Origin of the sequence: Ectothiorhodospira shaposhnikovii, assembly GCF_047222355.1 — a bacterium.
Lineage (GTDB): Bacteria > Pseudomonadota > Gammaproteobacteria > Ectothiorhodospirales > Ectothiorhodospiraceae > Ectothiorhodospira.
On sequence record NZ_CP178333.1, the window covers coordinates 926,200 to 983,870 of the forward strand.

The window sequence follows — 57,671 nt, forward strand, 5'->3', positions numbered from 1 at the left end:
CGTCCCGCATTGCCCGTCTGCTATCCCTGCTGCGACTGCCGCGCTAGCGGCACACTCTCTCACGCCTGGCGAGGCCAAACGCGTTCGCTGATCCCATGACATCCGCCCCAGGCCGGGTGCGGGTCATGTAGAATTTCCCCCAGAGAGCAAGCGCCCGGACCCCTCCGGCGCGCAGAGGTCACAGAACATGGCAGGCAAAGACAAACTCTTCATCTTCGACACCACCTTGCGCGACGGCGAGCAGAGCCCCGGCGCATCCATGACCCGGGAAGAAAAGGTCCGCATCGCCAAGGCGCTGGAAAAGATGCGCGTGGACATCATCGAGGCCGGCTTCCCCGCCGCCAGCACCGGTGACTTCGAATCCGTGCGGGCGGTGGCCCGCGCGGTGCAGGACAGCACCGTCTGCGGTCTGGCCCGGGCCAAGGACGTGGACATCGATCGCGCCGGCGAGGCCCTCAAGGAGGCCAATTCCGCCCGCATCCACACCTTCCTTGCCACCTCGCCCATCCACATGCAGTACAAGCTGAAGATGTCCCCCGACGAGGTGCTCACCCAGGCGGTGGCCGCCGTCAAGCGGGCCCGGCAGTGGACCGATAACGTGGAATTCTCCCCCGAGGACGCGGGCCGTTCCGAGCTGGACTTTCTCTGTCGGGTGATCGAGGCGGTGATCGACGCTGGTGCCAGGACCATCAACATCCCCGACACCGTGGGTTACAACATCCCCCAGCAGTTCGGCGAGCTGATGAGGAACCTGATCGAACGGGTACCCAACTCGGACAAGGCCGTATTCTCGGTCCATTGCCACAACGACCTGGGCGTGGCCGTGGCCAATTCCCTGGCCGCCGTGCTCAACGGTGCCCGTCAGGTGGAGTGCACCATCAACGGTCTGGGGGAGCGGGCCGGCAACGCGGCTCTGGAAGAGATCGTCATGGCGGTGCGTACCCGTCAGGATGTCTTCCCCTGCGACACCACCCTGGACACCACCCAGATCGTGCCCTGTTCCCGCCTGGTGTCCAGCATCACCGGCTTTCCGGTGCAGCCCAACAAGGCGATCGTGGGTGCCAATGCCTTTGCCCATGAATCCGGCATCCATCAGGACGGGGTGCTCAAGCATCGGGATACCTACGAGATCATGCGGGCCCAGGACGTGGGCTGGTCGGAAAACCGCATCGTGCTGGGCAAGCACTCCGGTCGCAATGCCTTCCGCACCCGCCTCAAGGACCTGGGCATCGAGTTCACCGCCGAGGAGGAACTGAACGAGGCCTTTTCCCGCTTCAAGGAATTGGCGGACAAGAAACACGAGATCTTCGACGAGGACCTTCAGGCCCTGGTGTCGGAGGCGACCATGGCCATGGACAGCGAACAGCTCAAGCTGGTGTCCATGCGGGTCTGTTCCGAGACGGGGGAGACGCCGCTGGCCAATGTCACCCTCAGCGTGGACGGCGCCGAGCGCAGCGGCCAGGCCGAGGGCAGCGGTCCGGTGGATGCGGCCTTCAAGGCCATCGAGACCATCGTGCCCAGCGGCACCCAGTTGCTGCTCTACTCGGTGAACAACATCACCAGCGGTACCGATGCCCAGGGCGAGGTGACGGTCCGGCTGGAAAAGGCGGGGCGCATCGTCAACGGCCAGGGTGCGGACACGGATATCGTGATTGCCTCGGCCAAGGCCTATCTCAATGCCCTGAACCGTCTGGTGATGCCGGATCGTCGTGCTCACCCCCAGCGCGGTGACGTCTGATCCGACATGGAAGAGGGGCTTCGGCGTCGTTATCTTGAGGTCATGGGCATCCAGCAATGGGTGCCCCGTACTCCCTGTGTGGAAGCACCCTTGGCCGCGAAAGCGGTACCCGTTCCCCGGCAGGCCGATGCCCCCGGCGACAGGGTGCCTGACTGGGAAACCCTGTCACGGCAGGTTGAGACCTGCACCCGCTGCGCTGAGCTGGCGTCAAGCCGCACCCGGACCGTGTTCGGGGTTGGTGATCGACAGGCCCCCTGGTTGTTCATCGGCGAGGCCCCGGGGGCGGAGGAAGACCGTCGCGGCGAGCCCTTCGTGGGCCGGGCCGGCAAGTTGCTGGACAGCATGCTGGCCGCCCTGGGTCTGACCCGGGGGGAGGGCGTCTACATTGCCAACATCCTCAAGTGTCGTCCGCCCGGCAACCGTGACCCGAAGCCGGAAGAGGCCGATGCCTGTCGGGCCTTCCTGGATGGTCAGGTTGCCCTGATCCGACCCCGGGTCATCGTTGCCCTGGGGCGGATCGCGGCGCAGAACCTGCTGGCGACGGACGCGGCCCTGGGTGCTCTGCGCGGGCAGCCGCTGAATTACCAGGGCATTCCCGTGGTGGTCACCTACCATCCCGCCTATCTGCTGAGAAAACCCCTGGACAAGCGCAAGGCCTGGGATGATTTGTGCCTGGCGCGGCGCTTGATGACCCGTGCCGCTGACCAGATCGGTACCCCGCACCGATCATCATCTCCGTGAATGCCGTGACCGCGATCCCATTGCAGCTTCGCCCCATGCGTGCCGGTGACCTTCAGGCCATCATGGAGATAGAACCCAGGGCGTACGCCTATTACTGGTCGGAAGGGATCTTTCGGGATTGTCTGCGGGTGGGCTATTCCTGCTGGGTCCTAACCAGTCGTTCCACCGGTGAACTGATCGGTTACGGGGTCATGTCCCTGGCGGTGGGTGAGTGTCATGTGCTCAATCTCACCATTCGTCCGGAATGCCAGGGGCAGGGGTTCGGGCGCTATCTGCTCGGGACGTTGCTGGACATCGCCCGCGATCGCCAGGTGGAAACGGTCTTTCTGGAGGTGCGCCCGTCCAATGCACCGGCAGTCGGTCTGTATCGTTCCCTGGGATTCAATGAAGTGGGCGTTCGCAGGCGGTACTATCCCGCTGACCGGGGACGGGAGGATGCCCTTGTCCTGGCCCTGCAGCTTTGATCCATCCGGTGCCCGTGCAGGCGGCTTGGAAACCCGGGTCCAACCCTATAGCATCAGCGTTCACTGTTGAAAGGGTTTCTCCACTTCCATGGAAAGTGATGATCATCCAGTGATGTCGGCGCTGCCCGAGTCCGCCCCCGCGGATGTGACCGGGCCGGCCGTGGAAACAGCGTCCGATCCCTCCGGAGGGAAGGGCGATGATGCCCCGTCCGTGCTGACCCTGGTGGGAATCGGTGCCTCGGCCGGCGGGATCGAGGCGCTCAGCCGTCTGGTGCGGACCTTGCCCGAGCATTCCGGGCTGTCCTACGTGGTGGCCCAGCATCTGTCGCCGGATTATCAGAGCATGCTGACGGAGATACTGGGCCGGGAGACCCGCCTCACGGTGCTGTCCCTGTCTGATGGCACGGTGCCTCGTCCCGATACTCTGTACATCACCCCGGCGGCTTCCAATGTATTGTTTCAGGATGGTCGATTGCGGTTGCGTGAAACCAGTACCCGCGGCATCCCGAAGCCTTCCGTGGATCTGCTGTTCCGCTCCCTGGCCATCGAACTGGGCGATCATGCCGTGGGGGTCATCCTGTCCGGCACCGGTTCCGATGGGGCCGATGGCGTCACCGCCATCAAGCAGGCCGGCGGCAGGGTGTTCGTGCAGGACGAACAGACCGCCAAATATCCCGGGATGCCCCAGGCGGCGATAGCCACCGGGATGGCGGATGCCGTCCTGACACCGGAAGAGATCGCCGATGCCCTGTCACGGACGGCATACCAGCTTCCCGCGGGACACGCTCCCCGTCCCGAGGATCTGGGGGATCCCGGCGAACTGGAGCGTATCCTGCGACTGGTCAGGAGTCGTACCGGCGTGGATATCGGCCAGTACAAGGAAGCCACCATGCTGCGTCGTCTGCAGCGTCGCCTGGCCGGTACCGGGTCAGACTCTCTGTTCCAGTATCTTGAGTACCTGCATGATCATGCGGATGAGCCCGAGGCTCTGGTGCGGGAGTTGCATATCCTGGTCACCAGCTTTTTCCGGGATGAATCGGCATTCAAGGGCTTGCAGCGGGCCATCGATGCACTGGTGAAGAAGAAAAATGCCGGAGAGGCCCTGCGGGTCTGGATCCCGGGCTGCGCCACCGGCGAGGAGGCCTATTCCATCGGCATCCTGATGCACGAGGCCCTGCGCAACAGCGGCCGTGATCTCAAACTGCAGATCTATGCCACCGACGTGGACCTGGATGCCCTGGCCCAGGCGCGCCGGGGGCTTTACTCCGCCGGTGCCCTGGAGGTGCTGGAGCCGGTCTGGCTGCAGCGCTATTTCACCCGCAGTCGGGAACAGTTTCGCGTCAGTCAGGTGTTGCGGGACTCCATCGTGTTCGCCCGTCACGACTTGATGAAGGATCCGCCCTTTCTGCACCTGGACCTGATCAGTTGCCGTAATCTGCTCATCTATCTCAAGACCCCCATGCAGGATCGGGTCTTCGAAAGTTTTCACTATGCCCTGAAAGTGGGCGGTTTGCTGTTCCTGGGGCGTTCCGAGACCCCTGGCGGTCGTTCACATCTCTTCAGTCCGGTATCCAAGCCGGCGCGTCTGTATCAGCGTGAGCCCGGGACGTCCCGTTATATCGCCACCGGGCGCAGCGGCCTCGGCGATGGCGCCGTCCCGTCGGGCCGTGGCCGCGGAGCCGGCTCCGGCCGCGAGATCCAGCGCATTCTGGACGCACTGCTGGAAGCCTATGTGCCGCCGGGCCTGTTGGTGGATGTGCAACTCGATATCCGGCGGGTCTTCGGCAACGCGGGCGACTTTCTGAGTCATGGCGCCGGCCAGACCAGTCTCAACGCCCAGGAACTGTTGCCCCGGCCCCTGGCGCTGGATCTGCGTGCCCTGGTGTCCCGGGCCAAGCGTACCGGTGTCGTGGCTCCCGGGCATCGGATGCGTTTGCCGGGGGACAACGAGTCCGAGCCCTTGCGGCTGGTGGTGCGCCCCCTGTTGGCCGACGATGATGAAGACCTCTACCTGGTGATGTTCGAGCGCATCGGCAGGGATGGGCAGACAGGATCCGAGGAGATGATGCCGGTCGGCCCACCGGAAGCCGATGCGGTGAATGCCCTGGAACACGAACTCACGGCCACCCGCGAACATCTGCAGACCGTGGTGGAGGAACTGGAAACCACCAACGAGGAGCTGCAGTCGGCCAATGAGGAGCTGCAGTCCACCAACGAGGAATTGCAGTCGGCCAACGAGGAGCTGGAAACCTCCAACGAAGAGTTGCAGGCCACCAATGAGGAGCTGTTCACGGTTAACCAGGAATTGCAGGGTAAGACCGAGGAACTGGCTGCCCTGAACACCACCCTGCGCAACGTCAAGGACAGCCTGCCCTACGCTCTGCTGGTGGTGGATCGCAATCTCTGCCTTGCCCTGGTGAATCCCAGGGCCACGGAACTCTTTGGCGTGACGGAGGCGGATCTGACCCGCCCCTTCACGGCGGTGGAACGCCTTCGGCGCCTGCCGGAACTGGTGACCCTGGTACAGCAGGTTATGGAAACCGGGGCACCGGCACAGGCCCAGATCAGTCTGCCTTCGGAGCATCTGGTACGGGTTCAGCCCTTCACGGACAGGAGCGGCCGGCACAGCGGTGCCGTGGTGACCTTTTGGGATAACGCCGACATGCTCAGCGCCCATCGGGCCCTGCGGGAGAGCGAGTCCCGGTTACGGCAGATCATGGACAAATCCCCCCTGTGGGCCTACGTCAAGGATCGAGCCGGTTCCTATCAGATGGTCAACCATTGCTTTCTGGCCGGTCTGGACGTGGCGCTGGAGCAGGTGGTCGGACACGTGGACGAACAATGCCTGCCCGAGGCGGTGGCCCGATTGTTCCGGCAAGCGGATCATGAGGCCATGTGCCGGGATGATGTGCTGGAACGGGAGCACCATCTGCATCTGGAGACGGGGGAGGTGATCCTGCTGGCGCAGCATTTTGCCCTGCGGGATGAAAAGGGACTGGCCTATGCGGCCTGCATGCAGGCACTGGATATCACCCAGCGCAAGCGGGATGAATACCGTCTTGCCAGGGCGCGGGACGAGGCGGAGCGGGCCAACCGGGCCAAGAATGAATTCTTGTCCCACATGAGTCATGAGTTGCGAACCCCGCTCAATGCCATTCTGGGGTTCAGCCAGATCCTGGAACATGAGTATGCCGAAGAGCCCGCCCTGAGCGAGCCGATCCGCGAGATCCTCCGGGCGGGCTGGCATCTGCTGGCCCTGATCAACGACATTCTTGACCTCTCCATGCTGGAAAGTGGGCGCCTGCATGTGCAGGCGGATTCCTTCAGCGTGGATGCCATCGTTCAGGAGTGCGTGGCAACCCTGCGGCAGGCCGCGCAGGCCAAGGAAATCACGGTGACGGTCGTTCCGGGTGAGGCGTTGCTGGTGCGCGCCGACCCGACCCGGTTGCGTCAGGTACTGATCAATCTGCTGTCCAATGCCATCAAGTACAACCACCCGAACGGCACGGTGAAGGTGTCCGCCACCCGGCACGGGGATCGTGTATGGATCAGGGTCGAGGACGATGGCCTCGGCATGACCCCGGAACAGATCGCCAACCTGTTCCGGCCGTTCGTGCGCATGAGCCGTGAGATCTGCTCCGAGGACGGTATCGGTATCGGGCTGTCCCTGTCCCAGCGGCTGATGCAGATGATGGGGGGGGACATCCGTGTGGAGAGCGTGCCGGACCAAGGCAGCGTCTTCACCCTGGATCTGCAGTGGGTGACCACCGGTTCCGAGTCGGAGGAAGCCGCTTCCGAAGCCGCGACGGATGAGAGGCAGACAGGTCTGCGGGAAAAACCGGTTGCCGCCGGCTGTATGCGGGCACTCAAAGTACTCTACGTGGAGGACAATCGGGCCAATATGCGCCTGGTTCGGCGCATGTTGGCCCACCGCCCCGGGGTGCGGCTGCTGGAGGCCGGGGATGGGCAGTCCGGTCTGGCGCTGGCGCGCGCCGAACTGCCGGGCTTGATCCTGCTGGATCTGGGGCTACCCGACATCCATGGCTTTGAGGTATTGCGACAATTGCGGGCGGACAGGGCCACGGCGGGCATTCCCGTGGTGGCCGTCAGTGCCGATGCCGGGGAACTGCGGGTCACCGAGGCCCTGGAGCGGGGGTTTTGCACCTACATCGAAAAGCCTTTTCGGTTGGAGGACCTGGATGAGGTGCTGTCGGCCTTCGGTCAGTGTCGGGGCGCCGCGGGTCCGGAGGCCTCGTCCGGTGACTGAGCCAGCAGCTTTTCCAGGATTTGCAGGAATCGGGGTACGTCCAGCGGTTTGGTGAGATAGGCATCGAAGCCTTCCGAATGCCCCCGTTCCATGTCCCTGCGGGTGGCGAAGGCGGTCAGTGCGATGACCGGGATGTCGGCCGTGGCCGGGGCGGCCCGCAGTCTTTTGAGGACTTGATAGCCGTCCAGGTCAGGCATGTTGATGTCCAGCAGGATCAGGTCCGGCTGGTGAGCACCGGCCAGTTCCAGGCCGAATCTGGGGTTGGGCGAGTTGAGCAGCCGCAGATGGCCATGACGACGCAGGATCTGTGCGACCAGCCTGATATTGGCCGGATTGTCGTCGATATGCAGAATGGTGCGCGGTGCATGCTCTCGATCCGGGACCGGGTGCGGCCGGGTGTCCGGTGATGATCCATCGCTGTCATCGTTCCATTCTCCCCGTGGCAGGCGCACCCGAAAAGTACTGCCCTTGTCCGGCAGGCTGTCCACCTCGATATCGCCCCCCATCACTTCGGCCAGGCGTCGGGAAATGGCCAGTCCGATGCCCGTCCCTTCGGTTTCCAGCACATCCGCGTCCAGCCGGTTGAAGGGTTCGAACAATTCCGCCAGGCGATCCGGCGGGATGCCGCGACCGGTATCCGTGACACTGACGGTGATGGTGCCGTCCCGTGGGTGCTCCTCGCCGCAAATTTCCAGTAGTCCGGCATGACGGTTGTACTTGATGCCGTTGGAGAGCAGGTTGATCAGGATCTGCTTGAAACGCATCCGGTCGGCGAAGGCAACGCAACGGGATGGGCAGCGACTCTGGATGCGGATCTGGTGTTCCTGGGCCAGGGGACGTACCAGCATGATGCATTCGTCCACCAGTTCCCGCAGGGGGACATTTTCCAGTGACAGTTCGACCCGGCCGGCCTCCACGGTGGCCAGATCCAGTACCTGGTTGATCAGTTGCAGTAGGTGCCGTCCGCCCCGAAGTATTTCCTGCACGTGTTCCTGCTGCTCGGGATTGAGTCCGGGATCGATTTCCAGGAGTTGGGCAAATCCCAGCACCGCATTCATGGGCGTGCGCAGCTCGTGACTCATGCTGGACAGGAATTCGGACTTGGCCCGACTGGCCCGTTCGGCTTCCTCCTTGGCTTCCACCAGGGCGGTCTCGTTGCGCTTGATGTCGGTGATGTCCAAATGGCTGATCACCAGGTGATGTCGTTGTTGCTCCGCGACGGCTTTCAGGGGCGTCACCCGAATCCTGTGAGTCTGCGGATCAATGCGATACTCATCTTCGTAGACCTCAAGATCCCCGGCGATGACGCCGCGGATGCCCGCCGCGATACGGGCCGCATCCGCAATGCCCCGGGCGGCGGCCCGGTCACACACGTCAAGATAGTTGATGCCCTGGGAGATCCGGTCTTCCGGTGCCTGCCCCTTGCGCCCGTATTCACGCCAGGAACGATTGACCGCGACGATGGTTCCCGACATGTCCAGTACGCAGATATTGGCGCTGAGTGAGTCGATGATACCCTGGGCAAAGGCCCGGGCCTCGCTCTCCTGCTTCTGGAATTCCGCCTCCTTGGCCTTGCGTTGCCGCTCCCGGGCCATTTGCCGCAGGGCATGGGACAGATCTTCCACCACGCCCTTGAGCAGGTCGGTGATCTGGGGGGTGAAATGTTCGGGTTCACCGGCGAGGAAACTGGCCACGGCGAGCAACTCGTCACCGACAAAGACGGGAAAGTGCCCGCAGCTGTGAATCCGCCGCTCAATCGCCCACGACCGCCAGCGGTCGGGAACATGGGGAGCATGTTCCTTACAATCGCTGCAGATCAGGGGCTGTTCGTTGATGAAATGCCAGGGTTGCTTTCGGATCGACTCCCATAGGGTTTCCAGGGGAATGTCCGCCAGCTGCGTCGCCGTCAGGCCGTGGGAGGCCCAGATCCTGGGTGTTTGCCCCGGTCGTGCGCGAGCGGTGAAGACGCAGGCACTGAAGCCGCCCTGTTCCACGGCGATGCGGGCGGTGGTCTTGAGCAGACGGATTTCGTCTTCCAGTCGGGTGATGGCTTGATTGACGGCTGCGCGGGTGCTGTAGAGCCGAGTCAGCTGGGTGACCTGGGCCTCGGCCTTCTTGCGGGCGGTGATGTCGCGGTTGACCCCGCGCCGGCCCAGATAGGTGCCGTCCTTGTCCACGATGCCCTGACACTGATGCTCGATATGTCGCAGTTCTCCATCGGCACGGCGGATGCTGAACTCCATGGATACATGGGAGCTTTCGCAGCCTTCATGGACTTCCTGCAGGTGCCGTTGCCAGCGTTCGACATGCTCGGGGATGAGCAGGCGTTCCATCAGCTGCGGGTCATCCTTGAAGGCCTGGGGTGGAAATCCGCTGATATCCTGACATCCAGGGGAGACATAGACATACCGGCCTTCCGGGTGGTACCAGTAATCCCAGTCCGGGGAATGGTCGGCGGCAATGCGGTAGCAGGTTTCCTGTTCACGCAGTTGGACATGGGCGATGCGTAGCGCCTCCTCATGGCGCATCTGCTCGGTGAGGTCCACCACGGCACAGGAAAATTCGCAAGGACGTTCCTCCCGTCCCGGCAGGCGGGCGATGTGCAGTTCCGCGGGGAAAGATTCGGTTCGCTCGCCTCCCGACAGTAGCGTGATCTGATACAGGCTGGCCTGCCCCTTGGCCTCCGCCTGCAGCAGGGCGAGGTTGAGTTTTGGCTCATCCTGGGGGTGGACCAGGCGTCGCAGCAGCATGTGTCGGCTTGACTGTAGCCTGAAACCGAACCGTGCTTCGGCTTCACGGTTCGCCTGGAGGATGAGGCCATACCGATCCACCACCAGGGCGGCGATGGGCAGTCCGCCCAGGAACGCGGCGTAATTGTCCAGCAGACGCTGGTTCAGGGCCTGGTAATCCCTGAGTTCCCGGTTCTGCAGTTCCAGCTCGCTCTGATAGATCCGCAGGGTTTCCAGCAGTTCGGTCAGATCAAGATGGCCTGCCTCCATGAGCCTGCGTAACTGATCGACGTCTCCTTCCCTGATGGCCCTGGTCGCGTGCGTGCGTGCATCTGCATCTGATTGAGGGGAGTTGTCTTCAGGCATGGCGCCTTCTTCAGGGGTGAAACCAGCGGGAAACGAGATTGGATTCTATCAACACAGGCCGTGCCGTGACGATGGAATTGTCCCGGCATGCGCATCGGTCCAGTCAACCGATGTCATGCTCATGCGTATTGCGGGTTGAAGGCCGGATGATGAGGCCGGCTCAACCAGGAGATCCATCATGAAATCATTCCAACTGCCTTTTTCCCGCCGTGTCACGGGCGCTGCCATACTGGTGGGCGCGGTTGCACTTTCCCTGTCCATGGGCGCCATGGCCGCTCCCGGTGGTCTTGGTGCGATGGATCGTGATACACCCCGGCAGGTGTGCCGGGATCTGACCGATGACGCCTGGGCGGCCTGCCGCGAGGCCATGCGGACCACCCGTGGCGAGCGTCGTGCACAGTGTCCGTTGGCGGAAGACAGGCCCATGGAGCGTTCCTGGAGACAGGATCGCCGGGGTGATCCGATGTGGGGCGAGGCAAAGCATCCCCGCATGTCACCGGAAGATCGCCAGGCATTCCTTGCATGGCGCGAAGAACAGCGCGCGGCATGGGAGGCCATGTCGGCTGAAGAACGGGAGGCCTTCAGGGCAGAGCGTGCCGAGCGATTCGGTCCAAGGGGCATGGATGAGGAAAAACGGGCCGCGATGCAGGAACAGATTCAGGAACGGCGTCAGGCATGGGAGGCCATGAGTCCTGAAGAACGTCAGTCCATGCGGGAGAATATGCGAAGCATGCGTGAACAGATGCGCAGCCTGGACCCGCAGGAACGCCTCGAACTTCGGGAAAGACTGCGGGACATGACACCCGATGAGCGTCGCGCCTGGTTTGAACAGCAGCGAGGCTGAAAACGATGACAAGGATCCATGATGCCGAGCCGGAGTCACAGTGATGCAAGGTCTTGCCCTGCGAACGGAGGTGTATGTGGATGATGCCGACGTGCATGGCGACACGCCCGCCGAGGCGGCATCACCCGCGACCCTGGAACGGTTCCTGGAACAGGTTCAGGGTCGCGGGGTACGGATGGCAGCCCTGGCCCTGGGGGATCGGGAGGCGGCGCTGGATGTGGTTCAGGATGCCATGACCGCGCTGATTTCCCGTTACGGCGACCGGTCGGCGGAGGCATGGGAACCCCTTTTCTGGCGCATCCTGCAGACCCGCATCCGGGATGTTTACCGGCGTCGCCGGGTGCGGCAGCGGGTGATGGCTGTGCTGGGGCTGGGGGATGACGCCCAGGAAGATCCCATGCTGACGCTGCCGGACACCTTCACCCCCGGCCCGGACCAGTCCCTGGAGGATGGCCGTTTTTCCGTGGATCTGGAGTCGGCTCTGAGACAACTGCCCCTTCGACAGCAGCAGGCCTTTTTGTTGCGTCACTGGGAGGGGCTGGATACCGCCGCCACGGCGGCGGCACTGGGCGTCAGCGAGGGCAGTGTGAAGACCCATCTGCACCGCGCCCTGCAAACCCTTCGACAGCACCTGGAGGCCTACCGATGAGTCCCGAAGATCGCGAGATGGAGCCCTGGCTCTGCCGGGTCCGGCAGACCCTTGATCGGCAGGCTGGCCTGTCCTTGCAGGAGGAAATGCGTCTGCAGCGGGCCCGCCGTGAAGCCTTTGCAAGGGCGGATGCCGGGGCCGGGCCCAGGTCGGTGGCGGATGCCAGTAAAAGGCACGGATGGATGCCTCTGGGCGGCCTTGCCGCTGCGGCCTCGGTGATGCTGGCGGTGGTGCTTGTGCTCAATCTGGACACCATGGGGCATCCACCCTTGCCGGTGGTCCTGGCTGAAATGGATGACATCGAGTGGGTGCTGGACATGGATGACTCCTTCCTGATGAATGATCCGGCATTTCTGCAATGGGTGATGGAGGAATCGGGATGAGTCGGTATCTGCCTGGATTGCTGGTTATGTTTTTGTTATGTCTGCCGGGAGTGGCCTTCGGTGTGCCGCCCGAACCTGGCCAGGGTCCTTTCCCTGATCGGGGCCCCGGTGACCGTGGGCGAGGCGAACGGATGATGATGCCGATGGACAAACCCGCTCCGGACTGGGCGGAACTGACCCGTGCCGAACGCGCCATACTGGCGCCGTTGGCGGAGCGCTGGGATGATCTGCCCCCGCACCGGCGCCTGCATTTGCTGCGCGTGGCCGATCGCTGGCAGGATATGACGCCCGAGCAGCGGGCCCGTTTCAGTGGCGATCTGCGGCGCCTTGAGTCGCTTTCGCCCGAGGAGCGTCGGCAGTTGCATGATCAACGTCGTCGGATGGAGGCCATGCCCGAGCATGAACGTCGATTGCACCGGGAGCGTCTGGAGCACTTCCAGCGCCTGCCGCCGGATGAGCGGGAGCGTTTGCGGGAGCGCTGGTTGCAGATGAGTCCGGAGGAGCGTCAGGCCATCCGGGAGCGAAGCGGGTCTCCCGGGCGGTGATGCCGGGGCCCGCAATCCTTGGGCCATCCTCCCATCTGTCGTAAAATGCACGGTTTTACCCACAGGCCGTGCCGCCCATGCCCTCCAGATACGCGACTGAAACCGCCCGCCGCCGTACCTTTGCCATCATTTCGCACCCGGATGCCGGCAAGACCACGGTGACCGAAAAGCTGCTGCTGTTTGGGGGTGCCATCCAGTTGGCGGGGACCGTCAAGGGCCGCAAGGCGGCCCGGCACGCCACCTCGGACTGGATGGAGCTGGAAAAGCAGCGCGGCATTTCCGTGACGTCCTCGGTGATGCAGTTCCCCTACAAGGACCGCATCGTCAACCTGCTGGATACCCCCGGTCACCAGGACTTCTCCGAGGACACCTATCGCACCCTCACCGCGGTGGACTCGGCCCTGATGGTCATCGACGTGGCCAAGGGGGTGGAGGAACGCACCATCAAGCTGATGGAGGTGTGTCGCCTGCGTGATACCCCCATCATGACCTTCATCAACAAGCTGGACCGGGAAGGCCGCGAGCCCATCGAACTGCTGGATGAAGTGGAGGATGTGCTCAAGATCCAGTGTGCCCCGGTGACCTGGCCCATCGGCATGGGCAAGCGCTTCAAGGGTGTCTACCATCTCAAGCGGGATGCGGTGCACCTGTTCTCGCCCACCCACGGCGGCAAGATCCAGCAGGGCGAGATCATCCAGGGTCTGGACAATCCCCGTCTGGACGAGGTGCTGGGCAGCCAGGCGGCGGAACTGCGCGAGGAACTGGAACTGGTCATGGGGGCGTCCCACGAGTTCGACAAGGACGAGTACCTGGCCGGACGGCAGACGCCGGTATTCTTCGGTTCGGCCATCAACAACTTCGGCATCCAGGAGTTGCTGGATGACTTTGTCGAGCACGCCCCCGCGCCCCAGCCTCGCCCCACCGAGACCCGTAAGGTGTCCCCGGACGAGGAAACCTTTTCCGGTTTCGTGTTCAAGATCCAGGCGAACATGGACCCCCAGCACCGGGACCGGATTGCCTTTTTGCGCATCTGCTCGGGCACCTTCACCAAGGGCATGAAGCTCAACCATGTGCGCATCAAGCGGGATGTACGCATCTCCGATGCCCTGACCTTCCTGGCCTCGGACCGGGAACACCTGGAAGAAGCCTATCCCGGGGACATCATCGGCCTGCACAACCACGGCACCATCCGTATCGGTGATACCTTCACCCAGGGCGAGGCCCTGGCCTTCACCGGGATTCCCAACTTCGCCCCGGAATTGTTCCGGCGCGCCCAGTTGCGCGACCCCCTGAAGATGAAGCAGCTGCAGAAAGGGCTGCAGCAGCTCTGCGAGGAGGGGGCAACCCAGTTGTTCCGGCCGCTGACCAACAATGACCTGATCCTCGGCGCGGTGGGTGTGCTGCAGTTCGACGTGGTGGCCCATCGCCTGAAATCCGAATACAACGTGGACGCCGCCTTCGAGACGGTTTCGGTGCAGACCGCCCGCTGGGTCACCTGCGAGGATGAGCGCAAGCTGGAGCAGTTCAAGGACAAGGCCGCCGCCAACCTGGCCATCGACCATGGCGGTGATCTGGTGTACATCGCGCCCACCCGGGTGAATCTGCAGATGGCCATGGAGAAGTGGCCGGAGATCACCTTCAGCGCCACCCGGGAGCATGGGATCAGTCAGTAGGCGAGGGATCATCCTCGGGCCGTCACGGGGGCATGGACCCGCGGGGCGGTTCGGGTTAGCCTGCCCTGGATCACCAAACAACCCAGCAGGAGCCAGTCAGCATGGTCACAGCCATCATCCTCATGAATGTGGAACGCAGCCGGATCAACGCGATCGCGGATCGTCTGGCGGACATGAAGGAGATATCCGAGGTGTTCTCGGTGAGCGGCAATTACGACCTCATCGCCATCGTCCGCGTCCCGCGCAACGATGATCTGGCCGAGCTGGTGACCCACCATCTGCTGACCATCGAGGGACTGGAGAAGACCAATACCCTGCTGGCCTTCAAGGCCTACTCCAGGCATGACCTGGAGGCGATGTTCTCGGTATAGGGGGAAAGCGTGTGTGGCTAACCCCGCGGGGACCCATGACGGATCTCCGCGGGGCCTGACATGCGGCTTAGGCCGTGGTATTGATGATGGTGCCCACGTTGGGGGGGAGTGCGGCACTGCTCACATCCGGCAGGGCCTCCACCAGGGCCAGGGCACCCTGGGCCTGGGTGTCGATGGCCTTCTTGAGTACCGCCGTACCGACATCCTGCGCGAGTTGTTGCTGGGACATCTGGGTAGCCAGGGCGGCGATTGCGTTGACGTCCATAATGAAAACCTTTGGGTTTTGCGTGAGTGTCCGAGGCGCCTGCAAGGCCCCTCAATCAGTCTATCGGCGGATTTGCCGCAGACTTGAGGGCTCGATCGGAAAAGACCCGGGAAGGCATCGTGCTGATCATTTCCAATAGCGTGACACTGGCTGACTGGGAAATCGAACTGACCCAGATCCGGGCCCAGGGGGCGGGTGGGCAGAACGTGAACAAGGTGTCTTCCGCGGTACACCTTCGCTTTGACATTCCCAGGTCCAGCCTGCCGAGGGTGTACAAGGAACGACTGCTGCAACGGGCCGATCAGCGGATCAGCAAGGAGGGCGTGGTGATCATCAAGGCGCAACGCTTTCGCACCCTGGAACAGAACCGGGAGGACGCGCTCGCCCGCCTGAAGGATCTGATCCTGGAGGCCATGAAGCCGGTCAAGGTGCGCAAGGCCACCCGTCCCACCCTGGCTTCCCGAAAACGGCGTCTGGAGAGCAAGATTCAGCGGGGCAGGGTCAAGGCCCTGCGGGGCAGGGTGGAGCCGTAGCGGTTGATGGATCAGGGTAGCCGATGCTGTTCCAGCAGGGCCTCGCGGATCCGGCTCGACAGGGGTTCGCCCGCCATGGTCATGATCACGGGGTGAATGTCGGTGGCCTCGTCATTGAGTACCGGCAGGGTGAAGGTCTGCAGTACCCGCCGGTGGGGTTCCCCATGCTGGTCCGGCTGGATCACATGTTCGCCATCCATCTGGCCCACCACCACCCGGGGGCCGGCTTCCAGGATCTCTATCACCTCGCAGTGGATGCCGTCCACCGTGGCCTCGCGGCCGATCAGGGATTCCAGTAGTTTGAGCAGGTCTTTCATGGCTCTCAGTATACTCGATGTCTGGGGCTTGCCCGAGGGGTAGCCCGGCGTCATGGTGTGACGGGCGTGCCGATATCCTTGCCTTTCATAGAACCTCCGCAAGGAAACCCGCGATTTCAATCGCGGGAGGAATTGCGGTTGGGCGAAGCGCACCCTGTGGTAAAATCAAGCCACTTGCGTTCAAGTCGCTGTGCATGGCTCCCAATCCAATGGTGCGCACCGGGGTTCCCGGTGGCCGGCATCCCAGGTTACCGCAAAGCGGTGGGAGTACAGGATCTGTAGCCGTTCTCCACCGAGGCGCTAATATCGGCGGATTGGCGAGACTGCCGTCTCGCCAAGGGCTGCTGTAAACCGGCCTAATGTCGGGGATAGGCATTGTCTCGTCCTACGATAAAGCCTGCGACTTCAGTCGCGGGTTGTTTACAGGTGATCATTGCATGAAATGGGAAATACTCAAGCTCGAAGACCTGTATCGGGGTTTCTTCCACCTGCGCCGGTTGCGTCTGTCCCATGGCCGGTTTGAAGGCGGAGAGCCCATGGTCATTGAGCGGGAGCTCCTGGACCGTGGTCATGCGGCCGGCGTGCTGCCCTATGATCCGGTACGCGATGTCGTGCTGCTGGTGGAGCAGTTCCGGGTGGGCGCCATCGAGTCGCCCCACGGTCCCTGGCTGATGGAGATCATCGCCGGCCTCATGGACGCGGGAGAGCGGGCGGAATCCGTGGCACGCCGGGAGGCGCTGGAAGAGGCGGACTGCCGGCTGGATGAACTGGTGCACATCCATGACTACTATTCCACGCCCGGCAGTTCCTCGGAACGGATTTCCCTGTTCGTGGCGCGCGCGGATCTGGGAGAGGCCGGAGGCGTCCATGGCCTGGCCGACGAGGGAGAAGAGATCCGGGTGCATGTGCTGCCCGCGGAGGAGGCATTTGACCGCCTGGACCGGATGCAGGTGGATACGGCCATGACCATCATCGCCCTGCAGTGGCTGCGCTTGAATCGGGATGGCCTCAGGGAGCGTTGGGGCGGATAAATTGAACGGGGGCACGGCATGCCGTGCCCCCGTCGCAACCATCCTTGTTGTGCCCGACCTGGCTTACTTATTCAGGCGGTTGTCGATCAGGACGTTCACCACTTCCGGATCGGCCAGGGTGGAGGTATCACCCAGGTTCTCCAGTTCGTTGGCGGCGATCTTGCGCAGGATGCGGCGCATGATCTTGCCCGAACGGGTCTTGGGCAGGCTGGGAGCGAACTGGATCAGGTTGATCTTGGCAATCGGCCCGATCTCGGTGCGCACCAGCTTCACCAGTTCATCGGCCAGGGCCTTGTCGCCTTCCTCGCCCGCCATCAGGGTGACGTAGGCGTAGATGCCCTGACCGGTGATGTCGTGGGGATAGCCCACCACCGCGGCCTCGGCCACCTTGGGATGCAGCACCAGGGCGGATTCGATCTCGGCGGTGCCCAGGCGGTGACCGGAGACGTTGAGCACATCGTCCACGCGACCGGTGATCCAGTAGTAACCGTCTTCGTCACGACGGGCGCCGTCACCGGTGAAGTACAGACCCGGGTACATCTTGAAGTAGGTCTCGACGAAACGCTTGTGATCACCCCACAGGCTGCGCATCATGCTCGGCCAGGGATTTCTGATGCACAGGTTGCCTTCCGCCGGGGTCTCGGTGATCTCGTTGCCCTGGTCGTCCACCAGCAGGGGCTCCACGCCGAAGAAGGGCTTGGTGGCGGAGCCGGGCTTCATGTCCACGGCACCCGGCAGGTTGACGATCATGTGGGCGCCGGTCTCGGTCTGCCACCAGGTATCGACGATGGGGCAGCGGCCGTCACCCACGACCCGGTGATACCACTCCCAGGCCTCCGGGTTGATGGGCTCGCCCACGGTGCCCAGCAGGCGCAGGGTGGAGCGCTTGTGCTTGGTGACGAATTCGTCACCGGCACCCATCAGCATGCGAATGGCGGTGGGGGCGGTGTAGAAGGTGGAGACGTTGTGCTTGTCGCACACCTGCCAAAAACGGCCGTTGTCCGGATAGTTGGGCACGCCTTCGAACATCAGGCTCTTGGCGCCGTTGGCCAGCGGGCCGTAGATGATGTAGCTGTGACCGGTGACCCAGCCCACGTCGGCGGTGCACCAGTAGACTTCGCCGTCCTTGTAGTCGAACACCAGCTTGTGGGTCATGGCTGCCTGCAGCAGATAGCCGCCGGTGGTGTGCATGACGCCCTTGGGCTTGCCGGTGGAGCCGGAGGTGTAGAGGATGAACAGCGGATCTTCGGCGTCCATCGGCTCGGCGGGGCAGTCGGCGGCGGCGGCGGCCACTTCCTCGTGGTACCACACGTCACGGCCTTCCTTCCATTCCACCGGTTCGCCGCCGCGCTTGACCACGACCATGGTGGTGATGCTGGGGCACTGGGCAACGGCCTTGTCCGCGTTGGCCTTCAGGGGCACCTTGCGACCGCCGCGCAGGCTCTGGTCGGAGGTGATGACCACCTTGGCCTCGGCGTCCTGGATCCGGTCGCGCAGGGCATCCGGAGAGAAGCCGCCGAAGACGATGGAGTGCACGGCACCGATGCGGGCGCAGGCCAGCATGGCCACGGCGGCTTCGGGGATCATGGGCAGGTAGATGGAGACCCGATCACCCTTGTTCACGCCCTTGGCCTTGAGCACGTTGGCGAACTTGCAGACTTCGGCGTGCAGTTCACGGTAGGTGATGGTGCGGTCTTCGGAAGGATCGTCGCCTTCCCAGATGATGGCGGCCTGGTCACCCCGGGTATCCAGGTGGCGGTCCAGGCAGTTGTGGGCCACGTTCAGCTTGCCGCCCTTGAACCAGGTGACCCGGGCTTCGCCCTCGAAGTTGCCTTCCAGCACGGAATCCCAGGGCTGGAACCAGTCCAGGTAGGTCTTGGCCTGTTCGGCCCAGAAGGCATCGGGGTCCTGTACCGACCGGCGGTACATGGACTCGTACTGCTCCAGGTTGACATGGGCATTCGCGGCAAAGTCTTTCGGTACTTCGTGAATCTTCACTTCCGACATGGGTTCCTCCTCAAAAAGACATTTGAAACGTAGCCAACCACCATCGGGGTCGGCAGAAATCCTGTTCCCGGGTCTCTACGGACTGTGCTGTCTGTGTCCTGTCGCCGTGCGTTGGCCCTGGATGCCTGGTTCCTGTCATGGCCGGCAATGACCGGACTTATTCCAGAATAACCCGGGCTTATTATTGCTGCCACATTCCTGTGCGAATCCGCACCTTATTGGAGCAAAAAACCGGCAACGCGCCGCCCCGTCGTGTTCTGGATGAGTCGCACCACCTTGAATGCCTCCCGCAACTGTCGCCGCTCCGGCTGCGACAGGTTGCCGACATCAAGCCGGTTGTCCGCCTTCCCGCCCTGTTCCAGGCAATGCACCTGGTGTCGGGCGCGCATCAAGGTGATGCAATCCCAGGCGGCTGTCAGATCCCGTCCGCCGGACTCACTCAGTCGACCGCTGGCGACCGCCGCACGGATACGTTCGCGTGTTCCCAGCACCATCACACCGTCCGCCAGGGCCAGCAGACGAGCCAGGCCGACGATGGGCATGATGCCGGCCCGCTTGATGTTCAGCACCGGCGATTGCCGCATCAGTCGTGACAGCCGGCCGCCGGGCAACCACTGCGGTGGTCGGTCATGCAGGGCTTCCATGGCCAGCGCCGCCATGAATCCCGCGTTGTGCCGGATCATGGTCAGGATACGACGGCGCAATTGCTCCAGAAGATCGATTTTTCCGTGAATACAGCGAAGATCGAGGAAGTTCTGCGCCAGCATCACGGATTTTCGTTCCGGTTGTTCGATCCATCCCCTGAAGTTGCGCTCCCAGTGTTCCAGCGGTTGACGCCATTCCGGGTTGCGGGCCATCACTTCTCCCGAACAGAGAACGAACCCGCAGGCATCCAGTCCCGTCGCGACCTGTTCGGCCAGTTCGCCGAAATACCCTGACGCCTCCCGATCCGCGGCCCTTGCCAGGATCAGGGCGTTGTCCTGATCCGTATGCACGGTTTGCTCCCGCCGCCCCTGTGATCCGCAGGCTACCCAGGCATAGGGCATGGGGGGAGGACCCAGGGAGGCCTCCGCCAGCTGGATGAAACGCCCCGTGAAGGCGTCCGCCAGGTCCGAGATGGCATGCCCCAGTGCGTTGGCGTCCGCGCTGTCGCGGATCAGCCGGATCTGCAGTGCCGGGAGTCGGCGCCCCAGTTGCTCAAGGTCGTGTCGTGCCTCAGCCTCCTTCACCTGGCTGATCAGCGTCTTTACATCCATCCGTCTTGTCTTCCGGGCTGATGCGGGGAAACCCCATATCATGCCCATCCGACGTCATTCTGGCCATTGCCTCGGCCAGGTTCTGAACAAGCAGTCTGTGTGGGCGTCACGCCTTTCGGGATGGCGCCGGCACAGACATCTTGATCCGGTGCATGGGGAGGGGACCCGCGGTGCGGGTCCCCCGGTTGGGTGGAAGATCAGGCGGTGTCGGCGCGCGGCACGCGCACGCTTTCCACCAGGGCCTGGATTTCCTTCGGCGGCGGAGCCGTCAGCTTGCAGACGATCAGTGCCACGGTGACGTTCAGAATGGCACCGATGGTACCGAAGCCCTGGGGCGAGATGCCCATGATCCAGCCGCTGGCATTGTCAGGCAGCATGGCCGTGCCCGGAATGAAGAACCAGCCCTTGTACAGGAAGATGTAGATCAGGGTGGTGAACAGACCGGTGAGCATGCCGGCGATGGCGCCTTCCTTGTTCATCCGCTTGTAGAAGATACCCAGCATCAGCACGGGGAACAGGGAGGATGCCGCCAGGCCGAATGCCAGTGCCACCACCTCGGCCGCAAAGCCTGGTGGATTAAGCCCCAGATAACCGGCCAGGAGGATGGCCGCCGCCATGGAGATGCGTCCTGCCATGAGCTCGTTCTTCTCCGAGATCTTGGGCATGAACACCCCCTTGAGCAGGTCATGGGAGATGGCCGAGGAGATGGCCAGCAACAGACCCGCCGCGGTGGACAGAGCCGCCGCGATACCACCGGCTGCCACCAGCGCGATCACCCAGTTGGGCAGGCTGGCGATTTCCGGGTTGGCAAGCACCATGATGTCGCGGTCCAGACGCACCAGTTCATTGCCCTGCAGGTCGTTCTCGGCCACGAAGGCCGGCGGGTTGTTCTGGTTGTAGTACTGGATGCGGCCGTCTTCGTTCTTGTCTTCGAATACCAGCAGGCCGGTGTTTTCCCAGGTGCGCATCCAGTCCGGACGCTCGTCGTAGACCATGGCTTCGCTGACGTTGCCCACACCGCCGGGGTAGAGGGTGTTCACCAGGTTGTACATGGCCATGGCACCCACGGCCGGAGCGGTGGTGTAGAGCAGGGCGATGAAGATCAGGGCCCAGCCGGCGGACTTGCGGGCGTCACGCACGCGGGGGACGGTGAAGAAACGGATGATGACGTGGGGCAGGCCGGCGGTACCGATCATCAGCGCCATGGTCAGCAGGAACATGTTGAGGGTACTGAAGCTGGCGTTGGTGGTGTACTCGGCAAAGCCCAGATCCACCATCATGCCGTCCAGGGCGTCGAGCAGGTAACGGCTGTCGTCACCGGAGAGGGTGGCGCCCAGGCCGGTCTGGGGCAGGAAGTGACCCGTGAGCTGGATGGAGATGAACACCGCGGGCACGGTATAGGCAAAGATCAGTACCACGTACTGAGCGATCTGGGTGTAGGTGATCCCCTTCATGCCGCCGAGCACGGCGTACACGAACACGATGCTCATGCCGGCGATCAGGCCCCAGAGGATGTCCACTTCCAGGAAGCGCGAGAAGGCGATACCCACGCCGCGCATCTGCCCGATCACGTAGGTGATGGAGATGATGAGCAGGCAGATCACCGCCACGATGCGCGCGCCGTTGGAGTAGAAGCGATCCCCCACGAACTGAGGCACCGTGAACTTGCCGAACTTGCGCAGGTATGGCGCCAGCAGCAGGGCCATCAGCACGTAGCCGCCGGTCCAGCCCATCAGGTAGACCGAGCCGCTGTAGCCCAAAAAGGCGATCAGACCCGCCATGGAGATGAACGAGGCCGCGGACATCCAGTCGGCCGCCGTGGCCATGCCGTTGGCGATCGGGTTGACGCCCTTGCCGGCCACGTAGAATTCCCCGGTGCTGCCTGCCCGGGCCCAGATGGCGATGCCTATGTACAGCGCAAAGGTGGCACCGACCACCAGGTAGATCATTAATTTAAGATCCATAGGATTATCCCCCAGTCGTTATCATTCTTCGTGGACGTCAAACTTCTTGTCCAGGCGGTTCATCCACCAGGCATAGAAGAAGATCAGCACCAGGAAGGTGTAGATGGAGCCTTGCTGCGCCATCCAGAAGCCCAGCGGGTAACCGCCGATGGACATGGTGTTGAGCGCGTCCACCATGAAGATGGGCAGCAGGTAGCCGGCGATGAACCACACCCCCAGACACCAGCCGAGGATGCTCAGATTGGCCTTCCAGTAGGCGCTTCTCTGCTCTTCCAGGCTACCGGCGGAAGCCAGGGTCTGTTGAATCTGCTCCCGGGTCTTGGCGCTGATGCCGCTTTCTTCCGCCAGGATCTTTTTGAGAAGATCTCTCATTTTTTCACTCATAATGGACTCCTCCGATACATTCGGTATGCCGGGTTAGGGTCGGACTGCATGTGGTCTTGCCTCCATCTTGAATGCGTGAATCAAGGGGTTGGGTTCCTTGTCCTGTTGTGGGTGATGGGCTCTGCATTCCCTTGGGCCCGGGTTCTGCCCTGATGTCCTTACAGCTGATATTCCAGCGCCAGGCGTGACTGCAGTTTGCGGATTTGCCGGAATGCCTCCTTGAGAATCCGCTGTTCCAGTTCGTCCAGACGCTCGGGGTTGATGAAATTGCTCAGGGGCTGGCCGGCCTGGGCCTGCTCATGGTGATTACGCATGCGCAGCAGCAGGATGTAGTGGTAGGCGTTGAGCCAGGCCGCCACATCTTCCCGCTTCATCACCCCGGCCTCGGCACAGGCCTCGAAACGGCGTGTGGTGTTGCTGTCGGGCATCTCCAGTGCCAGGGCGAAGATGCGGGCCACGTCCACGAAGGGGGTGGTGCCGTTGACCTTGAGATCCAGGCTGCGCGGGTGGCGCCCGCCGCCGGAACTGACCTTGAAGTCACCGAACAGCCCCAGCGGGGGGCGCAGGCGCAGGGCGTTTTCCGCCATCTGGCGGCGAAAACGGCTATTCTTTGAAGTTTTTTCCAGGAACCAGGCCCTCAGCCCGGCACCCGGCTGCTCGCCGCCGTAGAGCACCCGGAAATCGAAATAGATGTTGGCCTTGAGTAGGTGCTCGGGCGTGCCCTGGTCGATCCAGCGGGAAAAACGGGTACGCCATTCTTCCAGGCTCAGGCAGCACTCCGGGCTGCTGGCCATGACCCGCCCTCGGCACAGGGGGAAGCCGCAGATCCGCAGGGCCTCGTTGATCCGTTCCGCCAGAGGCAGCAGCCGGGCACGGATCTGGTCCGCAGTCATGCCGTCCTGGGGCAAGAACAGCATGCCGTTGTCCTGGTCGGTCTTGAGGGTCTGTTCCTGACGGCCCTCGCTGCCGAAGGAGAGCCAGTCGAACTCGGGGATGTCGCCGCCGGTTTCATGCAGGCAGAGAGTGATGATGCGGCGGGTGAGCTGATCATTGAGCATGGCGATGATCTGGGTGATCTGGTCCACCCGAACGCCCTGGGCAATCATCTGGCCGATCAGCAAGTGCACGTCGGTGCCCAGGCGGGCCAGGGCATTGACGTCCTCGGCCTGGCTCATGGAGCGGCTCAGGTTGGCCAGGCTGACCCGCTGCAGGGAGAACAGGTCGCCCTCGGAGATCACGCCCCGCAGCCGGCCCCGGTCGACGATGCACAGATGATGGAAGCCGTGGCTGGCCATCAGCATGGCGGCCTCGAAGGCGAAGGCGCTGGAGGGCAGGGTGACCGGATCGGGGGTCATCACCGCGCTGATGGGCTGATCCAGGCCGATCTCGGGCAAGGCCACCCGCTTGAGCAGGTCGTGTAGGGTGAAGACGCCCAGGGGCCTTTGCTCGTCATCGGTGATGATGACGCTGCCGATGCGTTCATCCTGCATGGCCTGCAGGGCCCGGCGAATGGGGGCGTCCGGCCTGAAGGTGACGGGTTCGCGCTGGAGGCGTTCGCCGACGGTGGTGTTGAGGGAGGTGTCGCCGCCCAGCCCCGAGGCGGTGCTGAACTGCACGTGACGCTGCACCGTGTCCAGCAGGCTGGCCAGGCGGCGGGTACAGAAATCGTGGAACTCGGGGCACATCTTGAGCAGATGATTGAAATCGTCCCGGTCCATCTCGAAGCAGAAGGTGTCCTCGGCGGCCCGGTAGCGGGTTTTCACCGGCCGGCGGGCCAGCAGGGCACCGATGGGAAAGCATTCCCCCGGTGCCAGCACCCAGGCAGTGCTGACGGGATTGCCGTTGGGGTCCAGGGACTCTCCCAGTACCCGACCTTGCTTGACGATGAAGAATCGGTCGGCGGGCCCGGACTTGGGGTTCAGGATCTGCTCGTCACGGGTGTAGAAGACCAGACGCAGGCGTTTGGCAAGGAATTCCAGATGGACCGGGTCCATCCGGGCAAAGGGCTCGTGGCGCCCCAGGAATTCCATCACGGGGATGAGGACGCCCCGTTGCCGGTCTGCGCTGTTGCCTGGATCTGTCTGCATGGTATCCATGGATGGCCGTGGTCTTGACGGCTACCATTGCAGAAGGCGTGCCAGGTTTTTGTTCCTTGTGGAAACAAGGACTTGTGACGGGTGTGTGCGGGATGCCTGTTACCTTGGGTAACGGATGTTACCCAAGGTAACAGGCAGGCTCAGGCTTTGGGGCGGGGGATGCCCATGCGGTTGCGCCGTTCCCAGAGGGCCTTGCGGCTGATGCCCAGCCGCCGGGCCAGTTCCGTTTCGGTCATCCGGGCCTGATTTTCCAGCACGAAGCGGCGGAAGTAGTCCTCCAGGCTGGTGTCCGGGGTCGCTTCCTGGCTCGGTCCGGGGGTCAGGCCCAGGTGTTCGGCGGCGATGCAGTCGCCGTCGGCCAGGATCACCGCCCGTTCCAGGGCGTTTTCCAACTCCCGCACGTTGCCGGGCCAGCGATGGGCCTGCATGGCCGCCAGGGCCGACGGTGCCAGTCGTGCCGGTGCCTGCTTGAGACGCCGACAGGCCTTTTCCAGCAGAAAATCCGCCAGCCGGGGCAGGTCTTCCAGCCGTTCACGCAGGGGCGGCAGGCCGATTTCCATGACCTTGAGCCGGTAGTAGAGGTCCTCGCGAAAGTCCCCTTCCCGCACCATCAGCTCCAGATCCCGGTGGGTGGCCGCCAGCAGGCGGATGTCCACCTTGCGACTGCTGTTGGCACCGACCCTTCGAATCTCGCCGTCCTGCAGCACCCGCAGCAGCCGGGACTGTGCAGCCGGGGTGAGTTCACCGATCTCGTCCAGGAACAAAGTGCCGCCGTCGGCGGCTTCCGCCAATCCCTGGCGGCTTTGGGCGGCACCGGTGAAGGCCCCCTTTTCATGACCGAACAGCTCCGATTCCAGCAGTCCTTCGGGAATGGCGGCGCAGTTGACCGAGACCAGGGGGGCCTGGGCGCGGCGGCTCTTCTTGTGAATGGCCCGTGCCACCAGTTCCTTGCCGGTGCCGGATTCGCCCCGGATCAGGACCGTGGCATCGGTGGGCGCCACTTTGTCCAGGGTCCTGCATACCTGCTGCATGGCGGGCGACTCGCCCACCATGCCCTCCACCGGATAGACCTGGCCGAGCTGGGACTGGAGCTGGGCATTTTCCCGCTCCAGCTGCCGCTGCTTGAGGATGCGGGCCACGCACAACAGCATCTCGTCATGGTCGAAGGGCTTGGCAATATAGTCCGTGGCCCCCTGTTTCATGGCGTCGACGGCGGAGCGGACGCTGGCATAGCTGGTCATGATGAGTACCGGGGTGTCGCCGCAGTGGCCGAGCATCTCGATGCCTTCGCCGTCGGGCAGGCGCAGATCGCAGATCAGCAGGTCGAAGCGGGAGGCCTCGCACAGCCGGCGGGCGTCGGCGATGCAGGCCGCCTCTTCGATGCGATAGCCTTCGTGTTCCAGGAGACGCCGCAGGGCACGGCGAATCACCGCTTCGTCTTCCAGGATCAGGATTCGGTTCAAGCCAGGGTCTCCTCTTCGACGGCCGGCAGCCGGATATGGAAGCGGGTTCCGCCCTCGGGCAGGTTGTCCGCGTAGACCATGCCGCCGTGGTCCTGAATGATGCTGTATACCACCGACAGCCCCAGACCGGTCCCTTCGCCCGGGGGCTTGGTGGTGAAGAAGGGTTCAAAGATCCGGTCGAGCACGGATTCCGGAATGCCGCTGCCCTCGTCCTCCACCTGGATCTCCACGCTGCCCAGGACGTACTCGCCGCGAATGACGATGCGGTCGCCGGGACGGCCGGCCTGCAGGGCGTTGTTGATCAGGTTGACGAAGACCTGCAACAGGCGCTGGGCGTTGCCCCGGGCGATGAGGGTGTCGGGCACTTCGTTGAAACAGCGCATGTCCCGACCGCTGTCGCTCAACTGTACCAGATGAATCGCTTCGTCCACGCAGGCCCGCATGTTCACCGGCGCGGGCCGCATGCGGGGCACCTCGCCGCTATGGCTGAAGGTGATCAGGGACTGAACGATGTCGTTGATGCGTCGGGTCTGTTCCAGGATCTGACGGGAAGTCAGGTCCACCTCCGCGGGGTCCTTTTCGTACCGCAGGTTCTGGGCCAGGGAGGCAATGCCGGTCAGCGGGTTGCCGATCTCATGGGCTACCCCGGCGGCGAGACGGCCAATGGAGGCCAGGCGGTCGTTGTGGGCCACCTCGCTTTCCAGATTGTGCAGTTCCGTCAGATCCTCCACCAGCACCACCATCCCCCCCAGGCCATGGGCCACGGAACTGCCCAGCCCGGCGGACTCGATGGCGGCCTTGTGCAGGTTCAGCCGGCGCTGGCGGCCGTCCACGGTGAGCTGCAGCTTGTACAGGTGCCGGTCATCGCCGTTGATGAAGGTGCGTAGCACCCCGTCCCAGGGGTCCTTGAGTCCGTCCAGGGTCTGTCCCACCGCATAGGAGGAGGAAATGCCGGAGATGGCGGCCATGGTGTTGTTCCAGATCAGGATGTCGCCCCCCGAGGAAATGGAACAGACTCCCAGCGGCAGTTCGTGGAGTACCTGGCGGTGATAGCGACGCAGGGTATCCAGCTCCGCCGCCAGTCCCTTGAGACGCACGGTGGAGTGTTCCAGTTGCTCCTCCACGAAGCGCAGGCTGTCCGCCAGGGCTACCTGGGTCTGGGGCGGGACTTCCAGGCGATTGTCCACAATCATGCGCGCCAGTAGAGGCCCCATCAGGCCGGACAGGTTGCGTTCCAGCCGTGCCCGCAGCTTGCGCAGTTCGTTGGGGCGTTGTTCCCGGGGGTCCAGCTTCAGGTCGCCCAGGGCGCGCTGGATCTCCAGGGCGGCGGTCTGCGGACCGATCACCTGGGACAGGTTGGTGCGCAGCTGTTCCACGTTGCGAATCTCGCCGTCCCCCAGCAACCGGCTCGGGGTGAGTTGTTCCCGACGGCAGCTCTGGGAGGCCTCCAGTTCCTCCCGGGTGGGCCGGGTGAGCAGGGAGCCGGCAACGAACAGCAGGCTGTTGAGGGTCAGTGACCAGAAGGTGGCAAAAGCCCAGCGGTTTTCCTCCTCGGCCCCCATCCAGCGCATCAGGTTGAAATCCACCATGGGTAGGCCGGAGTCGTGAATCAGCGGGACGATCAGGGCCAGCAGCCACACCAGGATGCCGCCCATCAGGCCGGCGATGAAGCCCACCCGGTTGGCCCGCGGCCAGAACAGCAGGCCCAGGATGCCGGGCAGGAACTGGGCCACGGCGACGAAGGAGATGAGGCCGATCTGGGCCAGGCCCTGGTTGAATTCCAGCAGCCAGTAAAAGCCGTAACCCATGCCGATGATGAGGAGGATCAGCACCCGCCGGCCCCACAACAGCCAGCCGTAGAGATTGTTCCGGGGCAGGGACTGCTGGCGGTAATGGGCCGGCAGGATCAGGTGATTCAGGCACATGGCGGCCAGGGCCAGGGTGGTGACGATCATCATGGCGCTGGCGGCGGAAATCCCGCCGATGAAGGTGAACAGGGCCAGCCAGCCCTGGTCTGCCGCCACCGGCAGCCCCAGCACGTAATAGTCCGGCGCGGTCTGCAGGCCGGTGGCCTGACCGGCCCAGAGGATCAGGGGAATGGGCAGATTGAGCAGCAGCAGGAACAGGGGGAAGGCCCAGGTGGCCGTCTGCAGGGAGCGGGGGTTGATGTTCTCCACGAAGGTCATGTGGAACTGCCGCGGCAGCAGGAAGGCGGCGGCGAAGGCCAGCACCATGAGGGTCATCCAAGGGCCTTCGCGCACCGGTTCATAGAGGGCCTCCAGGGCCTCCGGGTGGGCGGTCAGCCACGCATCCAGTCCACCGAAGCCGCCGAAGACCCCGAACAGGGCAAAGCCGCCCACCGCCAGCAGGGCCAGCAGCTTGACGGCGGACTCGAAGGCGATGGCCACCACCAGGCCCTCGTGCTTTTCCCGGGGGGTGATGTGGCGGGCGCCGAACAGGATCGCGAACAGCATCAGGGTGGCGCAAAAACCCAGGGCCAGCAGGTGAGGCGTGTCCTGCCGGGTCAGCACGGAAACGGATTCGGTGACCGCCTTGATCTGCAGGGCGATGTAGGGAAGGATGCCCGCCAGCATGAACAGGGTGACGATGACCCCGGTCCACTGGCTGCGATAGCGGAAGGCAAACAGGTCGGCCAGGGACGTGAGCTGATACTCCCGCACCAGACGCAGCAGGGGCGCCAGCAGCAACGGTGCCAGCAGGAAGGCGAGGGTGACCCCGAGATAGATGGTGAGGAACTGATAGCCTTCGGTGTTGGCAAACCCCACGCTGCCGTAGAAGCTCCAGGACGTGGCGTAGACCCCCAGGGACAGGGTATAGACCAGCGGGTGGTGCACCAGTCGGCCCGGCAGCCAGCCCTTTTCCGCCGCGTGGGCGATGAAGAACAGCAGCGCCAGGTAGGCGACCCCGACGGCGTAGAGCAGACCGATCTCAGAGATCATGGCGACCCCGTCGCCATTGCACCACCCAGGCCAGGGCGATGATCCCGCCCCAGAGCAGGTAGGGCAGATACCAGGGGGCGCCCGAACGGGTCCACCACGCCACCAGCGGCGATGCGAACAGCAGCACGCCGAGCAGGAACAGCAGCAGTGTCTTGTCCTGGGATGACATGGATTGGGTCCTGGGATGGATCCTTCAAACCCGCAAGGATGCAGCATCCGGCCGGTTCAGGCCAGCATCAGGTCCGGAAGGGCCAGTGCGCCAGGGCATGGTCCAGCAGCGCGGCAGGGGTGGCATCCCGCCAGTCCCGGGGCAGGGGTAGGTGGAGAAAGCCCATCACGGCGGCCAGGTTGGTCAGGGGGGTGGCGTCGTCCACCGCCGGGGCGTGGGTCTGCTTGGAGAGCTTGTCGCCGGTGGTATTCAGCACCAGGGGATGGTGCAGATAGACCGGCGTGGGCAGTGCCAGCAGTCGCTGCAGGTGGATCTGGCGGGGGGTGGAGTCCAGCAGGTCGCTGCCCCGGACCACATGGGTGATGCCCTGAAAGGCATCATCCACCACCACCGCCAGCTGATAGGCCGTGAGTCCGTCGGCGCGGCGGATCACGAAGTCACCGATCTCCCGGCTCAGGCGCTGGTTGACAAGGCCGTGGTAGCGATCGTGGAAGCCGATGGGATCATCGTGGGTACGTACCCTCAGGGCACGGGGAGCCCGTCCGGGGGCCAGTCCCCGACGGCAGGTGCCGGGATAGACCGGGCCTTCCAGTCCGGTGCGGCCGGCGGCGGTGATCTCCCGGCGGGTGCAGCCGCAGTCGTAGGCCTGTCCCTGGCGCCGCAGTGCGGTCATGGCCTCGGCATAGGCCTCGAGGCGGCAACTCTGATAGAGGATGTCTTCGTCCCAGTGCAGGGCATGGGCTTCCAGGGTGCGCAGGATGGCATCGGCGGCGCCGGGTTGTTCCCGGGGTGGGTCCAGGTCTTCGATGCGCACCCGCCAGGTGCCCTGGTGGGCGCGGGCATCCAGAAAGGAGAAGACAGCGGCGACCAGGGAACCCTGGTGCAGGGGGCCGGTGGGGGAGGGGGCGAAACGACCGATGTAGGTCATGGATGACCGGCGAATCAGACCCTCCCGTGGCAGGGCGGCGCCTGCTCACGGGAAGGTGCTGTCAGCCGTATTGCCTTGACCGGCTGTGTCATCAGGCCATCTGCTTTTCCTTGATCTCCTGCAGGGTCTTGCAGTCGATGCACAGGGTGGCGGTGGGGCGGGCTTCCAGGCGGCGGATACCGATTTCCACGCCGCAGGCCTCGCAGTAACCGTAGTCGCCACTTTCGATGTCCTTGAGGGCCTCGTCGATCTTGCGGATCAGCTTGCGTTTCCGGTCGCGGGTGCGCAGTTCCAGGCTGAATTCCTCCTCCTGGGTGGCGCGGTCCGCCGGGTCGGCAAAGTTGGCGGCGTCTTCCTTCATGTGGCCCACGGTGCGGTCCACTTCTTCCATCAGGTCCTGCTTCCAGGCCAGCAAAATGGTGCGGAAGTGATCCTTCTGGGGCTTGCACATGTACTCCTCGCCCTCGGCCGGCTGGTAGGGGGCGATACCCTGACCAGACTGGGAAAGACTGCCGGAACCGTTTGGCGTACTCTTGCTGGAGGCCATCGCTCGCAAACTCCTGAGTGTCAAAAGGCGAGTCTAGATACCAGAGAATCGGCCCGGGCGCAAGCAAAAGGCCGAACGGCCCGCCCGGCCGACCCCATGAAAACGATGATCACTACCGGAGGCAGCATGTCTGATCTGAAGGCCCTGATATTCGATGTGGACGGTACCTTGGCGGATACGGAACGGGATGGCCACCGTCCCGCCTTCAATGCCGCCTTCCGGGAGATGGGGCTGGACTGGGACTGGACCGTGCCGCTCTACGGGCGGCTGCTGCAGGTGGCCGGCGGCAAGGAGCGGATCCGCCATTACCTGGATGCATTCGCGCCCGAATTCACGCCGCCCGCCGACCTGGACCGGTTCATCGGTGATCTGCACGCCTGCAAGACCCGGCACTTCGTGGCCATGCTGGAGCGGGGTGGCATCCCCCTGCGGCCGGGGGTTTTGCGGCTGATCGAGGAGGCGCGCTCGGCGGGGTTGTTGCTGGCGATCGCCACCACCACATCACTGACCAACGTGGAGTCCCTGCTGCGGGCCAACCTGGGAGAGGCATCACTGGACTGGTTCCGGGTGATCGGGGCCGGCGACGTGGTGCCGGCGAAGAAGCCCGCGCCCGATATCTATCATCACGTGCTGGAGCGCCTGGGTCTGTCGGCCCGGGACTGTGTGGCCATCGAGGATTCCGCCCAGGGGCTGCGGGCCTCGCGGGGAGCGGGGATTGTCACGGTGATCACGGTGAGCGGATATACGGTGGAGGATGATTTTTCCGGGGCCGCCGCGGTGCTGGAGCATCTAGGGGAGCCGGAGATGCCCGGGCGGGTCGTTCGGGGGCAGGGGCCAAAGCGCGGAATCGTCGATGTCGGTTATCTGGATGCCCTGCTTCCCTGAACAATCATTCCACCCGACACCACAGCCGTCCCTGGGCAAGGCGGGCTTCCAGTCGTTCACCGGACTTCACCTGCTCCGGGGCGCGAATGGCCTGACCCTCGGCACTGAGCAGGATGCTGTAACCCCGGCCCAGGGTGGCCAGGGGACTCACCGCATCCAGGGTCCGTGCCTGCAGGGATACCCGGGCGTGCAGGCGTTCCAGGCGCAGGGCCATGGCCCGCTCCAGGCGCAGGGATAGATCCTGTTGCCGATGCACCATGCCGGTCAGGCGGGTCCGGGGAGAACACTGCCCCAGGCGGGTCCACAGATGGGCCAACTCGATGCGTTGCTCCCGGAGCCGCCGGGCCAGGGCCTGGCGCAGTCTGGATTCCAGTTCATCCAGGCGCTGGGCGCGGGCCTGCAGGCGCCGCTCGGGATGCTGGTGCCGCAATCGTTGTTCCAGGCCCTGAAGCCGCAGGCCCTGTGCCTGCCGCCGACGGGAAAAACGTTCACACAGCAGCCGCTCCAGTTGATTCACCCGCTGCAGCAGTTCACGGCCGTCGGGACTGACCAGCTCGGCGGCCACCGACGGGGTGGGGGCACGGTGATCGGCGGCCAGGTCGGCAATGGTGATATCCGTTTCATGGCCGATGCCGCTGACCACGGGGATGGCGCAGGCGCGGATGGCGCGGGCCACGATCTCCTCGTTGAAGGCCCAAAGGTCCTCCAGGGAACCGCCGCCCCGGGCCAGGATCACTACGTCACAGTCGCCGCGGTCCGAGGCGGTCGCAAGGGCCGCGGCGATGCGCGGGGCCGCCTCGCCGCCTTGTACCGGCACCGGATAGATCATCACCGGCAGCGCCGGGAAGCGGCGCCCGAGGACCGCCAGGATATCCCTGACCGCCGCGCCGGTGGCGGAGGTGATCACCCCCACGCGGCGGGGAAACCGGGGCAGGGGACGTTTGCCGGCGGGGTCGAACAGCCCTTCGGCCTCCAGCCGGCGACGCAGGGCCTCAAAGGCCCGTCGCAGGGCGCCGTCCCCGGCTTCCTCCAGGTGTTCGACGATGAGCTGATAATCACCCCGGGGCACATAGAGGCTGACCCTGGCCCGGGCCAGTACCTGCATGCCGTCCCGGGGTCGAAAGCGCACCCCCTGGGCCCGGTTGCGGAACAGGGCGCAGCGCACCTGGGCCCCTTCATCCTTGAGGGAGAAATACCAGTGACCGGAGGCGGGTCGGGCCAGATTGGACAGTTCCCCTTCCACCCACAGCAGGGGAAAACCGCTCTCCAGGCGTCCCTGCACCGCCTGATTCAGACGAGAGACGCTGTAGACCTCTTTTTCCGTTGACGGCTCGGGCAAGGCAGGCGCTCCGTAGTGGATGAAAATAACCGGGAACCATGCCACGGAAACCGGCATCATATCCAGTCCCCACAGGCCTGGTCGGGTTTACCCCACCCGGGTGCCTCTCTATAATTGTACGATTCACCAATACCTCCCCCCGAGACATATCATGCGCATCGTCCAGGAAGCCCTCACCTTCGACGACGTCCTCCTGGTCCCCGCCCATTCGGCGGTGCTACCCAGAGACGTGGACCTCACCACTCGCCTCACCCGCGACATCACTCTGAACATTCCCCTGGTCTCCGCCGCCATGGACACGGTCACCGAGGCCCGTCTGGCCATCGCCATTGCCCAGGAGGGGGGCATCGGCATCGTGCACAAGAACATGAGCATCGAGGCCCAGGCCCAGCAGGTGCGTCTGGTCAAGAAATACGAGAGCGGCGTCATCAGCGATCCCATCACCGTCACCCCGGACACCAGCATCCGTGACGTACTGGCCATCACCCGCGCCAACTCCATCTCCGGCGTCCCGGTGGTCAAGGGCGTCGATCTGGTGGGTATCGTCACCAGTCGTGACCTGCGCTTCGAGACCCGCATGGATTCCCCGGTGTCCGAGATCATGACCCCCAAGGAACGTCTGGTCACCGTGCGCGAGGGGGCCGACCGGGAAGAGGTTCAGCACCTGTTGCACAAGCACCGCATCGAGAAGGTGCTGGTGGTGAACGATCAGTTCCACCTGCGGGGCATGATCACCGTCAAGGACATCCAGAAATCCACCGATTTCCCCAGCGCCTGCAAGGATGACCGCGGTCGTCTGCGGGTGGGGGCGGCCCTGGGCGTGGGTGCCGGTACCGAGGAGCGCTGTGCCGCGTTGGTGGAAGCCGGGGTGGACGTGGTAGTGGTGGATACCGCCCACGGCCATTCCCAGGGCGTGCTCGACCGGGTGGCCTGGGTGAAGAAAACCTATCCGGACGTCCAGGTCATCGGCGGCAACATCGCCACCGCCGAGGCCGCCCGTGCTCTGGCACAGGCGGGCGCGGATGCCGTGAAGGTGGGTATCGGCCCCGGCTCCATCTGCACCACCCGTATCGTGGCCGGCGTGGGCGTCCCCCAGATGACCGCCATCGACAACGTGCGCCAGGCCCTGGAAGGTACGGGCGTGCCCCTGATCGCCGACGGCGGCGTGCGCTTCTCCGGCGATTTTGCCAAGGCCATTGCCGGCGGTGCCCACTGCGTCATGCTCGGCAGCCTGTTTGCCGGTACCGAAGAGGCGCCCGGTGAAGTGGAGCTGTATCAGGGCCGTTCCTACAAGTCCTACCGGGGCATGGGTTCCCTGGGCGCCATGCAGCAGGGTTCCTCGGACCGTTATTTCCAGGAAAGCAGCGGCGTGGTGGACAAGCTGGTGCCGGAAGGCATCGAAGGTCGTGTCCCCTACAAGGGCACCATCGTGGCCATCATCCATCAGCTGGTGGGCGGACTGCGTTCCTCCATGGGCTATGTGGGCTGCAGCAACATCGACGAGATGCGGACCCGTCCCGGTTTCGTGCGGGTCACCTCGGCGGGGATGCGTGAAAGTCACGTCCATGACGTGACCATCACCAAGGAAGCCCCCAACTACCGGATGGATTGAAGAAGATGCCCCTGTCTGCCCCGGATATTCACGCCCATCGCATTCTCATCATCGATTTCGGCTCCCAGTACACCCAGCTCATCGCCCGGCGGGTGCGGGAGTCCGGGGTCTATTCCGAGATCCACCCCTGGGACATGGACGCCGCCGCCGTGCGCGACTTCAACCCCAGCGGCATCATTCTCTCAGGCGGTCCGGAGTCCGTGATCGAAAGCGATCCGCCCCGCGCTCCCCAGTGCGTGTTCGAACTGGGGGTGCCGGTGCTGGGCATCTGCTACGGCATGCAGACCATGGCGGCCCAACTGGGCGGGCGGGTCGAGAGTTCCGATCATCGGGAGTTTGGCTATGCCCAGGTCCGGGCCCACGGCCATACCCGCCTGCTGACGGACATCGAAGACCACACCAGCCCCGAAGGCCATGGCCTGCTGGATGTCTGGATGTCCCATGGTGACCGGGTCTGCGCCCTGCCGGAAGGTTTCTCCCTGATGGCCTCCACGGACTCGGCCCCCATGGCCGGCATGGCCGACGAGGCGCGTCGTTTCTACGGCGTCCAGTTCCATCCCGAGGTGACCCATACTCGTCAGGGGCAGCGTATCCTGTCCCGGTTCGTCCATGATATCTGCGGTTGCGAGAATCTCTGGACCGCCGGCAACATCATCGATGACATGATCCAACGGGTGCGGGAACAGGTGGGCACCGACGAGGTCATCCTGGGCCTGTCCGGCGGCGTGGACTCCTCCGTGGTGGGTGCCCTGCTGCACAAGGCCATCGGCGACCAGCTCACCTGTGTGTTCGTCGATACCGGCCTTTTGCGTCTCCATGAAGGTGACCAGGTCATGGCCACCTTTGCCCGTCACATGGGCGTGCGGGTGATCCGGGTGGATGCGGAAGCCCGTTTCCTTGAGGCCCTGGCGGGGGAGTCGGACCCCGAGGCCAAGCGCAAGATCATCGGTCGCCTGTTCGTTGAGGTCTTCGACGAAGAGGCCGCCAAGCTCAAGAATGCCCGCTGGCTGGCCCAGGGCACCATCTATCCCGATGTGATCGAGTCTGCCGGTTCCAAGACCGGCAAGGCCCATGTGATCAAGTCCCACCACAACGTGGGCGGTCTGCCGGAGACCATGAAGATGGGTCTGGTGGAGCCGTTGCGGGAACTGTTCAAGGACGAGGTGCGGCGCATCGGCGTGGAACTGGGGCTGCCGTCGGAGATGGTCTACCGGCATCCCTTCCCGGGGCCGGGGCTGGGGGTGCGCATCCTGGGCGAGGTCACCAAGCCTTACGCGGACCTGCTGCGCCAGGCGGATCACATCTTCATCGAGGAACTGCGCGGTGCCGGCCTGTATGACCAGGTGTCCCAGGCCTTTGCGGTCTTTTTGCCGGTGAAATCCGTCGGCGTGATGGGGGACGGTCGTCGCTATGACTATGTGGTGGCCCTGCGCGCCGTCGAGACCATCGACTTCATGACTGCCCGCTGGGCGCACCTGCCCTACGAGTTCCTGGACAAGGTCTCGCGGCGCATCATCAACGAGGTGAAGGGCATTTCCCGCGTGGTCTATGACATCTCCGGCAAGCCGCCGGCGACGATTGAGTGGGAGTGATCCCGCTGAAAGGGCCGGGTCCTACATGAAGATCCGGCTCACCTGTTCCATGACGGCCTGATCGGCGTCCCAGTGCAGGGTGGGATCTTCGGGGGTGCAGCCCAGGCGCCTGAGTGATGGGACACCCAGGCGATCGACCTTGGCCAGGCGATGGCCGGTGGACTGATAGCTTTCGATGTTGGCGGCCTGGACGATGTCCACGTAGTCGATGGGGGCGTCGTCGCCGGGGTCCCGTTTCAGGTTGTCGTGCTCGGCCGCCACGTCGATCATCTGCTGATCAAAGTTCCAGGCCTTGAGGATGGCGCGACCCACGCTCATGTGCAGGCTGGCGATGATCATGTCCAGGTACTTTTCGTTTTCCACGATCACGTCGATGTTCTTGGCCTTGTTCAGGATCGGGATGACACCGACATCATGGACCAGGCCGGCCAGCAGGGCCACTTCCTGATCCAGGTGCCGGTACTGCCAGGCCAGCAGGGAACTGAGGATGGCCACTTCCACGCTGTGGTTCCAGAGCGCTTCCATGCGGCTGCGAATGCCCCGATGCCCGGTGTTGAAGACGTCCCGCATGGCCAGGGTCAGTACCACGTTCTTGGTTTTCTCCAGGCCCAGCCGGGTGATGGCAGACTTGATGGTGGTACAGCGGCTCAGTCCCCGGTAGATGGGGCTGTTGGCATAGCGGATCAGTCGTGCCGCCATGGCGGTATCCCGCGCCACCACGGCGGTGATTTCATCGATGGAGCTGTCATCCCGGTTGATGGTGAACAGTGCCTGGATGGAGATGTCCGGCAGGGTGGGAATCTGGATGCCGTTGTTCTGCAGGTCCTGGCGCAGGTCGCTGATGAACTCGTCGACGATTTCTTTGGGGTCGAGACGCTTGTTCACGTGGGGCAGGGACGGGAGAGTGACAAGGGTTTCCAGTATGACATAACTGCGCTCCAGGCGCGTGCGGAGTGATGATGGACGAGGAACAGGATCGCTACTGGATGACACGGGCGCTGGTACTGGCCGACCGGGCCGGCGACGAGGGAGAGGTCCCCGTCGGTGCCGTGCTGGTCAGGGACGGGCAGGTACTGGGGGAGGGCAGGAATCGTCCGATCACCCAGTGCGATCCCACCGCCCATGCGGAGATCCAGGCTCTGCGGGCCGCGGCCGTGGCGACGGGGAATTACCGTCTGCCCGGCACGACGCTCTATGTGACCCTGGAGCCCTGCGTCATGTGTCTGGGGGCGATGGTGCATGCACGGGTGGAGCGGGTGGTGTTCGGCGCCCATGACCCCAAGACGGGGGCGCTCGGTGGTGCCGCCGATGCATTGGGGTTGCCGCTTTACAACCATGACCTGACGGTGACGGGCGGGGTGTTGGCGGATGTCTGCGGTGAGCGTCTCAGGTCTTTCTTTCGCGCTCGCCGCAAGTCCGGGGGTGCGGCTGGTTCAGGACAGTCACAATCCCAGGGGTAATATCTCAAGTGGATCCGGCGGGTGGGGGTTGGACGGGCCCGGGTCCCGTGGCGATATCTGCTCGCGGCCCTGCTCTGGGGTGGTGAACCAGGTGAGGATGTCGTAGAACCCGCGGATGTTCTGCACATACTGGACCGGTTCCCAACCCCTGGCATAGCCGTAGCGGGTATTACGATACCAGTTGGGCTGACTCAGCAGAGGCAGATGCTCCATGACATCAATCCACCGGTCCGGGTCCTTGCCCTGTGAGCGGGTGATGCGCCTGGCGTCATGCAGATGGCCCATGCCGACGTTGTAGGCCGCCAGGGCCATCCAGGTGCGATCCGGCTCCTCGATGCCCATGGGTAGTCGCTCATGCAGATTGGTGAAGTATTCCGCACCGCCGAATACCGATTCCCGTGGGTCGGTCCGATCCTGGACGCCGAGCTGGCCGGCGGTCGCCAGGGTCAGCATCATCAGTCCGCGAACCCCGGTTCTGGAGACGGCGTTGGGGTTCCAGTGGGACTCCTGATAACTGATGGCGGCCAGCAGTCGCCAGTCCATGTCAAACTGCTCCGCGGCCTCCCGAAACAGGGGTTCGTGGCGGGGCAACCGTTCGCGAAGACGGTTCATGAAGGTGAGGATGCCTGGGTAATCCAGCACTTCCATGTGGCCGTAATGCCGTTCCAGCAACTGTGCCAGCCGGCCATCGGCGGCGTATTCCTCGAAGAAGCGTTCCGCGGCCTGGACCAGGGTCTGATCCTTGTGCCGGGGGAAGGCCCAGGCCAGGAAGTGGGGCTCGGACAGGTCCATGGCCGCTCTCAGTTCCGGATAGAATCGGCGCAGGGAAGCCAACTCGATGGAATCGGCGACGGCCAGCGCCCTGTCGCCTTCCCGGACCTGTCTGAGCAGTTCCGCCGGCGTGATGTCCGTCAGCTCCTCCCACTGGAGGTCGGGATACTGTTGTTTGAGCGCCTGCAGGGTTTCCACATGACTGCTGCCGGCAATGACTGCCAGTGTATGCTGTTGCAGCGCCTCCGGTGACTCGGGAGCAGGTTCACCATTGCGATGGACGACTTGTTCCGTGACCTGATGGTAGGCAGGGCCGAACCTGACCTTGCTAAGACGGGCGCGCGTCACCGTGATGCCGGCTGCCGCCATGTCCACCCGGCCGCTGGCCACCATGGGCAGGATCTCATCGAATCGCTCCGGGGTGACCAGTCTGAGACGGACGCCCAGACTGTCGGCAAAGGCGGTGGCCAGGTCATATTCCAGTCCATCGGGACCTTCGGGACCCGGTCGGTAGGTGGTGGTGCTGATGCGGGTGGCCACCACCAGCTCGCCGTGCGCGAGCACCCGCTCCAGTTCCGTCATCGGCCGTATGAAGGCAAACAGCAGAACCAGCGTCAGCAGCAGCACAAAGGCAAGCGCTTCCAGGCGCTGGTTGAGCGTCCAACGGGGGCGGCGACGTTTCAAGGGCTTAAAAAAAATTTTGTAATCGGCTATGATAACCCACTTTACCGTCGGGCCGCACCGGGATGTGGTCGTGCCCTGTCGGTAGCTTTTCGACCGTATTGGAGAGGTGCCGGAGTGGTCGAACGGGGCGGTCTCGAAAACCGTTGTACACGCGAGTGTACCGAGGGTTCGAATCCCTCCCTCTCCGCCAATCAATCAGACAGTCCCATCACCCGGCAAGGTTTTCGTGTATCACGACCTTGCCGGGTTTTTTTTGGTCGTCTTGCCGGCTGGCGCATCATGCCTATCCCCCCGCCCATCAGTCGGTTCTGAATCGGTGTCGCCATGCACTACAATCCTTGATGAGTACTTCAGATCCTGCAAAGGAACCCTATGACCCCGAAAAAAGCTCCCTTGTCTGACTCAGCCCCGGATACCACGACCAGGACGGACGATGATATCGACGATGTGGGCATGGTGGAGGCCATTGACGATGGCGAGGTGAAGGCGGGTGGGCGGACGCCCCGGGATGAAGAACCTGAAATGCCCGTGGAGGCCGAGGATCAGGAAATGATCCGTAGCGATTTCTGCGGTCATGTGGTGGGTATCGGTGCGTCGGCCGGTGGACTGGAGGCCTTGGAACAGCTCTTTGATGCCATGCCTTCAGGCTCGGGGGCCGCTTTCGTGGTGGTCCAGCATCTGTCTCCCGACCACAAGAGCCTGATGGCCAACTTGCTGGCACGCCATACCAGTATGCCGGTGGTGACCGTGCGCGACGCCATGGAGATCGAGGCGGAAACCATCTACCTGATCCCACCGGGCAACCTGATGACCATTTCCGAGGGCCAGCTACGGCTGAGTCCGAAGAACCCCAAGGCGCTCTCCCTGCCCATCGACCTGTTCTTCTCTTCCCTGGCGCGGGAGTTTCGGGATCGCTGCATCGGTGTGATCCTGTCCGGTACGGGGTCGGATGGCACTCGGGGATCGGTGGCCATCAATGACGCCGGTGGTCTGCTGCTGGCCCAGGATCCTGAGAGTGCCAAGTTCGACGGCATGCCCCGCAGTGTCATCGCCACCGGCCTGGTGGATGAGATTCTGCCGGCGGAGACCCTGGGGCGACGGATCAAGGACCATATTCTGCAAAAACCGGAAACCCGGGTGGGGCCGCCGCCAAGGACCGCCTCGGACCTGGATATCGGCTCGGCCCTGGAGGGCATCTTTCACTTGCTGCACAACCACGGCGGGGTGAACTTCCGTGACTACAAGCCAGCCACGGTACTCAGACGCATCGAACGCCGCATGCAGGTGCGTCATGTGCCGGATTTCGAGCATTACCTGGAACTGCTGGAGAATGATGCCGGCGAGGTGTCGGTGCTGCGCCGTGAGATCCTCATTCCGGTAACGAATTTCTTTCGCGATCCGGAAGCCTTCGACACCCTGGCTTCCAAGGCGGTGGAGCAGATTGTCCAGCAGGCTTCCGGATCCCATCCTATCCGGGTCTGGGTGGCGGGCATGTCCACCGGTGAGGAGGCCTATTCCATTGCCATCCTGTTTGCCGAGGCTTTTGATCGCGCAAGGCGCTGGCCGGACATCAAGATCTTCGCCACGGATGTGGAGCAGAAGAATGTGGATGCCGCCAGCGCCGGCACCTTTTCCGAGGCCATCATGGCCGAGGTGTCGCCCGAGCGGCTGGAGCGCTTCTTCATCAAGCGGGGTAGTCATTTCGTGGTCAAGCCGGACCTGCGCCAGACCCTGGTCTTTGCGCGTCACAACCTGCTGGAAGACCCGCCGTTCACGCGCATGGACATGGTGACCTGCCGCAATGTCCTGATCTATTTCGTGCCCGGGGCCCAGGAACGGGCCCTGCGTCGGCTCCAGTATGCCCTGGCGCCGGGCGGCTATCTCTTTTTGGGCAGCAGCGAGTCCCTGGCCGGACTGAGTTCGGACTTCACCCCGGTGAGCAGCAAGCACAAGCTGTTTCAGATGCTGCGCAGTACCAGCTTGCCGTTGGATTCGCACTCCAGTTCCGCGCTCCTGGGGTCACGCAGTCCTGCGTCGACTCGAGGGCGGCGCCTGGGTGCGCAGCCGGGGCGTAGTCTGGATGCTTCCGCCATCGATGCCGCTCAGCAGTTGCTGTTGCGTGACCATGCGCCGCCCAGCATCCTGTTGTCGGAAGGGATGGAACTGGTCCATATCTTCGGTCAGGCCCAGCGCTATCTGCACTTTCCTTCCGGGAGCATTTCGCTGGAGATATCCAAGCTCTTGCCGACCGGCATCGTGCCGGTGGCGCAGGCGCTGTTGCGGCGTGCCGCCAAGAGCCGTGAGCTGGTCCGTTCCGAAGCCAGTACCTTCCGGTTGCCTGACGGATCCTCGCAGCGGTTGTGCATTTCGGCCCAGCCGCTGGCGGGGGATGATCGTAATGCCGTGTTCATGCTGCTGTCCTTCGAGCCCCAGGATGTCGGCAATGCCGGTGTGACGGATGGCGCCCCGCCACTGGATGTGAATGCGGAGGCGATGGAGCGCATCCAGTCATTGGAACAGGAGCTGGCGGCGACCCGGGAAAGCCTCCAGGCCACCATCGAGGAACTGGAGGCATCCAATGAGGAGCTTCAGGCTACCAACGAAGAAATGATGGCCGCCAACGAGGAGTTGCAAAGCTCCAACGAGGAGTTGCAGTCCGTCAACGAGGAGCTCTATACGGTCAACGCGGAAAACCAGGAAAAGATCCAGATCCTCAATCGGCTCAATGCAGACCTGGACAGCATGGCCAAGGCGGCATCCATCGCCACCCTGTTTTTGGATGAGTCGATGCGCATCACCCGGTTCACGCCGGAGGCCACGCAGATCTTCAAGATCCGGGATGGGGATGTGGGGCGTCCCATTGATGATTTCACCCATTCCCTGGATTACCCGGATCTCATGCATGATCTGCGTCACAGCCTGCGTGAAGGCCGGATGCAGGAGCATGAGGTCAGTTCGGAGTCCGGACGCCACTATCTGCTACGCATCCTGCCCTATACCCTGCAGGGGGCTTCCACCCGGGGCGCGGTGATCACCCTGGTGGATATCACCTCCATCCGGGATGTGGCCCTTTTGCAGGCGGTACTGGACTCCCTTGATCACCACGTGGCCGTGATCGACAACGACGGCGTCATCCTGATGGTGAACAAGGCCTGGCACACCTTTGCGGAAAGGAACGGCGACCGGACGCTCAATGGCTCGGGGGTAGGCGTCAACTATCTGGATGCCTGCAAGATGGAAGATACGGACAATCCCGATGCACCCTATGCACTCAAGGCATTGCAGGGTTTGCAGAGGGTACTCAAGGGGGATCTGGACGGCTTCAGCTTTGAGTACCCTTGCCACTCGGCGGACACGCGGCGCTGGTTCCTGATGCATGCCGGCAAGTTGCATCATCCGGATGGCGGGGCCATTGTCAGTCACTTGGAGATTACCGACTGGATCCTCGGCCAGGCGCAGGCGCCCGCCGAAACGCAGGCGTCGTAGCCGGAGAGGGCGCGGTCAGTGTAGCCGGTTGCCCTGACCCGGGATCTGCTCCCGCCATTGTGTGATCAAATCCTCGGCGGGCAGAGGCATGCCGAACAGGTAGCCCTGCCCCGACAGGCACCCCTCCCTGAGCAGGAAGCTGACCTGACGTGCCTCTTCGATGCCTTCCGCCACGGTTTCCAGCCCCAGGCTCTTGCCCAGGCCGATGATGGCCCGGACGATGGTTTCGTCATTGGTATCCCGTCCCACGTCACGAACAAAGGACTGGTCGATCTTGATCCGGTCCAGGGGCAGACGCTTGAGATAGGAAAGGCATGAATAACCGATGCCGAAGTCATCGACCGCCAGCTTCACCCCGAGCGACTTGAGTTCCTGCAATGCGCTCAAGGTCTTTTCGGGGGCGCGCATGATCAGGGATTCCGTGACTTCCAGTTCCAGGCACTGGGCGGGGATGTCAAAGTCTCTCAAGGCCTCGCGCACCTGGGTCACCAGGTTTTCCCGCTCCAGTTGCTGCACCGAGAGGTTGACGGCCACCTGCGGGATATGCAGGCCATCCCGGCGCCATTGATGCATTTGCCGGCAGGCCTCCCTGAGGACCCAGTTGCCGATTTCTCCGATGATGCCGATATCTTCCGCCAGCGGGATGAAGTCCGCGGGAGAGGTCATGCCCAGGCCGGGATGAAGCCACCGTACCAAGGCCTCGACTCCTTGAAGATGCCGAGTATTCAGATCGATCTGCGGCTGATAATGCAGGATCAACTCGTTGCGGGAGCAGGCCCCTCTCAGGGCGGCTTCCAGTTTCAGCTTTTCCAGTACACCGGCCGAGAGATTGGGGGCAAAGAAGTGATAGTCGTTGCGTCCATCGCTCTTGGCCTGATACATGGCCAGGTCGGCGTGCTTGAGCAGGGTGTCCGCATCCCGTCCGTCTTCCGGATAGATCGCAACGCCGATACTGGCGGTGACCACCACCTCATGCTCATCCAGTCTGACCGGGGCCGACAGCACGGTGAGTATTTTTTGGCACAGGGTCTGGATGTTGCTCATGGTGGCATCGTTTTCCAGCAGCAACACGAATTCATCGCCGCCCAGGCGCGCCAGTGTGTCCGAGGCCCGAACGTTGTCTGCCATGCGCTTGGCGACGGTCTGCAGCAGAAGATCCCCCTGGTTGTGTCCCAGGGTGTCATTGATGGTCTTGAACCGATCCAGATCAATGAACAGCAAGGCCAGGGTATTGCCCTGCCGTTTTGCCCTGCGCAGGCTGTGGTTGAGGCGATCCTTGAACAGGGCCCGATTGGCCAGGCCGGTGAGAGGGTCGAAATGGGCCATCAGCTCCAGTTGTCTCTGGGCCTCCTTGACCTGACCGATATCGCTGAATACACCGACATAGTGGGAGATCTCTCCCTGGTCATCCCTGACCACGCTGATGGTCAGCCATTCGGGGTAGAGGGTGCCGTCCTTGCGCTTGTTCCAGATTTCGCCGCGCCAGTTGCCGGAGTCATGCAATTGCTGCATGAGGGCTTCGTAGAAGCTTTCGTCGTGTCGGCCCGATCTGAGCAATTTCGGTGTCTGGCCGAGGGCTTCCTGCTCCGAATAACCGGTGATTTCGGTAAAGGCGGGGTTGACCGCCACGATGCGCCGTTGCACATCCGTGACCATGATGCCTTCCGCCGCCGCTTGAAATACCCGATCCGCCAGGCGCAGGCGTTCCTCGGTACGGATTCTATCGGTAATGTCATGCACGACGGCATGGAGCAGGTCCTTGCCCTTGATCTGAATCATCCCGGTATAGATCTCGACCTGTCGCAGTTCCCCATTGGCCAGCCGGTGGGTGTCCCTGATATGTTCCTGTCGTTCACGAGACAGGTGATCCAGCTGAATTCTTGTTTCCGCGGGAGGGTGTATCGTGAGATCCGAAAAATGTCGTTGCGCCAGTACGGCCCGTTCCCAGCCGTAGAACTGGCAGGCACCGGGGTTGGCATCCACGATACTGCCGTCTTCAGGGTCGATCAGCAGCATCACCGAGTGACTGTTTTCGAACAGGCTGCGATAGCGGGATTCGCTTTCCTGCAAGGCGGTTTCGGTGGCCCGTCGCTTCTGTTCCAGTGCCAGGTGCTGGAGGGCATAGGAAAAATCCTCCGTGATGTCCTGTACCAGGCGGTCGATCTGCGGGGTGAAGCTCTCCGCCGTATCCGACATGAAGCTGGCCATGCCCACCAGGCGGTATTCCCGCATGAGCGGGTAATGTCCGAAGGTGTGGATGCCGTTGCGCCTTGCCCAGGCCTGCCACAGGAGCGGGGCATCCGGGTCGTCACGGTGGGCATAGACGTACGGTTGGTGGTTGATGGCGCGCCAGGCCTCCATCAGCGGCATGGAGCGGCATTGTTGCGGTGTCAAGCCGTTGAACGACTTGGGTACCGGGTCCGCCCCGGGTTCCGGGCACAGGCTGATGACGCAGGCGTTGAAGCGGCCGTAGTCCACGGCGATACGGGTCAGGTTGTCCAGCAGCAACTGTTCATCCTCGATGCGCACGATGGCCTGATTGACCGCGCTCAGGGTGGCGTAGAGCATGCTGATCTGGGCCACCTGCATTTCTGCCCGCTTGCGCTCGGTAATGTCCCGGTTGACGCCTCTTCGACCCTGGTATTGACCCTCCTTGCTGATGACGGGCTGACATTCGTGCTCGATCCAGCGGATGTCGCCGCTGGCATGACGGATGCGTAATTCCATGCTGCAGGCGGGTTCTTGTGCCTTGGCGTGCTTGATCATTTCCTGATGGGCAATCCAGCGGGAGAGATCGGCGGGGAGCAGGATCTGATCCATCATGCGGGGGTTGTCCATGAAGGCTTCGGGCGGATGGCCGCTGATCTCAAGACACCCCGGAGACACATATCGGTACTGGCCGTCCGCTCCCAGCCAGTAGTCCCACACCGGAGAGTAGTCGGCCAGAATCTTGTAGCGGGCTTCACTTTCCCTCAGTTCATCATGGGCCAGGGAGATTTCCATCTCGTGGCGGATATGTTCCGTCAGGTCCACCACGGCGCAGACGAACTCATGGGCGTTGCCGTCCCGGCCGGGGAGTCGGGCAAGGTGCAGTTCGGCCATGAAGGCATCCCCCTCGGGCCGGATGAAGCTGATATGTTCGACGATATGCTGGCCCTTTTCTTCAGTCTTAAGCAGGGCCTGATGGAGACGGCTTTCTTCCTCCCTGGGGATCAGCCGACGCAGGAAATAGCGACGCAGTTGACTGGTTTGTAAACCCAACAGTCGGTGTGCCTGGTCGTTGGAGTCCAGGATCAGGCCATGACGATCCACCACGATCGCGGCGATGGGAATGCCTGCAAAGAAGGCGGTATAGCGTTCCAGTGCCCGTTGGGTGGTGAGCTGTGCCTCCCTGAGTTCGGTATTCTGGATCTCTAGTTCCGCCTGATAGATCCGCAGTTTCTGGGTGATCTCGGCGAGGTTGGTTTCCCCTTTTTCCAGCATCTGTTGCGCCAGATCGAACTCACCCCGGCGCAGCGCCTCCTGGGCCTGTTCTCGGATGTGTCTGGCGTGTTCCGAAGTGCGTTCGTCTTTGGACATCGGCTGGCTGGGCTATCAGGGTTGTGAGCTGCATCACAGGATGGACCGTGGCATCATAACTCACCGCTGACCGGCTTTCCTTCATAATCAGTCCAGATGCCTGGTCCGCCTCTGCTGGAGCGCGTCTTCCGGGTGCTCCGGCGTAACCTTATGGCACACTCCCTGCATAGGCGCAAACTGATGAAGCCTTCCGGCATGATCTTTCCCGAGCCGAGGCCGGTCACTGATGACCGCTTCTTTCGTGATGCCCTGGGGCGTTTTGCCACCGGCATTACCGTGATCACCTGTCGTGATCCCGGCACTGGACAGCCCCAGGGCTTTACCGCGAACTCCTTCAGCTCGTTATCCCTGGACCCCCCGCTGGTACTCTTCAGCCTGCGCCGGGAGGCCCAGTGCCTGCCTGCATTCCTCGGCAGTGGCGCTTTTGCCGTCAATGTGCTGGCCCATGATCAGATGGAAGTATCCGCCCGATTTGCCTCCAGTGATCCTGATCGCTGGGCGGGCATCGAGCATGCCGTCTGGTCCACGGGGGCGCCGATCCTGCCGGAGATGCTGGCCAGCTTTGAATGCCGTACCGTGGCGACCCATGATGGCGGCGACCATGTCATTTTCATCGGTGAGGTGCTGGCGCTGTCGACGCCCAGGGAGGCACCGCCGTTGCTGTATTTTCGCGGCGCCTATCAGACATTGAAGGTTTGAACATGGATTCGGTGAGTCACTCCGGGGGGGGGGGAGTTCCATGATTCAAGAGGCTGAACTGCAACGTCTGGCACTGTTCGAGCCGTTGACGACGGCGCAACTGGAGCGTATCCGCGGTGCCGCCCGGGAGAAGCGCTGTCTGGCCGGCGAGCCCCTGTTCTCACAGGGTGATGCTGCCCGCCATTTCTTTCTGGTGCGTCAAGGTGCCATCAAGCTGTTCCTGTTGTCCCGCGACGGGGATGAGAAGGTCGTGGAGGTGATACAGACCGGTCAGCTGTTTGCCGAAGCGGTGATGTTCATGGAGCAGCGGCGTTATCCGGTGAATGCCACGGCCCTGGCGGACACGGAACTTGTGATCTTCGATCATGACACCTTCCTGTCCCTGCTCGCCGAGGCCCCCGATCTGGCCCTGAAGATGCTCGGCAGTCTGAGCCGTCGGGTCCACGGTCTGCTCAGCCACATCGATGAACTCACGCTTCACAACGCCACCTACCGCCTGGTGGCGTACCTGCTGTCGCAGCCACGGGATGACGCCGGGGAGGTGCGACTGGATCTCCCCAAGCAGATCATCGCCTCGCGTCTGTCCATGAAACCCGAAACCCTGTCACGGATTCTGGCCCGGCTGAGGACCCAGGCACTGGTGGAGGTATCCGGTGAGACACTGCTGCTCAAGGATCGGGCAGGGTTGCGCCGTCTGTTGGGCCAGGAGGTCTGAGTTCGGGTCGGCCCCTTGCATCACGGCACCTTCACGCCGAACATGGTGCTGTCCGAGGAGTGTTTGGGAGCCGGAGATAATGCGCCGATTAACGCTGTTCATCCTCCTGCTGTTGCTGCTGGTCGTCTTCACACCGTTCACCGGATGGGTGTTCTGGACGGAACGTCATCCCGATCTGGAACGGGAGTTCCGTATCACGGTCCAGGAGCGGCTGGAAACCTGGTTTCCGGAGGCCATGTCCCTGCCGCCGGAACTGATCGGTTTCATCCCCCGCGGCGATGGCGGGGCGGCGAATGTTCCGGACGTCGTGCTGATTCACGGCCTGGACGAGCCGGGTGGAATCTGGGATGACCTGGTGCCCGAGCTGGAGGCAGCCTGCCTGACGGTATGGGAATTCCGTTATCCCAACGATCAGGCCATTGATCATAGTGCGGATCTGCTGGCCGATTACTGGGAAACGCTGGACGACGGGCGAGCGGTCATCCTGATCGGGCATAGCATGGGGGGGTTGATCATCCGGGATTTCGTGACCCGCCGGCGACACCCGGCGGCGGCCGATGCGGAGATGCAGGGTCCTCCCGTGGGTGGCGCCATCCTGGTGGGGACGCCCAACCAGGGATCAGACTGGGCCAGACTGCGGGTCTGGCTTGAAGTGCGCGAATGGCTGGCGGATATCCCCGAAGGCCGGTTTTCCCTCTGGGCCGGTCTGCGTGACGGCACCGGCGCGGCCAAGATCGACCTGCGACCCGACAGTGAATTTCTGCGGGATCTCAACCGCAGGCCCTGGCCCCCCGAAGTCCCGGCGCGCGTGATCGGTGGCCAGCTGACCGAACCCACCCCGGCGATGCGCGCCAGTCTGGATGCCCTGTCCGAGGAACTGGGTATCGAGGACCTGCCGGTCCGGGTCGAGGATTGGTGGTCCTCCACCGGGGAGTCTCTGGGAGACGGTGCCGTGCCGGTGGTCTCGCTGCCCTTCGAGGGTGCCCCGGCACCGGTGATCGTGCCCGCATCCCATCGGGGTCTGCTGGTGCGCATGCCCTTTACCGATCAGGAACCACCGGCGATTCCGCTGATAGTCGAGCAGTTGCGGGAGTGGGGCGGTGGTTGCGAGCGAGATCGAAGGTGAGCAGCTCAACGTCGAATCCGTGCGCTCGTCCATCGCCCGCAGGCTCGGCGTGGACATCGGTGCCTTGGCTCCGGTCGATCGTCACGTCGAAGGCGTGGTGGAGATGGTGCTCGATGCCACGGCCAACTGCCAGGCACCGGTCACACGGGAACGCCTGTCCGGCTGGCATGCCGCGCTGTTTCCCACCGGCTACTCCGGCCTTTCCAAAATCAAGGTCGGCGGCTGGCGCGACGATGCCAGTGGCCCAATGCAGGTGGTGTCCGGCCCCATCGGCCGCCAGCGCGCGTCGCGCGTCGGGCGGTGCGGGATGTCGAACCACAAGTCGAACAGCAGCGCGCCTTTCAGCAGGAACTGGTCGGCGTGAGGCGAGACGCTGAGCCGATAGAGCAGGCGTTCAAGGGCGTAGCGAGTCAGGACCAGATTGAACATTTCCCCGCGCATTCCCCCTGCTAGGCGTTAGCCAGGAGGGGGTCAAGCGGGGTTTCTTTTGAGGGGTTTGGTGCCTTGTGATTCCACGTAGGCCCGAACCGTCTCCAGGGATGCCCCACCGACAGAGCCAACGTAATAGGCGCGGTGCCAAAACATCGGTTTGCAATAAAACGCCGCCAAGTGCTCGGCAAAACGATTGCGGGCGCGGCGGGCGCTGGCTGTCTTGAGATTGTTGACCAGCGTGGAAAGGTTCAATGCCGGATGGATCGCTATCAGCAGGTGAACGTGATCAGCCTCGCCACCAAATTCGATCAGCTCACAACGCCATGCCGCCAGGATCTCCGAAAACGCCCCCTCCAGGTAGTCCCTCAGTTCTTCATGCAGGCAAGGGCGACGGTACTTGGTCACAAAAACAACATGCAGCTTAATGTCATAAACGGTGTGAGAACGAGATTTAGTGCTACTTTCCATGGTTGCGCCTTGGTGGTTTTCATGGAACGATAGCAGGCATGGGCATGATCGGACATCGCTTTCGTTGCTATCCCGGTCGCCAGCAGGAAAATATCCTGCTGCGTTGGATTGGCTGTCAGCGATTCATCTATAACAGCAAGGTCAGAGAAGACCGTTATTTTCGTGCCTTTGCCCGAAAAGCCTTGTCGCTGACCGGACAAAAACCACCCATCGACCAACAATACAGCCAGTTCATCGGCCCCGATACGGCGTGGTTGCGGGAGGTGCCCTCCCAGGTATTACGCAATGGCGCGGTCCGATGGAAACAAGCCTACAGTCGCTTCTTCCAGAAATTATCCGGTCGCCCAACGATTCATGGAAAAGGCGGCGAACAAGGCGTCTGGCTGACGCGGGAGTTATTTGCTTTCGAGGATGATGGCGAAGGGGGTTATCACCTTCGGGTCGGCACGAAAAAGCACCCGCTCGGTCGGTTGCGCTATGTCGCGGATCGGCCCCATACATTGCCCGCATCCATCGTCATCAGCATCAACGCCGGTCAGTGGCATGTGTCATTTGCCACCGAGGATGATGTGATCCATCCGCGCCCTGCAGAGATCCAGGCCGAGTTATCGCAGTGGGATGAGGCTTCATTGCACGCGGCCACCATCGGCGTGGATCGCGGCGTGGCGGTGCTTGCCTACGCCAGCACGGGATCGGTGTATGCCTTCGACCCGGTGCAAAAGCAGCGAATGGCCCGCAAGGAACGCCAGCGCCTTCGCTGGCAGCGGCGCATGGCGCGACGTGCCAAGGGCTCATCCGGCTGGCACAAGGCCAAAAAGCGCGTGGCCCGCACCCACACCTACGCCAACAACGTGCGCAAGGACTTTGCCCATAAGACAAGTCACGCATTGGTGATGGCGCCGGGGGTGAGGCTCGTGGTCATGGAAGACCTCAAGGTGGCCTCCATGAGTCGTCGCCCGAAGGCAAAGACCGACGAGCGGGGGCGCCACGCACCCAACGGTGCCCGCGCCAAGGCGGGGCTCAACAAGGGCATCCTCCATAGCGCCTGGGGCAAGATCAGAACCTATGCCCAGTACAAGGCACCGAGAAACAACGTGCTGTTTCTCGTGGTGCCGCCGCACCATAGCTCGCAGGAATGTGCCGTTTGCGGCCACATTCATCCCGACAATCGGCTCAGTCAGAGCCGATTTGTCTGTCAACGCTGCGGGCAGACCGATCATGCCGACCACAACGCCAGCCGGGTGATTGCCCGACGCGGCGTCACAACGGTGATCGGTCAGTGCAAATCTCTTCAACAGGTAGGGGCGGTGCGCCCCGAACCGCCGTTCCCGGACGGCTACGCCGGTGGAGATCAGGGTCAGTCGCAGAAGGGCAAGCGCCCAACTGCGCACAGATCATCGAAACCGGAAACCATGCCTACAACCGCTCAAGCGGTTTAGGGATGGTAGTTCATTCCGGCCGTGTCGGCGTTCTCGATCAGGAACTCGATGGCCGCCTTGTGATTCAGAATCATCTGCGTTTCGATGGCGGCCTTGCCCTGCGCAATCCGGCCGTGCTCGATCAACTCCCGGGTGTCGAGCCGGGTGTAGGTATTGCCTTCGAGGTGGCTGGACGCCCAGGACAGATCGATCAGCAGGCGGTGGCGCAATTCATGAGTTTAATGGCGCAATTGTGGCGCAAAAGCCGGAATCGCGCCAATCTTGGTGGCGCGATTAACTAAAGGCGAAGTTCCAAGGGCACACCGGCGCACCCAGAAACACAACCACTTACATCCATTCTTGGGATGTTTAGCGCATCTCCTCATGTTGTCACGCGGCGAATGGCGCCTCTATCGCCGCACTTTCTGCGGTGAATAACTTGCGCATGCGGAGAATGGAACCCATAATCTCCGCATGAATAGCGGAGATTGCAAGTACATCTGGCAGGCCAGTGACTGGCCGGACTGGCGCTTTGATCTGGCGACACTCGCGGCTCCCATGGCCGAGGTCAGTCGCGCTCAAGGGCTCTTGATGGGGCGTCTGGCCGACGTGGGCATGGCGCTGCGCGATCAGGCCGGTCTGACCGCGCTCACCGAAGACGTGGTCAAGACCAGCGAGATCGAAGGCGAGCAGCTCAACGTCGAATCCGTGCGCTCGTCCATCGCGCGCAGGCTCGGCGTGGACATCGGTGCCTTGGCCCCGGTCGATCATCACGTCGAAGGCGTGGTCGAGATGGTGCTCGATGCCACGGCCAACTGCCAGGCACCGGTCACACGGGAACGCCTGTTCGGCTGGCATGCCGCGCTGTTTCCCACCGGCTACTCCGGCCTTTCCAAAATCAAGGTTGGCAGTTGGCGCGACGATGCCAGTGGCCCCATGCAGGTGGTCTCCGGTCCCATCGGCCGCCAGCGCGTGCATTTTGAGGCGCCGCCCGCCGATCGACTGGAGGCCGAGACAGGTCGTTTCCTCGACTGGGTCAATGCGGACTCGGGTGAGGCACCGCTCATCAAGGCGGGGCTCGCCCACCTGTGGTTCGTGACCGTGCACCCGTTCGACGACGGCAATGGCCGCATCGCCCGTGCCATCGGCGACCTGTGGCTTGCGCGCGCCGACGGTAGCCCGCAGCGCTTCTACAGCCTGTCGGCGCAGATCCAGCGGGAGCGCAAGGCCTACTACGATATCCTGGAGCGCACCCAGAAAAATTTGCCGGGAGCAAATTTTCGCGCCAGCCCCGAAGGGGTCAGGCACAGGGATGTGCCTGACAACCGGTCCATGGACGTCACCGAGTGGCTGGTCTGGTTCCTGGACATCCTGCATCGCGCCGTCGATCAGGCGCAACACACGCTCGATGCCGTGCTGACCAAGGCACGCTTCTGGCAGCACTGGGCGGCCACTCCTTTGAACGAGCGACAGGCGAAATTGCTCAACCGCCTGCTCGACGGCTTCGAGGGCAAACTCACCAGCAGCAAGTGGGCGGCCATTGCCAAGTGTTCGCCGGACACGGCGCTGCGCGACATCAACGATCTGCTCGCACGTGGCGTGCTGCGAAAATCGAATGCGGGCGGGCGCAGTACCAGCTACGAGCTGAACGATCTCCCGTAGTAACCGCGCGTGGTCCGGTCCGCTGTTCTTCTGCCTGAAGCCGTCGGCCAATCCCAAGCCTGGCACCAGGAAGGTCAACCTGACCACGCTGGCACCCGACATCGTCGCCGCCATCCTCGACGACACTCTGCCGAATCACATCAAGCTATTCGACCTGGCGGTCGATCCGCCGGCGCTGTGGGATGAGCAGCGCGAGAGAGTCGGGCTCTGAGGTGGAGGCACCACCTCAGCTCAACATACTCTTGAGATCCTTGAGCATCAGGAACAGGTGATAAGGATCGGTCGGGCTGGGCTCGAATTCCCAAGACTCGTACCAGCGCCGCGCCGCATCGTCCTTGGCATGCACCAGCAGGCAGCGGATACCGGCGATGTCGGCGGCCTGCGCCGTGCGCAGCAGCGCGTCCTTGAGCAATGCCTGGCCCAGGCCTTTGCGCTGATGTTCCTGGTCCACCGCGAGCCGGGCCAGGATCATGACCGGCACCGGATGATGCGCCAGCCCCTTCATCACCCTCATTGGGGCGGCTTCCGGATCGACGCCGCCGACGGCAAGGCTGTAGAAGCCGAGCACCATGTCACCCTGGCAGCAGACGTAGGTCTGCGCGCTGTTGGCCTTCTGGCTGACGAGCGCGTAGCGCTGCAGGAACTGGTTCAGCGCGGCCTGACCGCAGTCGAACGCATCGACCTGATCCGTTGCTGCAAGCTTGCGAACGGGTGCATAGGGCGACGTCATTGCGTCGCCGGTCAACCCAGCACCCCGGGTTCACGCAGCAGCTTCTTCAGGCGCGGCTTGCTTTGCACCGGACGATCCAGCGCTTCCTGGAACGCCTGCCACTGCGCATCGTCCAGCACGAACTGGCGACGATCCGCCAGCGTCTGCGCGGCAGCCGTCACGCCCGCATCGAGCAGGAACTCGCTGACGTTCTTGTGGCAGGCACGCGCGGCTTCCTGCAGCAGTTGCTTGACCGGCGTGCTTGCACGGACGTCAATGCGCTCGGTCTTGGAAAGATTCGGGGTGCTCATGGTGCCCCTCCGGGATTTGGATGCTTCCCATTGTAGGTGTCCGGACATCGTCCTGACAATAAGTCGTGTCACGAGTCTGTCGCAAGTTATCCGCCGCCGTGCCGGGCCACCACCTGACGACCCTTGCCGGTCAGGCGGTATTTCTGCTTGCTGCTGCGCGGCTTGTCTGGGATGGTCATTTCAATCAGACCGCCATCCAGAGCCGGGAGCAGATAGGCTTTGCGGAAATGCTCATCATCTTTCAGCCCGAGCGCCTCTTTGAGTTGTTGCCGGGTCATCTCTCCGGCAAGAACTGAGAGCAGTCGAACTTCCGGGGTAACTTCCCGGGTTACTTCCGGGGTCGAGCTGGTCACGGTATCCAGGATCATCCGCAACATGAAGGCGATAAACGGAGCGGAATCGGTCTTTTGGGTGCTTTCCTGAATAGCCTGGTAGTACTCGGCCTGGTGCTCGAAGATCAGGCTTTCCACCGGGATGTCGGCGAACAGGGGATTCCAGCGGGCCAGGATCAGGCTCTGCCACAGCCGCCCCATGCGACCGTTGCCGTCGGCAAAGGGGTGGATGAATTCGAACTCGTAGTGAAAAACCGAACTGGCGATGAGCGGGTGGGCATCAGTGGCGGCCAGCCAGCGAAACAGATCGCCCATCAGATGGGGAACCCGGTCGGCGGGCGGGGCCATGTGAATCACCTGCTGGCCTGCCATCACTCCCACACCGCCGTGCCGATACAGCCCTACCTCGTCGATCAAGCCGGACATCAGAATTTTGTGCGCCTCCAGCAGGTCCTTTTCGTACACTGGCTTCCAGCTGTCGAACCGGTCGTAGGCGGCCAGGGCGTTTTTCACCTCCTGCACCTCGCGAGGCGGGGCGATGACCCGCTTGCCCTCCAGAATCGCGGTGATCTGCGCCTCGCTCAGGGTGTTGCCTTCGATGGCCAGCGAACCGCGAATGGTGCGGATGCGATTGATGCGCCGCAGCCGCAAGGCTCTCGCCTGATCGGTGAGCACGGTCAGCCGCCCGATGGCCTCGCTGATCGCGGCGACCCGGTTCAGGATCTCGGGGGTGATGGTGTAGGGTGGCTGATATTTCATGTTGCCTCCCTGGCTGCCTCTTCGATGCGGGAACTCGCGGAGGTCATGCGGTTGGTGATGGTGAATGCGGAGGCAAAGGTCATGGCGCGGCTCCCTCCTTTGCAATAGCATCAAACAGACCGACCCGCTGGCAGCCTTCGAGGAAGGCCTGTTTCAGGAAGTTGCTGTTGGCAACCGGCGCTTTTGCGGTCTGCTGCTGAACGGTGGCAAGGGAGGTGTCCGGTGTGATGCCGTGGGCATCGCGCAGAATACGAAGCTGCTCCAGCCAGTCCTTGGCGTCACCGTCGCAGCATTTCTCCTTGTAACGCTCATCGACGCCATACGAAGGAGTCTACCAGAAACCGGGCCGGTCACGCCCAGTGGTGCACGGTCGGCACTCCTGTTCTGGTGAGGTGAACAGGCAGGACAAGCACTTTCAGGATTGTGGGAGCCAGTGTGGGATCAAAAAAAAGCCCATCCGTAAGCTACTGAATCGGATGGGCTTTTTCGTTTTGCTGGTGGAGGCGGCGGGAATCGAACCCGCGTCCGCAAGCCCTACGCCCTTGGTACTACATGCTTAGTTCGTCTTTTAGGTTAACGCCTTGGTCTCCGACGAACAGGATACCGCAGCGCGAGCCCGATCGGTTTTAGTGGTTAAGACCCGGGCAGGTCCGCTCCACGAGCTTGTATGCGATGACCTCTGAGTAGAACCTACAAGCAAATCCCGTCAGAGGCTGACCGGTTTTTAGGCGGCCAGAGCGTAGTTGTCGTCGTTGGCAACTATAGCGTTACAGCATTTTGACGAGGTTAGCTGTATCCTCGGCATGCACCTCAGGTTTCACGACCCACGTCGAAGCCAGGTCGCCCCCTTGAAGTAATGGACAGGTTACCCGAATGGAGGTTCCTTGTCATCCGGTGTTTTTTTCAGCGTCCCTGCAGCCCCGGGTTGTCCAGCAGCTTGATCCAGTGGACCACGGGGGTGTCGGTGCCGGCCTGCAGGTGGGTCTGGCAACCAATGTTGGCGGTGGCGATGAGCTGGGGGCCATCCCGCTCCAGGTGTTCCAGCTTGCGCTGCCGCAGGGGGGCCGCCAGATCCGGCTGCAGCAGGGAGTAGGTCCCCGCCGAACCGCAGCACAGGTGACTTTCCGCCACCGGTAGCAACTGGAATCCGGCACTGTGCAGCAGGGCTTCCACCCGGCCGCCCAGCTTCAGGCCGTGCTGCAGGGAACAGGGGGGATGAAAGGCCACCGTCCGGTTGCGGCCATCCACGGCCAGACGTCGGATATCCTCCGGATTCAGAATTTCGCAAGGGTCCCGCGTCAGCTCGCTGACCCGCAGGGCCTTGTCCCTGTAGTCGGGATCTTCACGCAGCAGATGGCCGTAGTCCCTCACATGGGCGCCGCAGCCGCTGGCGGTGATCAGGATCGCTTCGGCGCCCGCTGTCAACTGAGGCCACCAGGCGTCGATATTGTGCCGGGCCCGGTCGCGGGCGGCATCCTCTGCGCTCAGATGCATGTCGATGGCGCCGCAGCATCCACCCTGGGTGGGAATCAGGCTGATGTCCAGGCGGTTGAGCAACCGGGCCAGGGCGGCGTCGATGTCCGGTTGCAGGGCCGGCTGGACGCAGCCCTGGAGCACCAGCATGCGCCGCGCATGGCGTGGGGGCGGCCAGCTACCTCGGTGGTGGCGTTCCGGGATGCGCCGACGCAGCGAGCCGGGCAATAGCGGGCGCAGGGCCTGGCCGGTACGCAGCAGGAAGTTGAACAGTATCTGGTTGGGCAGGATCTGCCGCAACAGGCGTCGTTGCAGGCGGTCGGCCCAGGGACGCGCCACCTGTCGTTCCACCTGTTCCCGTCCGATCTCCACCAGATGCCGGTAGTCCACCCCGGAGGGGCAGGTGGTCATGCAGTTGAGGCAGGTGAGGCAGCGATCCAGATGCTGCTGGGTGCGGCGACTGGGAGGCTCGCCCTCCAGGACCTGCTTGATCAGGTAAATCCTGCCGCGGGGGCCATCCAGTTCGTCGCCGCGCAGCTGGTAGGTGGGGCAGGTGGCGTTGCAGAACCCGCAATGGACGCAGCTGCGGAGGATATGATCCGCCTCGGCTCCGCGGGTGGTCTGGGCAATGGCATCCACCAGGCGGGTCTGCATGATCAGAGCTCCGGATACAGGCGGCCCGGGTTGAGGATGCCCCGGGGATCGAAGGCCGCCTTGAGGCGACGCTGCAGGGTGAGCATGGGGGCGGGGAGGGGATGGAAGGGTTCCATGCGACCGCCGGCATGCCCCCGGAAGAGAGTGGCATGTCCGCCGCGGGCTTCGGCCAGGGTGCGGATGTCCGCGGCCGGTGCTTCACTGTAAAACCAGCGCAGGGCGCCCCCCCAGTCCACCAGGCAGGCCTCGGGGAATCCGGTCATGGGGGTGCCGGGGGGAACGCTCACGCGCCACAGGGGGGCGCCTCCATGAAAGAAGGAGTGGGTCTGTTCCCGTATGCCGTGCCAGAAATCGTCGGCGCCCTCCATCACTTCCCCACCGATCAGTTCAGCGGCCTGTTCCACGCCCTGGCGGGCACCACACAGGCGGATATGGAGGGTGTCATCCACATGGCAGGCGGCGGAGAGGGGCAGGGGGCGCAAGCCCCATTCCTGCAGGGATTCCAGGGCGCGGGAGGCGCTGGCGGCCTGGATCAGGGTGAGCGTGAAGGCCGGTCGGGGCAGCACCTTGACGGAGATGTCCAGCAGGATGCCCAGGGTGCCCTGGGCCCCGGCCATCAGTCGGGACACGTCATAGCCGGCGACATTCTTCATCACTTGACCGCCGAAGCGCAGCACTTCGCCTTGCCCGTTGAGCATGCGCACCCCCAGGACGGCATCGCGCACGGCACCGGCATAGGGGCGGCGGGGGCCGGAGAGACCGGTGGCGATGGTGCCGCCGAAGGTGGCCCGGGGGCCGAAGGCCGGCGGCTCGAA

General features: G+C 63.3%; 47 protein-coding genes, 1 tRNA gene, 1 other RNA gene and 1 pseudogene (1 of these 50 running past the window's edge). 24 read left to right on the forward strand and 26 right to left on the reverse strand.

What is annotated here, in order from left to right; translation table 11 throughout:
• Positions 1 to 187: 187 nt before the first annotated feature.
• From ACLF6L_RS04220 to ACLF6L_RS04235, 4 genes are all read left to right on the forward strand, one after another.
• A complete protein-coding gene (locus ACLF6L_RS04220) occupies positions 188 to 1,738 on the forward strand; it encodes a 2-isopropylmalate synthase (RefSeq protein ID WP_238617611.1) in 1,551 nt (516 codons plus the stop codon).
• Between the two features lie 6 nt (positions 1,739 to 1,744).
• Entirely contained in the window at positions 1,745 to 2,479 is a 735-nt protein-coding gene (locus ACLF6L_RS04225) for a uracil-DNA glycosylase (RefSeq protein ID WP_412852435.1), read from the forward strand.
• Positions 2,476 to 2,943, forward strand: a complete 468-nt coding sequence (rimI, locus tag ACLF6L_RS04230; RefSeq protein ID WP_412852436.1) for a ribosomal protein S18-alanine N-acetyltransferase — start codon at positions 2,476 to 2,478, stop codon at positions 2,941 to 2,943. The genes ACLF6L_RS04225 and rimI overlap by 4 nt, the downstream gene beginning before the upstream one ends.
• Positions 2,944 to 3,055: 112 nt before the next feature.
• Positions 3,056 to 7,210: a chemotaxis protein CheB gene (locus tag ACLF6L_RS04235; protein ID WP_412852437.1), complete on the forward strand. Its 4,155-nt coding sequence runs from the start codon at positions 3,056 to 3,058 to the stop codon at positions 7,208 to 7,210.
• Here the strand turns inward: ACLF6L_RS04235 and ACLF6L_RS04240 are convergent.
• Positions 7,165 to 10,209: an ATP-binding protein gene (locus ACLF6L_RS04240; protein ID WP_412852438.1), complete on the reverse strand. Its 3,045-nt coding sequence runs from the start codon at positions 10,207 to 10,209 to the stop codon at positions 7,165 to 7,167. The genes ACLF6L_RS04235 and ACLF6L_RS04240 overlap by 46 nt on opposite strands.
• A gap of 274 nt (positions 10,210 to 10,483) precedes the next feature.
• On the opposite strand from ACLF6L_RS04240, the gene ACLF6L_RS04245 reads away from it, so the two are divergent.
• From ACLF6L_RS04245 to ACLF6L_RS04270, 6 genes are all read left to right on the forward strand, one after another.
• Positions 10,484 to 11,149, forward strand: a complete 666-nt coding sequence (locus tag ACLF6L_RS04245) for a DUF3106 domain-containing protein (protein WP_412852439.1) — start codon at positions 10,484 to 10,486, stop codon at positions 11,147 to 11,149.
• 43 nt (positions 11,150 to 11,192) lie between these two features.
• Positions 11,193 to 11,798: an RNA polymerase sigma factor gene (locus ACLF6L_RS04250; RefSeq protein ID WP_412852440.1), complete on the forward strand. Its 606-nt coding sequence runs from the start codon at positions 11,193 to 11,195 to the stop codon at positions 11,796 to 11,798.
• On the forward strand, positions 11,795 to 12,181 hold the full coding sequence (locus ACLF6L_RS04255) for a hypothetical protein (RefSeq protein WP_238617604.1): 387 nt from the start codon (positions 11,795 to 11,797) through the stop codon (positions 12,179 to 12,181). Before ACLF6L_RS04250 ends, ACLF6L_RS04255 begins: the two co-directional genes overlap by 4 nt.
• Before the next feature lie 143 nt (positions 12,182 to 12,324).
• Complete coding sequence (locus ACLF6L_RS04260) at positions 12,325 to 12,726, forward strand: DUF3106 domain-containing protein (protein ID WP_238617603.1); 402 nt, start codon at positions 12,325 to 12,327, stop codon at positions 12,724 to 12,726.
• A 77-nt stretch (positions 12,727 to 12,803) separates the two neighbouring features.
• Complete coding sequence (locus tag ACLF6L_RS04265) at positions 12,804 to 14,399, forward strand: peptide chain release factor 3 (RefSeq protein WP_238617602.1); 1,596 nt, start codon at positions 12,804 to 12,806, stop codon at positions 14,397 to 14,399.
• A gap of 101 nt (positions 14,400 to 14,500) precedes the next feature.
• A complete protein-coding gene (locus ACLF6L_RS04270; protein WP_238617601.1) occupies positions 14,501 to 14,770 on the forward strand; it encodes an Lrp/AsnC family transcriptional regulator in 270 nt (89 codons plus the stop codon).
• Between the two features lie 67 nt (positions 14,771 to 14,837).
• On the opposite strand, the gene ACLF6L_RS04275 is transcribed toward ACLF6L_RS04270, so the two are convergent.
• Complete coding sequence (locus ACLF6L_RS04275; protein ID WP_008930724.1) at positions 14,838 to 15,035, reverse strand: YjfB family protein; 198 nt, start codon at positions 15,033 to 15,035, stop codon at positions 14,838 to 14,840.
• Positions 15,036 to 15,151: 116 nt separating this feature from the next.
• On the opposite strand from ACLF6L_RS04275, the gene arfB reads away from it, so the two are divergent.
• The gene (arfB, locus tag ACLF6L_RS04280) at positions 15,152 to 15,568 is read left to right on the forward strand and encodes an alternative ribosome rescue aminoacyl-tRNA hydrolase ArfB (protein WP_412852747.1); all 417 of its coding nucleotides are present in this window, start codon (positions 15,152 to 15,154) and stop codon (positions 15,566 to 15,568) included.
• An 11-nt stretch (positions 15,569 to 15,579) separates the two neighbouring features.
• Here the strand turns inward: arfB and ACLF6L_RS04285 are convergent, their stop codons facing one another.
• The gene (locus ACLF6L_RS04285) at positions 15,580 to 15,885 is read right to left on the reverse strand and encodes a hypothetical protein (protein ID WP_008930726.1); all 306 of its coding nucleotides are present in this window, start codon (positions 15,883 to 15,885) and stop codon (positions 15,580 to 15,582) included.
• A gap of 437 nt (positions 15,886 to 16,322) precedes the next feature.
• Here ACLF6L_RS04285 and ACLF6L_RS04290 point away from each other — a divergent pair, with 437 nt between their 5' ends.
• A complete protein-coding gene (locus tag ACLF6L_RS04290; protein WP_238617600.1) occupies positions 16,323 to 16,916 on the forward strand; it encodes an NUDIX domain-containing protein in 594 nt (197 codons plus the stop codon).
• Positions 16,917 to 16,979: 63 nt separating this feature from the next.
• Here ACLF6L_RS04290 and acs read toward each other — a convergent pair whose 3' ends face one another.
• The 10 genes from acs to dksA all read right to left on the reverse strand — a co-directional run bounded on the left by acs (position 16,980) and on the right by dksA (position 30,690).
• Positions 16,980 to 18,923, reverse strand: a complete 1,944-nt coding sequence (acs, locus tag ACLF6L_RS04295) for an acetate--CoA ligase (RefSeq protein WP_238617599.1) — start codon at positions 18,921 to 18,923, stop codon at positions 16,980 to 16,982.
• 215 nt (positions 18,924 to 19,138) lie between these two features.
• Positions 19,139 to 20,179 (reverse strand): DUF294 nucleotidyltransferase-like domain-containing protein, encoded by a 1,041-nt coding sequence (locus ACLF6L_RS04300; protein WP_238617598.1) that lies wholly within the window; start codon positions 20,177 to 20,179, stop codon positions 19,139 to 19,141.
• 197 nt (positions 20,180 to 20,376) lie between these two features.
• Positions 20,377 to 22,143: a sodium:solute symporter family protein gene (locus ACLF6L_RS04305; protein ID WP_238617597.1), complete on the reverse strand. Its 1,767-nt coding sequence runs from the start codon at positions 22,141 to 22,143 to the stop codon at positions 20,377 to 20,379.
• A 21-nt stretch (positions 22,144 to 22,164) separates the two neighbouring features.
• Positions 22,165 to 22,419, reverse strand: coding sequence for a DUF4212 domain-containing protein (locus tag ACLF6L_RS04310; protein WP_238617706.1), 255 nt, complete (start codon positions 22,417 to 22,419; stop codon positions 22,165 to 22,167).
• 266 nt (positions 22,420 to 22,685) lie between these two features.
• On the reverse strand, positions 22,686 to 24,614 hold the full coding sequence (locus ACLF6L_RS04315) for a putative nucleotidyltransferase substrate binding domain-containing protein (RefSeq protein WP_238617596.1): 1,929 nt from the start codon (positions 24,612 to 24,614) through the stop codon (positions 22,686 to 22,688).
• 149 nt (positions 24,615 to 24,763) lie between these two features.
• The gene (locus tag ACLF6L_RS04320) at positions 24,764 to 26,086 is read right to left on the reverse strand and encodes a sigma-54-dependent transcriptional regulator (RefSeq protein ID WP_238617595.1); all 1,323 of its coding nucleotides are present in this window, start codon (positions 26,084 to 26,086) and stop codon (positions 24,764 to 24,766) included.
• Complete coding sequence (locus tag ACLF6L_RS04325; protein ID WP_238617594.1) at positions 26,083 to 29,046, reverse strand: sensor histidine kinase; 2,964 nt, start codon at positions 29,044 to 29,046, stop codon at positions 26,083 to 26,085. Before ACLF6L_RS04325 ends, ACLF6L_RS04320 begins: the two co-directional genes overlap by 4 nt.
• Positions 29,036 to 29,215, reverse strand: a complete 180-nt coding sequence (locus ACLF6L_RS04330) for a hypothetical protein (protein ID WP_008930735.1) — start codon at positions 29,213 to 29,215, stop codon at positions 29,036 to 29,038. Before ACLF6L_RS04330 ends, ACLF6L_RS04325 begins: the two co-directional genes overlap by 11 nt.
• 67 nt (positions 29,216 to 29,282) lie before the next feature.
• A complete protein-coding gene (gluQRS, locus tag ACLF6L_RS04335) occupies positions 29,283 to 30,143 on the reverse strand; it encodes a tRNA glutamyl-Q(34) synthetase GluQRS (RefSeq protein WP_412852441.1) in 861 nt (286 codons plus the stop codon).
• Positions 30,144 to 30,234: 91 nt separating this feature from the next.
• Positions 30,235 to 30,690, reverse strand: a complete 456-nt coding sequence (gene dksA / locus ACLF6L_RS04340; RefSeq protein ID WP_412852442.1) for an RNA polymerase-binding protein DksA — start codon at positions 30,688 to 30,690, stop codon at positions 30,235 to 30,237.
• Positions 30,691 to 30,816: 126 nt separating this feature from the next.
• Between dksA and ACLF6L_RS04345 the strand changes: the two genes are divergently transcribed.
• Complete coding sequence (locus ACLF6L_RS04345) at positions 30,817 to 31,575, forward strand: HAD family hydrolase (protein ID WP_238617591.1); 759 nt, start codon at positions 30,817 to 30,819, stop codon at positions 31,573 to 31,575.
• 4 nt (positions 31,576 to 31,579) lie between these two features.
• Here the strand turns inward: ACLF6L_RS04345 and xseA are convergent, their stop codons facing one another.
• The gene (gene xseA / locus ACLF6L_RS04350; protein WP_238617590.1) at positions 31,580 to 32,914 is read right to left on the reverse strand and encodes an exodeoxyribonuclease VII large subunit; all 1,335 of its coding nucleotides are present in this window, start codon (positions 32,912 to 32,914) and stop codon (positions 31,580 to 31,582) included.
• 151 nt (positions 32,915 to 33,065) lie between these two features.
• Here xseA and guaB point away from each other — a divergent pair, with 151 nt between their 5' ends.
• Both guaB and guaA read left to right on the forward strand, forming a co-directional pair.
• Positions 33,066 to 34,526 (forward strand): IMP dehydrogenase, encoded by a 1,461-nt coding sequence (guaB, locus tag ACLF6L_RS04355; protein ID WP_238617589.1) that lies wholly within the window; start codon positions 33,066 to 33,068, stop codon positions 34,524 to 34,526.
• A 5-nt stretch (positions 34,527 to 34,531) separates the two neighbouring features.
• On the forward strand, positions 34,532 to 36,118 hold the full coding sequence (guaA, locus tag ACLF6L_RS04360) for a glutamine-hydrolyzing GMP synthase (protein WP_412852443.1): 1,587 nt from the start codon (positions 34,532 to 34,534) through the stop codon (positions 36,116 to 36,118).
• A 21-nt stretch (positions 36,119 to 36,139) separates the two neighbouring features.
• On the opposite strand, the gene ACLF6L_RS04365 is transcribed toward guaA, so the two are convergent.
• Positions 36,140 to 37,003, reverse strand: coding sequence for an HDOD domain-containing protein (locus ACLF6L_RS04365; RefSeq protein WP_412852444.1), 864 nt, complete (start codon positions 37,001 to 37,003; stop codon positions 36,140 to 36,142).
• 74 nt (positions 37,004 to 37,077) lie between these two features.
• Between ACLF6L_RS04365 and tadA the strand changes: the two genes are divergently transcribed.
• Positions 37,078 to 37,578: a tRNA adenosine(34) deaminase TadA gene (tadA, locus tag ACLF6L_RS04370; protein ID WP_412852445.1), complete on the forward strand. Its 501-nt coding sequence runs from the start codon at positions 37,078 to 37,080 to the stop codon at positions 37,576 to 37,578.
• On the opposite strand, the gene mltF is transcribed toward tadA, so the two are convergent.
• Entirely contained in the window at positions 37,561 to 39,033 is a 1,473-nt protein-coding gene (mltF, locus tag ACLF6L_RS04375; RefSeq protein ID WP_238617585.1) for a membrane-bound lytic murein transglycosylase MltF, read from the reverse strand. The genes tadA and mltF overlap by 18 nt on opposite strands.
• Before the next feature lie 100 nt (positions 39,034 to 39,133).
• On the opposite strand from mltF, the gene ACLF6L_RS04380 reads away from it, so the two are divergent.
• Together ACLF6L_RS04380 and ACLF6L_RS04385 are read left to right on the forward strand one after the other, a co-directional pair.
• Positions 39,134 to 39,223 (forward strand) — tRNA-Ser (locus ACLF6L_RS04380).
• 332 nt (positions 39,224 to 39,555) lie between these two features.
• The gene (locus tag ACLF6L_RS04385; RefSeq protein WP_412852748.1) at positions 39,556 to 42,519 is read left to right on the forward strand and encodes a chemotaxis protein CheB; all 2,964 of its coding nucleotides are present in this window, start codon (positions 39,556 to 39,558) and stop codon (positions 42,517 to 42,519) included.
• 15 nt (positions 42,520 to 42,534) lie between these two features.
• Here the strand turns inward: ACLF6L_RS04385 and ACLF6L_RS04390 are convergent, their stop codons facing one another.
• Complete coding sequence (locus tag ACLF6L_RS04390; RefSeq protein ID WP_412852446.1) at positions 42,535 to 46,098, reverse strand: EAL domain-containing protein; 3,564 nt, start codon at positions 46,096 to 46,098, stop codon at positions 42,535 to 42,537.
• Between the two features lie 180 nt (positions 46,099 to 46,278).
• Here ACLF6L_RS04390 and ACLF6L_RS04395 point away from each other — a divergent pair, with 180 nt between their 5' ends.
• The 4 genes from ACLF6L_RS04395 (at position 46,279) to ACLF6L_RS04410 (ending at position 49,002) form a co-directional block, all read left to right on the forward strand.
• Positions 46,279 to 46,797 (forward strand): flavin reductase family protein, encoded by a 519-nt coding sequence (locus ACLF6L_RS04395; RefSeq protein ID WP_412852447.1) that lies wholly within the window; start codon positions 46,279 to 46,281, stop codon positions 46,795 to 46,797.
• Positions 46,798 to 46,837: 40 nt separating this feature from the next.
• Positions 46,838 to 47,512, forward strand: a complete 675-nt coding sequence (locus tag ACLF6L_RS04400) for a Crp/Fnr family transcriptional regulator (protein ID WP_238617566.1) — start codon at positions 46,838 to 46,840, stop codon at positions 47,510 to 47,512.
• A 79-nt stretch (positions 47,513 to 47,591) separates the two neighbouring features.
• Positions 47,592 to 48,638 carry an esterase/lipase family protein gene (locus tag ACLF6L_RS04405; RefSeq protein ID WP_412852448.1) on the forward strand — a complete coding sequence of 349 codons (1,047 nt, stop codon included), beginning with the start codon at positions 47,592 to 47,594 and terminating at the stop codon, positions 48,636 to 48,638.
• Positions 48,613 to 49,002 carry a DUF4172 domain-containing protein gene (locus ACLF6L_RS04410; protein WP_412852449.1) on the forward strand — a complete coding sequence of 130 codons (390 nt, stop codon included), beginning with the start codon at positions 48,613 to 48,615 and terminating at the stop codon, positions 49,000 to 49,002. The genes ACLF6L_RS04405 and ACLF6L_RS04410 overlap by 26 nt, the downstream gene beginning before the upstream one ends.
• Here ACLF6L_RS04410 and ACLF6L_RS04415 read toward each other — a convergent pair.
• Both ACLF6L_RS04415 and tnpA read right to left on the reverse strand, forming a co-directional pair.
• Positions 48,975 to 49,079 (reverse strand): annotated as a pseudogene (locus ACLF6L_RS04415) (nucleotidyl transferase AbiEii/AbiGii toxin family protein); the annotation flags it as partial. The gene ACLF6L_RS04410 and the pseudogene ACLF6L_RS04415 overlap by 28 nt on opposite strands.
• Before the next feature lie 30 nt (positions 49,080 to 49,109).
• Positions 49,110 to 49,538 carry an IS200/IS605 family transposase gene (tnpA, locus tag ACLF6L_RS04420; RefSeq protein WP_412852450.1) on the reverse strand — a complete coding sequence of 143 codons (429 nt, stop codon included), beginning with the start codon at positions 49,536 to 49,538 and terminating at the stop codon, positions 49,110 to 49,112.
• 44 nt (positions 49,539 to 49,582) lie between these two features.
• Between tnpA and ACLF6L_RS04425 the strand changes: the two genes are divergently transcribed.
• Positions 49,583 to 50,977: an RNA-guided endonuclease InsQ/TnpB family protein gene (locus ACLF6L_RS04425; protein ID WP_412851592.1), complete on the forward strand. Its 1,395-nt coding sequence runs from the start codon at positions 49,583 to 49,585 to the stop codon at positions 50,975 to 50,977.
• Here ACLF6L_RS04425 and ACLF6L_RS04430 read toward each other — a convergent pair.
• Complete coding sequence (locus ACLF6L_RS04430; protein ID WP_412852451.1) at positions 50,974 to 51,186, reverse strand: hypothetical protein; 213 nt, start codon at positions 51,184 to 51,186, stop codon at positions 50,974 to 50,976. The genes ACLF6L_RS04425 and ACLF6L_RS04430 overlap by 4 nt on opposite strands.
• Positions 51,187 to 51,430: 244 nt before the next feature.
• Here ACLF6L_RS04430 and ACLF6L_RS04435 point away from each other — a divergent pair, with 244 nt between their 5' ends.
• Positions 51,431 to 52,618: a Fic family protein gene (locus ACLF6L_RS04435; protein WP_412852452.1), complete on the forward strand. Its 1,188-nt coding sequence runs from the start codon at positions 51,431 to 51,433 to the stop codon at positions 52,616 to 52,618.
• A 226-nt stretch (positions 52,619 to 52,844) separates the two neighbouring features.
• Here the strand turns inward: ACLF6L_RS04435 and ACLF6L_RS04440 are convergent, their stop codons facing one another.
• From ACLF6L_RS04440 to glcE, 6 genes are all read right to left on the reverse strand, one after another.
• Positions 52,845 to 53,348 (reverse strand): GNAT family N-acetyltransferase, encoded by a 504-nt coding sequence (locus tag ACLF6L_RS04440; RefSeq protein ID WP_412852453.1) that lies wholly within the window; start codon positions 53,346 to 53,348, stop codon positions 52,845 to 52,847.
• Between the two features lie 11 nt (positions 53,349 to 53,359).
• Entirely contained in the window at positions 53,360 to 53,638 is a 279-nt protein-coding gene (locus ACLF6L_RS04445; protein WP_412852454.1) for a DUF1778 domain-containing protein, read from the reverse strand.
• A gap of 86 nt (positions 53,639 to 53,724) precedes the next feature.
• Positions 53,725 to 54,729, reverse strand: a complete 1,005-nt coding sequence (locus ACLF6L_RS04450) for a Fic family protein (protein WP_412852455.1) — start codon at positions 54,727 to 54,729, stop codon at positions 53,725 to 53,727.
• A 495-nt stretch (positions 54,730 to 55,224) separates the two neighbouring features.
• Positions 55,225 to 55,577: a transfer-messenger RNA gene (gene ssrA, locus ACLF6L_RS04455) on the reverse strand.
• A 55-nt stretch (positions 55,578 to 55,632) separates the two neighbouring features.
• Complete coding sequence (gene glcF / locus ACLF6L_RS04460) at positions 55,633 to 56,856, reverse strand: glycolate oxidase subunit GlcF (RefSeq protein WP_412852456.1); 1,224 nt, start codon at positions 56,854 to 56,856, stop codon at positions 55,633 to 55,635.
• Positions 56,857 to 56,858: 2 nt separating this feature from the next.
• A protein-coding gene (gene glcE / locus ACLF6L_RS04465) for a glycolate oxidase subunit GlcE (protein ID WP_412852457.1) crosses the window boundary here: on the reverse strand, positions 56,859 to 57,671 show its 3' portion. 258 nt of this gene lie beyond the right edge of the window; the window shows 813 of its 1,071 coding nt (coding positions 259-1,071); its start codon lies off the right edge, out of view — the gene reads right to left on this strand; the stop codon is at positions 56,859 to 56,861.

Coding starts and splice junctions, on each gene's coding strand:
- ACLF6L_RS04405 (WP_412852448.1), top strand. CDS start 47,592: ATGCGCCGATTAACGCTGTTCATCCTCCTGCTGTTGCTGCTGGTCGTC.
- ACLF6L_RS04270 (WP_238617601.1), top strand. CDS start 14,501: ATGGTCACAGCCATCATCCTCATGAATGTGGAACGCAGCCGGATCAAC.
- ACLF6L_RS04345 (WP_238617591.1), top strand. CDS start 30,817: ATGTCTGATCTGAAGGCCCTGATATTCGATGTGGACGGTACCTTGGCG.
- ACLF6L_RS04330 (WP_008930735.1), bottom strand. CDS start 29,215: ATGTCATCCCAGGACAAGACACTGCTGCTGTTCCTGCTCGGCGTGCTG.
- ACLF6L_RS04440 (WP_412852453.1), bottom strand. CDS start 53,348: ATGACGTCGCCCTATGCACCCGTTCGCAAGCTTGCAGCAACGGATCAG.
- acs (WP_238617599.1), bottom strand. CDS start 18,923: ATGTCGGAAGTGAAGATTCACGAAGTACCGAAAGACTTTGCCGCGAAT.
- ACLF6L_RS04245 (WP_412852439.1), top strand. CDS start 10,484: ATGAAATCATTCCAACTGCCTTTTTCCCGCCGTGTCACGGGCGCTGCC.
- ACLF6L_RS04255 (WP_238617604.1), top strand. CDS start 11,795: ATGAGTCCCGAAGATCGCGAGATGGAGCCCTGGCTCTGCCGGGTCCGG.
- ACLF6L_RS04225 (WP_412852435.1), top strand. CDS start 1,745: ATGGAAGAGGGGCTTCGGCGTCGTTATCTTGAGGTCATGGGCATCCAG.
- ACLF6L_RS04300 (WP_238617598.1), bottom strand. CDS start 20,179: ATGGATGTAAAGACGCTGATCAGCCAGGTGAAGGAGGCTGAGGCACGA.
- ACLF6L_RS04250 (WP_412852440.1), top strand. CDS start 11,193: ATGCAAGGTCTTGCCCTGCGAACGGAGGTGTATGTGGATGATGCCGAC.
- ACLF6L_RS04290 (WP_238617600.1), top strand. CDS start 16,323: ATGAAATGGGAAATACTCAAGCTCGAAGACCTGTATCGGGGTTTCTTC.
- guaB (WP_238617589.1), top strand. CDS start 33,066: ATGCGCATCGTCCAGGAAGCCCTCACCTTCGACGACGTCCTCCTGGTC.
- ACLF6L_RS04395 (WP_412852447.1), top strand. CDS start 46,279: ATGAAGCCTTCCGGCATGATCTTTCCCGAGCCGAGGCCGGTCACTGAT.
- ACLF6L_RS04325 (WP_238617594.1), bottom strand. CDS start 29,046: ATGATCTCTGAGATCGGTCTGCTCTACGCCGTCGGGGTCGCCTACCTG.
- ACLF6L_RS04435 (WP_412852452.1), top strand. CDS start 51,431: ATGAATAGCGGAGATTGCAAGTACATCTGGCAGGCCAGTGACTGGCCG.
- ACLF6L_RS04285 (WP_008930726.1), bottom strand. CDS start 15,885: ATGAAAGACCTGCTCAAACTACTGGAATCCCTGATCGGCCGCGAGGCC.
- ACLF6L_RS04220 (WP_238617611.1), top strand. CDS start 188: ATGGCAGGCAAAGACAAACTCTTCATCTTCGACACCACCTTGCGCGAC.
- guaA (WP_412852443.1), top strand. CDS start 34,532: ATGCCCCTGTCTGCCCCGGATATTCACGCCCATCGCATTCTCATCATC.
- ACLF6L_RS04260 (WP_238617603.1), top strand. CDS start 12,325: ATGGACAAACCCGCTCCGGACTGGGCGGAACTGACCCGTGCCGAACGC.
- ACLF6L_RS04265 (WP_238617602.1), top strand. CDS start 12,804: ATGCCCTCCAGATACGCGACTGAAACCGCCCGCCGCCGTACCTTTGCC.
- ACLF6L_RS04400 (WP_238617566.1), top strand. CDS start 46,838: ATGATTCAAGAGGCTGAACTGCAACGTCTGGCACTGTTCGAGCCGTTG.
- ACLF6L_RS04305 (WP_238617597.1), bottom strand. CDS start 22,143: ATGGATCTTAAATTAATGATCTACCTGGTGGTCGGTGCCACCTTTGCG.
- ACLF6L_RS04235 (WP_412852437.1), top strand. CDS start 3,056: ATGTCGGCGCTGCCCGAGTCCGCCCCCGCGGATGTGACCGGGCCGGCC.
- glcF (WP_412852456.1), bottom strand. CDS start 56,856: ATGCAGACCCGCCTGGTGGATGCCATTGCCCAGACCACCCGCGGAGCC.
- ACLF6L_RS04425 (WP_412851592.1), top strand. CDS start 49,583: ATGATCGGACATCGCTTTCGTTGCTATCCCGGTCGCCAGCAGGAAAAT.
- ACLF6L_RS04240 (WP_412852438.1), bottom strand. CDS start 10,209: ATGGAGGCAGGCCATCTTGATCTGACCGAACTGCTGGAAACCCTGCGG.
- ACLF6L_RS04275 (WP_008930724.1), bottom strand. CDS start 15,035: ATGGACGTCAACGCAATCGCCGCCCTGGCTACCCAGATGTCCCAGCAA.
- gluQRS (WP_412852441.1), bottom strand. CDS start 30,143: ATGACCTACATCGGTCGTTTCGCCCCCTCCCCCACCGGCCCCCTGCAC.
- ACLF6L_RS04315 (WP_238617596.1), bottom strand. CDS start 24,614: ATGCAGACAGATCCAGGCAACAGCGCAGACCGGCAACGGGGCGTCCTC.
- ACLF6L_RS04445 (WP_412852454.1), bottom strand. CDS start 53,638: ATGAGCACCCCGAATCTTTCCAAGACCGAGCGCATTGACGTCCGTGCA.
- ACLF6L_RS04385 (WP_412852748.1), top strand. CDS start 39,556: ATGCCCGTGGAGGCCGAGGATCAGGAAATGATCCGTAGCGATTTCTGC.
- ACLF6L_RS04450 (WP_412852455.1), bottom strand. CDS start 54,729: ATGAAATATCAGCCACCCTACACCATCACCCCCGAGATCCTGAACCGG.
- tadA (WP_412852445.1), top strand. CDS start 37,078: ATGGACGAGGAACAGGATCGCTACTGGATGACACGGGCGCTGGTACTG.
- tnpA (WP_412852450.1), bottom strand. CDS start 49,538: ATGGAAAGTAGCACTAAATCTCGTTCTCACACCGTTTATGACATTAAG.
- ACLF6L_RS04390 (WP_412852446.1), bottom strand. CDS start 46,098: ATGTCCAAAGACGAACGCACTTCGGAACACGCCAGACACATCCGAGAA.
- dksA (WP_412852442.1), bottom strand. CDS start 30,690: ATGGCCTCCAGCAAGAGTACGCCAAACGGTTCCGGCAGTCTTTCCCAG.